Annotated in this window: 38 protein-coding genes; 13 read left to right on the top strand and 25 right to left on the bottom strand. The window is 41.7% G+C overall.

Annotated features, from left to right (window positions below):
* The first annotated feature begins 97 nt into the window (after positions 1 to 97).
* The 4 genes from CKO50_RS00205 (at position 98) to CKO50_RS00190 (ending at position 4,411) form a co-directional block, all read left to right on the top strand.
* Positions 98 to 1,819 carry an acetolactate synthase 3 large subunit gene (locus tag CKO50_RS00205; protein WP_095726534.1) on the top strand — a complete coding sequence of 574 codons (1,722 nt, stop codon included), beginning with the start codon at positions 98 to 100 and terminating at the stop codon, positions 1,817 to 1,819.
* Entirely contained in the window at positions 1,819 to 2,316 is a 498-nt protein-coding gene (gene ilvN / locus CKO50_RS00200) for an acetolactate synthase small subunit (protein ID WP_010377111.1), read from the top strand. The genes CKO50_RS00205 and ilvN overlap by 1 nt, the downstream gene beginning before the upstream one ends.
* Positions 2,317 to 2,471: 155 nt before the next feature.
* A complete protein-coding gene (locus CKO50_RS00195) occupies positions 2,472 to 2,972 on the top strand; it encodes a DUF4240 domain-containing protein (protein WP_095726533.1) in 501 nt (166 codons plus the stop codon).
* Between the two features lie 284 nt (positions 2,973 to 3,256).
* Entirely contained in the window at positions 3,257 to 4,411 is a 1,155-nt protein-coding gene (locus CKO50_RS00190; protein WP_255228689.1) for an FG-GAP repeat protein, read from the top strand.
* A gap of 213 nt (positions 4,412 to 4,624) precedes the next feature.
* Here CKO50_RS00190 and CKO50_RS00185 read toward each other — a convergent pair whose 3' ends face one another.
* The 14 genes from CKO50_RS00185 to CKO50_RS00115 all read right to left on the bottom strand — a co-directional run bounded on the left by CKO50_RS00185 (position 4,625) and on the right by CKO50_RS00115 (position 23,905).
* On the bottom strand, positions 4,625 to 5,131 hold the full coding sequence (locus CKO50_RS00185; protein WP_095726531.1) for a GNAT family N-acetyltransferase: 507 nt from the start codon (positions 5,129 to 5,131) through the stop codon (positions 4,625 to 4,627).
* 667 nt (positions 5,132 to 5,798) lie between these two features.
* Positions 5,799 to 6,914: an aspartate-semialdehyde dehydrogenase gene (gene asd, locus CKO50_RS00175; protein WP_095726530.1), complete on the bottom strand. Its 1,116-nt coding sequence runs from the start codon at positions 6,912 to 6,914 to the stop codon at positions 5,799 to 5,801.
* A gap of 444 nt (positions 6,915 to 7,358) precedes the next feature.
* A complete protein-coding gene (locus CKO50_RS00170; protein ID WP_095726529.1) occupies positions 7,359 to 10,046 on the bottom strand; it encodes a TonB-dependent receptor in 2,688 nt (895 codons plus the stop codon).
* A gap of 77 nt (positions 10,047 to 10,123) precedes the next feature.
* Positions 10,124 to 11,794, bottom strand: a complete 1,671-nt coding sequence (locus CKO50_RS00165; protein WP_095726528.1) for a hypothetical protein — start codon at positions 11,792 to 11,794, stop codon at positions 10,124 to 10,126.
* A 191-nt stretch (positions 11,795 to 11,985) separates the two neighbouring features.
* Positions 11,986 to 13,296: a lipopolysaccharide assembly protein LapB gene (locus tag CKO50_RS00160; protein ID WP_095726527.1), complete on the bottom strand. Its 1,311-nt coding sequence runs from the start codon at positions 13,294 to 13,296 to the stop codon at positions 11,986 to 11,988.
* A gap of 21 nt (positions 13,297 to 13,317) precedes the next feature.
* Complete coding sequence (locus CKO50_RS00155) at positions 13,318 to 13,923, bottom strand: energy transducer TonB (protein ID WP_095726526.1); 606 nt, start codon at positions 13,921 to 13,923, stop codon at positions 13,318 to 13,320.
* A gap of 9 nt (positions 13,924 to 13,932) precedes the next feature.
* Positions 13,933 to 14,343, bottom strand: a complete 411-nt coding sequence (locus CKO50_RS00150; RefSeq protein ID WP_010378708.1) for a biopolymer transporter ExbD — start codon at positions 14,341 to 14,343, stop codon at positions 13,933 to 13,935.
* 22 nt (positions 14,344 to 14,365) lie between these two features.
* Entirely contained in the window at positions 14,366 to 14,893 is a 528-nt protein-coding gene (locus tag CKO50_RS00145) for a MotA/TolQ/ExbB proton channel family protein (RefSeq protein ID WP_010378705.1), read from the bottom strand.
* Between the two features lie 2 nt (positions 14,894 to 14,895).
* A complete protein-coding gene (locus CKO50_RS00140) occupies positions 14,896 to 16,263 on the bottom strand; it encodes a MotA/TolQ/ExbB proton channel family protein (protein ID WP_095726525.1) in 1,368 nt (455 codons plus the stop codon).
* Positions 16,264 to 16,277: 14 nt separating this feature from the next.
* Positions 16,278 to 17,027, bottom strand: coding sequence for a DUF3450 domain-containing protein (locus CKO50_RS00135; protein ID WP_017216855.1), 750 nt, complete (start codon positions 17,025 to 17,027; stop codon positions 16,278 to 16,280).
* Positions 17,028 to 17,276: 249 nt separating this feature from the next.
* The gene (locus CKO50_RS00130) at positions 17,277 to 19,166 is read right to left on the bottom strand and encodes a methyl-accepting chemotaxis protein (RefSeq protein WP_095726524.1); all 1,890 of its coding nucleotides are present in this window, start codon (positions 19,164 to 19,166) and stop codon (positions 17,277 to 17,279) included.
* 197 nt (positions 19,167 to 19,363) lie between these two features.
* The gene (locus CKO50_RS00125; RefSeq protein ID WP_095726523.1) at positions 19,364 to 20,131 is read right to left on the bottom strand and encodes a basic secretory protein-like protein; all 768 of its coding nucleotides are present in this window, start codon (positions 20,129 to 20,131) and stop codon (positions 19,364 to 19,366) included.
* Positions 20,131 to 22,485, bottom strand: a complete 2,355-nt coding sequence (locus tag CKO50_RS00120) for a GH92 family glycosyl hydrolase (RefSeq protein WP_095726522.1) — start codon at positions 22,483 to 22,485, stop codon at positions 20,131 to 20,133. Before CKO50_RS00120 ends, CKO50_RS00125 begins: the two co-directional genes overlap by 1 nt.
* Before the next feature lie 145 nt (positions 22,486 to 22,630).
* A complete protein-coding gene (locus CKO50_RS00115; protein ID WP_095726521.1) occupies positions 22,631 to 23,905 on the bottom strand; it encodes a sugar MFS transporter in 1,275 nt (424 codons plus the stop codon).
* Positions 23,906 to 24,036: 131 nt separating this feature from the next.
* Between CKO50_RS00115 and CKO50_RS00110 the strand changes: the two genes are divergently transcribed.
* Positions 24,037 to 25,218: an AGE family epimerase/isomerase gene (locus tag CKO50_RS00110; protein ID WP_095726520.1), complete on the top strand. Its 1,182-nt coding sequence runs from the start codon at positions 24,037 to 24,039 to the stop codon at positions 25,216 to 25,218.
* Between the two features lies 1 nt (position 25,219).
* Positions 25,220 to 26,173, top strand: coding sequence for a carbohydrate kinase (locus CKO50_RS00105; RefSeq protein ID WP_095726519.1), 954 nt, complete (start codon positions 25,220 to 25,222; stop codon positions 26,171 to 26,173).
* A gap of 62 nt (positions 26,174 to 26,235) precedes the next feature.
* Here the strand turns inward: CKO50_RS00105 and CKO50_RS00100 are convergent, their stop codons facing one another.
* A complete protein-coding gene (locus CKO50_RS00100) occupies positions 26,236 to 26,730 on the bottom strand; it encodes a YcgN family cysteine cluster protein (protein WP_095726518.1) in 495 nt (164 codons plus the stop codon).
* A 242-nt stretch (positions 26,731 to 26,972) separates the two neighbouring features.
* Between CKO50_RS00100 and CKO50_RS00095 the strand changes: the two genes are divergently transcribed.
* Positions 26,973 to 28,709 (top strand): diguanylate cyclase, encoded by a 1,737-nt coding sequence (locus CKO50_RS00095; RefSeq protein WP_095726517.1) that lies wholly within the window; start codon positions 26,973 to 26,975, stop codon positions 28,707 to 28,709.
* Between the two features lie 246 nt (positions 28,710 to 28,955).
* Here the strand turns inward: CKO50_RS00095 and CKO50_RS00090 are convergent, their stop codons facing one another.
* Entirely contained in the window at positions 28,956 to 30,866 is a 1,911-nt protein-coding gene (locus CKO50_RS00090; protein WP_255228667.1) for a sensor histidine kinase, read from the bottom strand.
* A gap of 322 nt (positions 30,867 to 31,188) precedes the next feature.
* Between CKO50_RS00090 and CKO50_RS00085 the strand changes: the two genes are divergently transcribed.
* Together CKO50_RS00085 and CKO50_RS00080 are read left to right on the top strand one after the other, a co-directional pair.
* Positions 31,189 to 32,328 (top strand): Na/Pi symporter, encoded by a 1,140-nt coding sequence (locus CKO50_RS00085; RefSeq protein ID WP_095726515.1) that lies wholly within the window; start codon positions 31,189 to 31,191, stop codon positions 32,326 to 32,328.
* A gap of 136 nt (positions 32,329 to 32,464) precedes the next feature.
* A complete protein-coding gene (locus CKO50_RS00080) occupies positions 32,465 to 32,944 on the top strand; it encodes a hypothetical protein (RefSeq protein WP_095726514.1) in 480 nt (159 codons plus the stop codon).
* Positions 32,945 to 32,947: 3 nt separating this feature from the next.
* On the opposite strand, the gene CKO50_RS00075 is transcribed toward CKO50_RS00080, so the two are convergent.
* The 6 genes from CKO50_RS00075 to CKO50_RS00050 form a co-directional block, all read right to left on the bottom strand.
* Entirely contained in the window at positions 32,948 to 34,111 is a 1,164-nt protein-coding gene (locus tag CKO50_RS00075) for an anhydro-N-acetylmuramic acid kinase (protein ID WP_095726513.1), read from the bottom strand.
* On the bottom strand, positions 34,112 to 36,046 hold the full coding sequence (locus tag CKO50_RS00070; protein WP_095726512.1) for an ATP-dependent DNA helicase RecQ: 1,935 nt from the start codon (positions 36,044 to 36,046) through the stop codon (positions 34,112 to 34,114).
* Positions 36,043 to 36,804, bottom strand: a complete 762-nt coding sequence (locus tag CKO50_RS00065; RefSeq protein ID WP_095726511.1) for an ABC transporter substrate-binding protein — start codon at positions 36,802 to 36,804, stop codon at positions 36,043 to 36,045. The genes CKO50_RS00070 and CKO50_RS00065 overlap by 4 nt, the downstream gene beginning before the upstream one ends.
* Positions 36,805 to 36,970: 166 nt before the next feature.
* A complete protein-coding gene (locus CKO50_RS00060; protein ID WP_095726510.1) occupies positions 36,971 to 39,439 on the bottom strand; it encodes a glycosyl hydrolase family 18 protein in 2,469 nt (822 codons plus the stop codon).
* 52 nt (positions 39,440 to 39,491) lie between these two features.
* Positions 39,492 to 40,919, bottom strand: a complete 1,428-nt coding sequence (locus CKO50_RS00055; protein WP_095726509.1) for a lytic polysaccharide monooxygenase — start codon at positions 40,917 to 40,919, stop codon at positions 39,492 to 39,494.
* Between the two features lie 46 nt (positions 40,920 to 40,965).
* Positions 40,966 to 44,079: a glycosyl hydrolase family 18 protein gene (locus CKO50_RS00050; protein ID WP_095726508.1), complete on the bottom strand. Its 3,114-nt coding sequence runs from the start codon at positions 44,077 to 44,079 to the stop codon at positions 40,966 to 40,968.
* 405 nt (positions 44,080 to 44,484) lie between these two features.
* Here CKO50_RS00050 and CKO50_RS00045 point away from each other — a divergent pair, with 405 nt between their 5' ends.
* A complete protein-coding gene (locus CKO50_RS00045; protein WP_095726507.1) occupies positions 44,485 to 45,807 on the top strand; it encodes an HD domain-containing phosphohydrolase in 1,323 nt (440 codons plus the stop codon).
* A 258-nt stretch (positions 45,808 to 46,065) separates the two neighbouring features.
* On the opposite strand, the gene CKO50_RS00040 is transcribed toward CKO50_RS00045, so the two are convergent.
* Positions 46,066 to 49,104: an FAD-binding and (Fe-S)-binding domain-containing protein gene (locus CKO50_RS00040; RefSeq protein WP_095726506.1), complete on the bottom strand. Its 3,039-nt coding sequence runs from the start codon at positions 49,102 to 49,104 to the stop codon at positions 46,066 to 46,068.
* 139 nt (positions 49,105 to 49,243) lie between these two features.
* Here CKO50_RS00040 and CKO50_RS00035 point away from each other — a divergent pair, with 139 nt between their 5' ends.
* Positions 49,244 to 49,450, top strand: coding sequence for a PGPGW domain-containing protein (locus CKO50_RS00035; RefSeq protein ID WP_095726505.1), 207 nt, complete (start codon positions 49,244 to 49,246; stop codon positions 49,448 to 49,450).
* A gap of 34 nt (positions 49,451 to 49,484) precedes the next feature.
* Here CKO50_RS00035 and ppsA read toward each other — a convergent pair whose 3' ends face one another.
* A complete protein-coding gene (gene ppsA / locus CKO50_RS00030) occupies positions 49,485 to 51,860 on the bottom strand; it encodes a phosphoenolpyruvate synthase (protein ID WP_045990095.1) in 2,376 nt (791 codons plus the stop codon).
* A gap of 143 nt (positions 51,861 to 52,003) precedes the next feature.
* Here ppsA and CKO50_RS00025 point away from each other — a divergent pair, with 143 nt between their 5' ends.
* Complete coding sequence (locus CKO50_RS00025) at positions 52,004 to 52,813, top strand: pyruvate, water dikinase regulatory protein (protein WP_095726592.1); 810 nt, start codon at positions 52,004 to 52,006, stop codon at positions 52,811 to 52,813.
* A 31-nt stretch (positions 52,814 to 52,844) separates the two neighbouring features.
* Here the strand turns inward: CKO50_RS00025 and CKO50_RS00020 are convergent, their stop codons facing one another.
* Positions 52,845 to 54,200, bottom strand: coding sequence for a class II 3-deoxy-7-phosphoheptulonate synthase (locus CKO50_RS00020; protein ID WP_095726504.1), 1,356 nt, complete (start codon positions 54,198 to 54,200; stop codon positions 52,845 to 52,847).
* A 2,466-nt stretch (positions 54,201 to 56,666) separates the two neighbouring features.
* Between CKO50_RS00020 and CKO50_RS00015 the strand changes: the two genes are divergently transcribed.
* On the top strand, positions 56,667 to 57,533 hold the full coding sequence (locus tag CKO50_RS00015) for a DNA replication terminus site-binding protein (RefSeq protein WP_095726503.1): 867 nt from the start codon (positions 56,667 to 56,669) through the stop codon (positions 57,531 to 57,533).
* The last annotated feature ends 138 nt before the right edge of the window (positions 57,534 to 57,671 follow it).

Raw genomic sequence — 57,671 nt, 5'->3', positions numbered from 1 at the left:
ATTACTTGAAAGAAATACTCAAACCCCGCAACCAGCGGGGTTTTTTTTTTGATTTTAGAACTATAACAGGCACGCACAGTCAACGAGGAATGAGGTAATGGCAGAGCAATACAACGGCTCCGAGCTAGTAGTAAAAGCATTGAGCGCATTAAAAGTAAAATACATATTTGGCTATCCCGGCGGATCGGTTCTTGATCTTTATGACGCGTTGTTTCAGCAATCAGATATTGAGCATATCTTGGTTAGGCATGAGCAAGCAGCAACCCACATGGCCGACGGTTATGCTAGAGCAACGGGAGATGTAGGTGTCGTTCTTGCGACCAGTGGTCCTGGTGCCACAAACTGCATTACAGGGATCGCGACGGCTTATATGGATTCAATCCCGATGGTTGTACTCTCAGGGCAGGTACCTTCTAACCTAATCGGCGATGATGCGTTTCAAGAAACAGATATCGTAGGTTGCTCCCGCCCTATCGTTAAACACAGTTTTAACTGCCGCGACGCGAGAAAAATTCCAGAAGTATTAGCTAAGGCATTTTATCTAGCCAACTCAGGCAGACCGGGACCAGTTGTGGTCGAGCTGCCAAAAGATATTTTGAACCCTGCGCTTAAATTCGATTATCAGATGCCTGAACAGATTGATATGCGTACTTACAATCCGAGTGTAAAGGGGCATTCCAAGCAGATCCGCAAAGCGGTTGAAGCCATTATTGAAGCGAAGCGTTTGGTTATCTATTCTGGCGGCGGCATTATTCTTTCAAATACCTCTGAAAAACTGACTGAGCTGGTTGAGAAACTAAACGCGCCTATCACCAATACCTTAATGGGCCTTGGCGGGATCAGTGGTACACACCCTAACTTTATTGGCATGTTGGGTATGCATGGTAGTCTTGAAGCGAATAAAGCAATGGCAAATGCTGATGTTATCTTAGCGCTCGGTGCACGTTTTGATGACCGTGTAACCAATAATGTTAAGAAATTCTGTCCCGATGCCAAAATTGTTCACGTTGATGTGGATCCAACTTCAATCTCTAAGACCATTCAAGCGCATATTCCGGTTGTGGGCTGCTTAGATACGGTGATGGAGCAACTGTTACGCGGTATCGAAAAAAGCGAGAAGCGCATCGATCGCGCCGCACAAGAAGATTGGTGGCAAGCAATTACAACATGGCGCGCTCAAAAATGCTTGTCGTTTACTGCAGGTGTAGAAAAAATCAAACCGCAAACGGTTATCGAAAAGCTATACCAGATAACCCGTGGTGATGCGTATGTTTGCTCGGATGTAGGACAACACCAGATGTTTGCAGCGCAGTACTATCCGTTCAAATCACCTCGTCAATGGATTAATTCAGGCGGCCTTGGCACCATGGGCTTCGGCTTACCCGCTGCGATGGGCGTAAAAATGGCATTTCCGCAAAGCGAAGTGCTATGCGTAACTGGAGACGGCTCTATCCAAATGAATATACAGGAGCTTTCAACCTGTTTGCAATACGGCCTTGCTGTCAAAGTCATCTCGTTAAATAACCGCTCGCTTGGTATGGTGCGCCAATGGCAAGACATGATGTATGAGGGACGTCACGCGAGTTCTTACATGGAATCACTGCCTGACTTTGTTGCGCTTGCAGAGAGTTATGGTCACATCGGTATTCGGGTTGATAAACCTGAGCAACTTGATGCGGCGCTGGAAAAAGCCATGTCGATTAAAGACCGACTGGTATTTTTAGACATTTTGGTCGATGAGTCTGAACATGTGTATCCTATGCAAATTAAGCAAGGTGCGATAGATGAGATGTGGTTGAAAAAAGGAGTAAAAGCATAATGAGAAGAATACTATCGATTTTATTAGAGAATGAACCTGGCTCTCTTTCTCGTATTGTGGGTTTATTTTCTCAACGTGCGTACAACATTGACAGCTTAACAGTGGGTACGACTGCAGACAAAACGCTATCTCGCATTACCATCACGACCCAAGGCGATGACCGCATTGTTGAACAAATCACCAAGCAAGTTAACAAGCTGGTGGATGTGCTTAAGGTCATAGATTTAACTGATATGCAGCACATTGAAAGAGAGCTGCTGTTGGTAAAAGTCTATGCCAGAGACGAAGTAACACGAGCCGCTATCAATCGTGTTGCTGAGGTGTTTCAAGCCAGCATTATAGATATGGGCAAGCAAAGCTATATATTACAGATGGTAAGCTCAGCCGACCGCCTTGAGTCTTTCTTGGATCTATTACGTCACGAAAGCGACATTATTGAACTTGTGCGCTCTGGCGCGGTAGGTATTGGCCGTGGTGACAAAGCGCTGAAAGGATAAAACCACTTACCTTTTAGCTGTCACTGCTATCTTTTTGCGCGGGTGTGCACGTTGTATTATGCACAACCCGCTGCAGTTATTTTGCATGGCGGCTTCGATTTACTCTCATTGGGTTACTGGCTATAATCTCGTTTTTATCAAGTTAGATTATGCACATGGAACTCGAACGCTTCTGGCAGCTTGTCACCGCCCCCGATCATTCAAACGATAATGACTATTTAAAAATGCGTTTATCACCGCTAAGTTCAGAAGAAATTGCTCAGTTCGATGCATTATATACCAAAGAACTAAGAGCTCTGTGGCATTGGGATAACTGGAAAGTGGCCTACGTGATTGCAGGCTGTAATAGCGAATATGACTTTTTAGATTTTTGTAATTGGATCATCAGTCGCGGCCCTGAAGCGGTAAGCGTACTCACTGCGGAACCAGACGAATTAGCTAATAAGTTTGCTATTCCGAATAAAGACGATCTGCCCTATCCGTTTATTGACGAATTAGATTTAGTTGCAGGGTTGCTTTTTGAAGAAAAAAATCAAGACGAACTCCCGTATCACAGTGTCGTGAACTTTCCGCCGCAAGGCAAAAAGTTTAAAAATAAATCAAAACAGTTAAAGGCTGAACTACCTCAACTTTTTGGTCAATATTGGCTTGGATAAGGTTTAGTTTATTGTTTTATGTGATGGGTTTTAGTTGTTCTAGAGTCAGACGCTGAAACTCACTATTACCATCGCAAGATGTCGCCGCTCCAGATGTCTATCAATCCTTCTCGCTAACTTACCAAAATGCCTTTGCTAAAAACACAATCTCTTGTTAAGTCTTGAACAGTCGAATACTATGTTTATTCCCTATATCGAAAACAAAAAGAATAATGATGAGAGCTTTCTCTATTTTTAAATATTTCCCTAGTTTGGCGTTAGTAATAGCCTGTCAAAGTATGGCCATGCAGCAAAAGTTGTTGGCCGATGATGGTAAAGCAGAAGATCAGTTTGGTTATAGCGTAGCGATAGACGGCACAACTGCATTAGTTGGTGCCCACAAAGTGGATGCAAATACGAGTCAGGATACTGGTGCAGCTTACCTATACACGCTAGGTGCGTCTGGCTGGCAGCAACAAGCTAAGCTTATTGCGCAGCCTGCCAATACAGGTGACACGCTTGGCGGCAATGTTGCCCTTAAGAATAATATTGCCATGCTAGGTGTGATAAATCGGGACGATAAAGGAGAAAATGCCGGTGCGGTGTTTGTTTTTGAGCGCGCAGAAAATAGCTGGATACAAAAACAAATTTTAACCTCTAACGACGCAAAAGCGGGTGATGCCTTTGGACAAAGTATTGCGCTCACCGAGCAATTTTTAGTGATCGGTGCACCACATAGCGATGCGCCACGTAAAGATTCAGGCTCAGCGTATGTTTATGTAAGAGAAAACGGCAGCTGGCATTTTCATTCAAAGTTGACGGCAAGGGATGGCGCTGATGGGGACTTATTCGGAATTAGCGTAGCAATAGATGGCGATACCATTTTAGTCGGCGCAGATTTGAATGATGAAAAAGCAGAAAAAGCTGGTGCGGTTTATGTGTATCAATTCGATGGTAAAAAGTGGAATTCGCAAGCAAAGCTAATGGCAAATGATGCTGGGAACACCGATATTTTTGGTGTTCGCGTGGCTATTTTTGGAGATACAGCCCTTATTTCTGCCAGAAGAGATGATATCGATGGGATAGGTAAAGATGTCGGCTCTGCTTATCTGTTTGAGAGAACAAATGATAAATGGACGCAAGCTCAAAAATTAGTGGCACCAGATGCCAAAGCAGATGATAGATTTGCACGCGGTGTTGCGTTAAGTAAGGACATGGCGTTTATCACCGCTATGCACCACGATGAAAAAGGTAATAACGCGGGGGCACTTTATCTGTACAAAAAACAACAAGGCCAATGGCAATATGCGTCTAAGGTATTTGCCAATGATGCAGCGCCAGAAGATAGGTTTGGTTGGAATATTGCGGTCTCAAATAACACCGCCATCATCGCAACTCCCCACCGCGATGACAACGGAGAAGGCTCAGGTGCCGCATATGTACTGGATTTGGTGGAATAATAGCGATTTGTAATGTCTGAGCTCGGGCCGCGAAGCTCAGACATTGGCTATCAGAGTAAATCGATTGCATCTAATTTAACAGTTGGCGTCGTACTAAACTCGGCTGTTCTTAATGCCGACTTAACTGACGGAAAATACTTGACTAAAATTAGTGACGAAAGAGCGCAAGCCCGTAATTTTAAGTCCCTTGTTTTGAGCGCTTGTTATAATGTCTTAGACATCCGTCTCTAAGTTGTTCGAGTATCCTACTAAACTTTTATTTTCATCTTGTAAGCACTTTCCATTTACACGAACCATTTCATTCGCATATAACGGCTCGCTATTATATTCAGTAAGAAACTCATCTGACACTTCGAATCCGTATGCCTTGTATAGCTCCTTTGCTGGCTCATTTGTCTTGGCTACAAAGAGATTGGCGTTGCCGCATATTTGTGACAAAAGGAATTCAAGTATTTGTTTTCCGATCCCGTTTCCTCTAGCACTAGGGCAAACAAATAGTGCTCTAACCTCTGACCCAAATATTGCTCCAAACCCAAGAATATTCCCATCATCAAAAACATATATTTTTGATTCCTTTAGCGCGGCGAATCTCTTTTCATCGTTTTCTAGGGGCAAGAGTTTAAATGTCTTTTTCTCGAAACGAAGCTCATCCAGTTTAGATTTCGAATAGATCTCCAAAACTCTTGGATAATCGTTCTCGCTGAACTCTCGAATATTCATGTGGTGCTAGCTCCCTCATAAACTATGCACAGTACTAGGCTTAAACTAGCGACGAACGAGTGTAAGTTTAGTACTTTGTATCCATTATCTAATTAATTCGTATGTTTCTAATACTCATTACATTTATCACTAACGACTTTAGCATCAAGCGGCAACAAATCAACCGACATCTGATTTGGTAGAAATAGCGCTCAGGCCGCTATTGGAACACTATGCAGCCTCTGCAATTCTGAGTCACACTTCATAAGTTAGTCTTGGCATCCGCTTTAAGAGAAAAAGCTAACTCTTATCAATTTTAAATATATCCATTGCGCGTTACAGCCTAGCGCTTATCTCGTTGAAGTCTTATGCGGCGTATTCACTTTGTAAAGGCATAGCGTACGGCTTTTACTCAAAATATGACAGCTTTTATGGAGTATGGCTTGAGCGAGGCTCCAGTTTCGATTTTGTACCTGTTGTTATCTATCCAGAACTGTACTACCTTTTGGTACCGGTTTTAGATGCCATCCGCGAAGTTGAAAAATACCGCACTGTATCGCTTACTCATTGTTAGTAGAGATGGCGGTGATATTTGATGCCATGATGGTGGGAGTGAAAAGGTCTTAATGTCGATATTACAAAAATCATCGATTAAAAACACAAAAGGCGCTGATGGCGCCTTTAAAAATTAACCAGTAATGATCCTTAACATTCTACGAAGTGGCTCCGCCGCGCCCCATAAAAGTTGGTCACCAACAGTAAATGCACTGATATATTTTTCACCCATAGTGAGCTTTCTTATCCTGCCTACAGGAATACTCAGTGTGCCAGTAACATTTACCGGCGTTAGCTCTTTTGCCGTAATATCACGCTCATTTGGAATAACGCGAACCCATTCATTATGTGCCGCTAGAATTGCTTCTATTTCTTCGATACTTCGATTTTCACGTAACTTGATGGTGAGTGCTTGTGAATGACAGCGCATTGCACCAATTCGTACACACAATCCGTCGATAGGAATGGGCTGATTTGACGAGCCAAGGATTTTGTTTGCTTCTACTTGTGCTTTCCACTCTTCTTTACTTTGACCAGACGGCATTGGAACGTCAATCCACGGGATCAAACTGCCGGCTAAAGGGACACCAAATTGATCTTGTGGTAAAGATTCATCTTTGATTTTTTCTGCCACAAGCTTATCGATTTCTAAGATGGCTGAGCTTGGATCGTCGAGTTGTGCTTTTACGGAGCTGTGGATCTCACCCATTTGAGTGATGAGTTCACGCATATTTCTCGCGCCTGCTCCTGATGCCGCTTGATAGGTCATTGGGCTCACCCACTCTATTAAGTCTTGTTCGAACAGACCACCAAGCGCAAGTAGCATAAGAGAAACCGTGCAATTACCACCGACAAAGGTTTTTACGCCTTGTTCAAGACCTTGTTGAATGACATCTTTGTTGACAGGATCAAGCACAATAATGCTGTCTTTTTCCATTCTCAGTGCTGAGGCTGCATCTATCCAATAGCCTTCCCAGCCCTGTTCGCGTAATGAAGGATATACAGATTTGGTAAAATCTCCGCCTTGGCAAGAGATGATAATATCCATTTCGCTAAGCGATTGAATGTCGCTTGCGTCTTTAAGCGGCTTTGGCTCACCACCTTCTTTAACAATGGGGCCGGGTTGACCTGCTTGTGATGTAGTAAAGAAATGTGGATCAATGACATCAAAGTCATTCTCTTGTTGCATACGCTCCATCAGCACGGAGCCAACCATTCCACGCCAGCCGACGAGTCCTACTTTTTTCATGTTATCTGCCTTAATTCTTGATTATACGGATCATTGCGTGAGTCATGTGTCTAGATGGCTACCATAGCAAAAGAATACGCAGTGGACTAGCTAGAAACTAGGATTTTAAAAAATAAAAAACCCCGCATAGCGGGGTTTGGATACAACATGTAAAGGTTGTCCTAATTAAACGCATTTGCGTCAATAAGAACTCGGCACGAAGCAAGCTATAGTTTTGTTTTTAAAGCGCTTAAATAATGTTACTGGTTAAATATGACAAGCACATTAACAACTTAGTAACCTACTGAAGTATTTAGATATATTTTTATTTATAGACCAACTATACACAAAGTTACAGAACTTAGTCTATGAAATAACGAATAACAAATAAAAAAATTTAGAAAGATTGATAAAGATCAAAAAAGCCAAGGCATGCCTTGGCTTTGGTTTAAGCTTAGTTGTTCCTTAGAACTCGTAGCTGTAGCTCAGGCTAACTGAGGTGCCAACGTCTTTTTGTCGCACCACTACATCAGATTGCGTTACTTCTTGATCTTCATTTAGCAAGTTCTTGACTTTAAATTTAACTTTAGAGTTAAAGTCTGGATACCAAGTATATACTAGGTCAAGTGAGTGAAATGGTTGCTCATAAGCATCATCTCTACCGCCGATACCTGAAGCTAAAATACGCTCACCAAAGACGTTATACACTAATGAACCACTGTGTTGACCATCAGCCGAGTCATAGTTTAATTGCATATTAACTACGTACTCTGAGTGACCTGTCATACGCTTCGTTGGGTTGGTTAAGTTGCCTGCGCGGGCAGGGTCTATCGATACTTCAGAATCACTTAAGGTAATGTTACCTGATGTAAAGAAGCCACTCACAAGGCCCGATAAGTCATATAACCACTCGGCTTCGATACCGTATACTTCGCCTTCTTCACCGTTTACGAAGGTTGCTGTATAGTCTTCATCACCCACCCGTAAGATGGTTTCTATTGGTGCCGTGATGTCTTTATAGAATGCCGCAACTGAGAAATTGTCGCCATTATCCATATAGTACTCAAAGCGCGCGTCATAGTTTTTCAGGTCGCTACTCTTAAGACCAGCTACACCGAAGGTGCGGATATCGGTCAATGGATCATAGTAGGCAACCGGTACTAACTCACGTAAGTCAGGGCGTACTGTGGTTTCGCCATAACCAAAACGTACTTGATAGTTACCGTCTGAAAGATACGTTAGCGATAGTGCGTTAAAGAAGTTATCTTCGTTAACTGTACCGGCTAAAATACGCTCTTCGTCGTAAATCGTTTCCATCGTTATACGGTCGAAGATCAGGCTCGATGTTGCAAGTGACACTTGTTTAAAGTCTTCGTAACGAATACCACCACTAATACGCCAGGTATTATCGAAGAAGATATCAAACTCACCATAGCCCGCATCAATCTTTTGAGCGGCGATATAATCGTCTGCGGCTGGTGCCTGAGGTTCGTTGAAGGTCAACAAGAATGTGTTGTTGTTCAAAAACTCATCGTCAAGATAACCCGATAATCCATAGATCTCAGATTCATCAAAGTTTACTGGGATGGATATACCACTTTTGTTATTTACAACGAAGTTACTAGTATTGTAAACACGCGCTCTATCCATAAAGTCGTAACCGCCTTTAAGGGTAATTTCTATGCCCTCGAAGGTTAATGGTAAGGTGACATTGCCGCTGTAAGACTTTACGTTGTCTTCCATGTCTGTAAAGGCGTATGTTATACGGTTATCATCACCAGTAACGATGGAGTTTTTATAAGAACCGTCGTCGTTATAGTTATCAATAAACTTAAAGTCGATTTCTGTTGGAATATCGGTTTGCGCTTTTGACTCTGTATACTGCCAGTCAAAGCCGATACCCCAATAATCGAGGAATGTGTGTTGACCAATCACTTGGTCGATATCCAACGTACGCTCTTCGTAATCAAACTGATGTGAACGCTGTGCAGCGCCCGTTCCCGCGATAGTTCTAACGGTACTGCCGTTAGGACTTTGTAACACGGAAAACTCTGATTCGGTCTCGTTATCTTCAAGATAGATCTTAGAATAAGTAATGCTATGCTGATCTAAGCGGTAACCGATATTGAATACACCATTCAGGCGTTCAGTCTCAGTTGTTACTTTAGATTCTTTAAGCGTTACATAACATGAGTTGGCTGTGTCTTCTGCGGTTTCTAGTTTTGAAGTACAGTTTTCAGCTAATGTGTCGTCAATAACGCCTGTTGTGCGGTCGCTATAATTCCAATCGTTGTCATAGGAACCCGCAAGCATAAAGCCTACCGTGCCGCCTAACCAATCTTCTTGGAAACTATTGCCAATGTTGGCTTTTACGTCAAAGTTTGGATCTAGCGACTCTTCTTTGACTTGAATATCACGAGGAAGTGACGACACAAAACCTTTGATTACATCAATTGCTTGATCTGCACGTGTTAGTCCATCTTTATCTTTGAAACCGTTTTTGTCTACAACTTCACCGATGTCAAAGTTACCACGATATCTTACAACCGCATCTTGTAGCACTTGAGGTATACCTTCCGAGGTTCCGCTGTAGGTAAAGCCTTTATCAGAATTAAAGTTTTGGCCAATACCGACTTCAATACCCGCGGTGAACTCCGATGGTACAGACTTAGTACGGATATCGATGTTACCACCACCGAATGCAGCAGGCATTGAAGGAGAATAGGCTTTTTGTACCGCTAGACTTTCAATAATGCTTGCTGGAAAAATATCGAGTGGAATAACGTTTCGGGTTAAGTCCGGGCTCGGTACTGCGGCACCATTCAGGCGAGCACTTGAGTAACGCTCACCTAGGCCACGAACATAGATAAACTTGCCGTCAACTAACGTAAGACCAGTAACACGACGTAGCGCGGATGCTGCATCACTATCACCTGTTCTAGATAGCTGCTCTGCACCTAAGATATCCGCAACGAAGGCTTGATTTTTACGTTCTTCAATTACCGCAGCGGCACTACCTTGCAAACGAGTACCTACCGCAACAACTTCTTCGATTGCCTGCTCTTCTTCTGCAACGCTTGGTAGAGAAGTTGCGACTGTGAGTGCCGTACTGATGGCTAAAGCAACTTTTTTAAATTTCATTTGAGTATCCATATGCAATCCTGCCAAAAATCATAAAAAAGGCGCAATGACTGCGCCTTAATTGTAATAACTAAGGTCATTACGGATAATTAGTCAGCGTTTGAAGCCTCAATTGCTTTCTTAACCCACTGATACCATTCAGAAGATGTATCTTTATCAGATACCGCACCAATGTAATCAACAGCCGTGAAGAAGTTATCATTTAGGCTGCTTAGGTCGTTTGCTTCAACAGTGATAGCGGTAGAGCTTGAATTTGTTGAGAAGCCGTCTGCTGCAAGTACGTCAGCTGCACCGTTTAGAATTTGGTTAGAACCCGCGTTAACAAACCAGTCTTCTTTACCTTCACCTGCAGGTAGTGGTTCAGAACCATTTTTAAAGTTTGCAGCACAAGCAAGCACAGAGCTTACATAGTTAAGTGTATCGGCTTCAGCGTTTGCCGCTGCATCACCATCTTTGAACTCTAGACATTCAGTGCCATTTGAAGCTTCAGCTTTTACGACAAGCGCGTTGTAATACATACCGCGGATAGCATCGTCAAACTTCATGCCTTGTGATGCACTATTGTCGCGAATAGAGCTACCATCGGTTGTTAATACAGTTACGTTCGCAAAGTTAAGCGTAGATGCCGGTGCTTGGCTATAATCAGGGCCTGCTGCTTTTTCACCATCGGTTTCAAAACCATTATTACCCATGAAGCCTTCTGTACCTGCTGGGATTAGTACCGCGTCGCCTTTGTCATCAGCATAAGTAACGTCACGCTTAGTTTTAATTGTACCATGTTTAACAACAATAAATTGACCTTTACCCTGCCAGCCAGCATCAACGTCGACACCATCGTCCTGAGTATCTGTTACTACGATATTTTTGATGTTTGCTGCGCCACCGAAGAATTCGATACCATCATCAAAACCTTGGTGAATATGAAGGAATTCGAAGCTTGAACTGGAACCCACAGCATTAAGTGTTAGTGAATTTAAGTCGTCCCCTGGGCCACCATCACGAGGACCAGAACCTGCATACCAAATATGCGCATATTTGATTTGACCGCTGCTATCTGCGTTGTTTTTACCGCCATAGTAGCTTGTTACACCTTCAGAATCTGCATTACAAAGGTCGCCATCGCGCTCTGCATCAGTACATTCGTTTGTGATACCAAAACCGTTAATCATGATACCACCCCAGTCAGCAAACTGTGGACCGATACCTGCTAGGTTAAATGCATCAAATTCTGCTGCTGAAGTGAAACGAATTGGCTCAGCTGCAGTACCAACTGCGTTGATTTTCGCACCACGCGCGATACGAACCACAGACTCACCAGAAGTGAATGCCATCACTGCACCAGGCTCTACAGTTAGTGTTGGACCGTTCGCCTCGATTGTGCAACCTGTTGACGTGTTACAATCTTTACCGATTAAAAGTGCACCTTTAAATACGTGAGCACCGCCATTCTCAAGTTTTTTGAATGTCACATCAGCTTGTACTTCAAGTGATTTAGAAGCAAAGTCAGTGCCATATACACAGTGTGGTGCTTGGAACGTACCTTGCACTTCAGTGCTTCCTACAGCGCGAGTTGTACAAGGGTTAGTTGTGCCAGTATCGCCACCTGTATCACCGCCCGAATCGCCATTGTTTGTTGTATTATTTGAATTGTTAGTGCTGTTATCGTTTACAGTAGGTGTAACTTCGATGTCACCACCACAACCAGTAAGTGCCATAGCAGCGACGATTGCAGAGACTCTGAAGAGGTTTTTTAGTTCCATTGCTAACTCCAATAGTAGACTTTTAAAAAATTATTTTTTTACTGTGTTTAAATGATGTGACTAAATTAATGGGGTTTTATTACACGAAGATTACACAAAATGATTGTAATTAAATCTTCATAATAAAAGTTGGAACTTTTAAAAATAAAAAAACCGCCCGAAGGCGGCTTTGGTGTTGCGATTATAAAATATTATAATAAAGCTTGTTTTAATGTTTCAGCATGAACTTTTTCTCGCTTCACATATTTAATCCATTGTTTAGCGAGGTTGGCTGATTTTTTGTGCTTTTCAGCCTGTTCGAATGCCAATATAGAAGCATCAAAGTTTTGCAGGTTAAACTGTGCCATTCCAAGTGCAACATAGGCGTTAGACTCAAACGTTAAATCACCTTTATTGAGTGCAAGTCGGGCGTGATCTGCGGCTTCATCATACTTTTCAAGATTTAAGTAGATCTCTGCAAGCCTCTGGTCTAAATTACCATGTTCAACTTTTTCAGTTGCAGCTAGGAAGAAAGGTAGTGACTTTTTATCTTCTCTTGCTTGAACGAACGCTTCTGCGATAAAAGTTAGATTTTTGGCGCTGTCTTCAACGACACCTGCTTTTATTCCGTTATCGAGTGCTTCAGCTGCTTTAAAAGGCAAGGTGTTCATTAAATAGACTTGAGCAAGCTGCATATAATCAGACTTTGATTTTATAAAGCCCCTTTGCTTTGCAGTTTCAAATGTTGCAAGTTGTTTTTTATCGGCACCTATTTCACCGTACATACCGCCAAGCTGGATCCAGTATTGTGGCTTATCATAGAGAGTAACCATTTTCTCTAAAACATCCGCTACTTTTTTCGGCTGATTTAATGAGTAATATATCGCACGCTGAAGAACTAACCAGTTTTCTTTTGGTAGTTCATTGTCGGCTTCAACTAAATTAATCGCAGTATTTATATTTTTTATCGCATCACTATATTTTTTTAGTTGATACTGTGCTTGCGCCTTTAAAATATAAAAGTTGCTTTTTGGAGCCTGGGTATTAACTTCTTTCCACTGATCAAGGAATGATAATGTACTTTCAAAATCATTGTTTGCCATGGCCAATTGAGCCAAACTAAATGTCGTAGAAAGACGCAGGGACTCAGGAATAGATTCTTCAGCAATAACTGCTTTAAAAGATTCAATTGCCTTGTCGAGCTTGTTCTCGTTGTAATAAATAAAGCCATAGAAGTTATACATCATTGCCACTTCGTAGCTATTCATACTCGAAACGCGTTCTTTCACCGAATCTAATGCGGCGAGGCCCTCTGCAACTTGACCGTCGTCTGCAAGTTTTTGCGCGCGAGCCAGTTGACTATACACTTTTTCGCGTAGCGCGGGCACACGCTTGGTTTTAGTTTCTGAGTCTGCATAAGCCGTTGCCAAATTAACATTTGGTATGACCGAAATGAGACTCGGCGCTATTAAACCTGTGCTAAATAACGCACTTACTAACATAATTTTTTTAAACATTTTCATAATCGCAATCCTTAATGACGGTTAGCCATTAATTTGAAATGAAATCTTATTTTGAACACCCGCAACTTCAACCGGTTCACCGTTTACTACGCGAGGTTTGTATTTAAATTTCAATGCCGCATCAAGCGCTGCTTGGTCGAAGATTGATTCCGGTTCGGCGCTTACTACAACAGGGTTTCTCACAGTGCCTTGTTTAGTTACAATGAACTCAACAATCACATACCCCTCAATTCCGCGTGATAACGCACGTCTTGGATATACCGGCGCAACTTTAACGATTGGCAGATATTCACCATCGCTGGACTCAAGTGCTAAACCACCTGCCAAATCTACGTCAGCGTTCACATTGGCACTGAAATCAAAGTTGCCGCCTGTTGCGTCAAGGTTGTTATTCTGTGTTTGTGGTGCATCCATTGGCGGAGGCGGCTCTTTAGGTGTTGGTGGCTTTTGTGGCTTACGCTCTTTTTTCTCCACCGTCTCTTCTTTTTTAAGACGGACGAAATCTAGTACTTGTCCTTTTACAGGATCTGTCATTGCTCCTTCCCCTCCTTGGATAAGCGCTTGCATACCCAAGAAAAGGAAAAAGGTAACTATGCCCGCAATTACTAAAGCAATTAGGTAACGCATGGTATGTTCCTATGACTCCTGTGCGGCAATCGAAACATCAAATGCGCCAGCTGCGCGTGATGCATCCATTACTTTAATTAGCGTGTCAGTAGTGGCCTTTTTATCAGCTTGAATAACCACACTACCCTGCGGATTCTCCGCTTTAAGACGCTCAATGTTTGCTTGAACTGCACGGATATCTACTTGGCGTTTGTTAATCCAAATTTCACCAGTATCTGAAATTGCAACCAGGATATTGGCTCTTTGCTTTTTCACTGCAGTGGCCGCTTCTGGGCGGTTAACATCAATACCTGCTTCTTTAACGAAAGAGGCCGTTACAATAAAAAAGATAAGCATGATAAATACAACGTCGAGCATTGGCGTCATGTTAATTTCTTCTGCTTCTTCTTCTTGGAATACTTTTGCAAGTGGTGCTCTCATAATTCTTTCCTCACACGACCGATTAATGGTCTAGTAGCATTTTATCTTCTAACAACTCAACTTCACGCTTGGCTTTACGCTGAAGGTAGGTCGATGCAAATACACCCGAAAGCGCGCCAACCATGCCTGCCATTGTCGGGATAGTTGCTTTTGATACCCCAGATGCCATCGAGCGTGCACTGCCTGATCCGGTGATAGCCATTACATCAAATACCTCAATCATGCCGGTTACCGTGCCTAGGAGTCCTAGTAAAGGACACAGTGCCACCATGACATTGATGTAAGGTAAGTTAGCGTTGAGTTTGATCCCTACGCGAGAGATAGTTGCTTGTCTTATCTGCTCTGCGTTCCAACTGTTACGCTCATTTCGAGAGTTCCAAGCTTGTAGGACTTCGTTTTTGTAGCCTCTGTATTTACCGAACACAAACATGAAGCGCTCGAGAATAAGTAGCCACATGGCGAAGGTTACGAAGCCGATGACCAGGAGAACCTGGCCACCTGTATCAAGGAATTCACGTAAAGCGTTAATTGCATCAAGCAATAAAACCACGATTACGCTCCTTTCTCGCTACGCTCAGCAATGATCCCCGCGCTCTGCTCTTGAAGAATAAGCAGCAAGTTACGAGAACGTGTGTTTAGTAATGTGTAAAGGAATACGGTTGGGATAGCGACAACCAGACCGAGTACGGTGGTTACAAGGGCCTGAGAAATACCACCAGCCATGAGTTTAGGGTCGCCCGTGCCAAACAAGGTGATAGCTTGGAAGGTGTTGATCATACCGGTCACTGTACCGAGTAGACCAAGTAGAGGTGCTACGACTGAAATAATTTTGATTAAAGTCAGGTTACGAGTGATCTTTGGCATCTCACGAAGGATTGCTTCGCTTAACTTAAGTTCTAGCGTATCGTAAGCCACATCTGGGTATTGCTCTTTCACTTTCATCACACGGCCTAGCGGGTTGTCGTCACGGGCAACACTATCTTTAAGCTGACGATTGATTTTAGAACCCATCAACATGAGTGATACAAAACGCTCAATTGCAATAAGTAGTGCCAGTAAACCAACACCTAGGATCACATAACCTACCGCGCCACCTTGGTGTACTTGTTCTTCGGTATTTGGTGCTTGTACTAGTAGACCGAGAATTGACCCGCCTGTTGGGTCAAGGGCAAAATCAACAGAACCTGTCTTCGCATTTTGTAATTCACCCGCTGTTGAGGTGAAACGAGACGCTGGCTGACGAGTCAGTTCAGAAAGAGTTTGTGTATCGTTGTTGTAAGTCAGGTATTTACCATCAGCGATTAAGTTAAATGCACCAACGCGAAGCACTTCTTTATTTTGCTTGGCACCACCGGCTACGATAACTTCGGTATTAAAGCGCGATACTTTACCTTGTTCTGTCATTTCACGTTGCATCTCAAACCAGACTTTTTCAATGTCTTCGATTGATGCTAGACGCGATGTTGAGCCCATCTTTTTCGCAAGCTCAGTCATGTAATCATCACGACCTTTAATTTCAGCTGATACAACTGAAGTTGCGAACTTATTTGAACTGTCGCCAGCTACTTGCTGAAGTACACCGAATAGTTCTTTTAATGTCCCCATTCGCTTGCTAAGGGTGTCACTTAGGTTTGCCAGTTTAATTTCGTTTTCTTCGAAATTTGTTTCTAGGCGTTCAGATTTAGCCAACGCCTGGTTACGTTCACCTGTTAGCGCATTCAACATTTGGATTTGGTTATTTTGTTGCGCTTTGAACTCGGCTTCACGTTGTTTGTTTTGCGTTGTTTGTGCCGTTTGACCTTGCTCTAAGGTTTTAAGTAGTGAATCTAAATTTAATGCTTGTTCAGCATGCGCAGATGCGGTTAACGCAAGTGTTGTTGCGAAAATAGCGTGTTTAGTGAATTTTTGTACGAATTTCATAGTGGTCTCACCTATTACTCTGCAGCCTGAACTGGAAGCGTTAACATGTCAGGTGCTAACTGCTTACGTGCGATGCGAATGCCTTTATTGATTTGGCTGATGTTGGTATCTGGTAATGCGTCAAAAGTGTTACTGTCTTTGTTCCAAAAACCAGCTTGGCTGCCATCTTTTGTGACATAAAGCAGCTCAAGACGACCAATTCGTAGGAAGTCTACTTCACGTTCTTGTCCATTCACGTCAAGTAATGAGGTGTAAGCTTCGATAGTACGTCCGTAGTCCACTTCAACTTGGTAAGCTTCAAGTACGCGGCGGAACTTTTCGCTTGATGAAATATCAGCACGGTCCATCAAGTTAGTTAACTGAGTAATACGCTCAGCACGCTCTTTAGGAAGGAAAGGCACATCTAATTCAACAAACTGTTTCAGACCTGTGATCATGCGCATCATGAGAGGTGTGATTTGACGCTCGATCACCGAAACCTGATCCATAGAGGTGTTAATTGCCGCCATTTCTTCAAGTTGGTTTTTGATTTGTTTTTCTAATTGAGCGTTGTAAACAGATAGGCCGTCGATTTCTTTGTTCAACGTCTTGAACTTTTGCAAACGAGACTGCATATCGTCTGCAATACCATCGATTTTCCCTTGAGACTTTAATGCAGATTCATTGATAGCTGCACTTTTGTCCATCGCTTGATTTAATTCTGTTGCTCCGGCAGAGGCCGTTGCTAGCATACCTGCTATAAGCAAGTGGTTAACGCACTTCATCGCATACACCTTATAAATTATTGCTAGTTGCTAAAAAACTGGGTGCAGTCTAATTACGAAAAATGACAACCATGTTGCGCAACTAATACACAAATATGACAGCTGTCATTGAAATTACATTAATCAATTAACTTATTGTTTTTAATCGAATTTTGATGGTTAATAAGATGTTGCAGATGTTTTGTGTCATAAAAGGATCACAAAAAAGCCGCTTTTGTTAAGCGGCTTTTAAGCTCTAGTGAGATGGCGTTAGACTCTAAACTTGAGCACCATTTGTTCTAATTCGTCGAACTGTAGTTTCAATGACTTACACTCTTCAAGGGTTGCGGTTAGGTTATTACTGCCTTGCAGGCTGAGGTCACTAATATGATGAATGTCGCTATCTAATGTTTGGATAACAGTGTTTTGCTGGTGGGTGGCACTGGCAACAGCATGGTTTACGCCGTCTATGGCATCAATTGAATTGCTCACCTCTTGCATTTTAGTACCTGAAGCATTGGCTCTATCGGCGCTTCTCGCTGAGTCTTCTAAACTCGCTTTCATTACGGCCACAGCTGAAGCAGAACCTTGTTGTAGTTGTGCAATCGTGCTTTCGATTTCTTGCGTTGACTCTTGCGTGCGCTGTGCTAATTGCCTTACTTCATCGGCAACGACGGCGAATCCGCGTCCAGCCTCACCAGCCCTAGCGGCTTCAATGGCAGCATTTAACGCCAGTAAGTTGGTCTGTTCGCTAACTCCTTTAATCACTTCAAGTACTTGCCCTATGCTACCTGAGAGTTTATCTAACCCGTCCAGCGTGTCTTGTGCCTGAGACATTTTTTGTGTCAGTGAAGCGATTTCTTCGATATTTTGAGTAAGTGAATGTTGGCTTTCAACCGAAAGCTTGTTGGCGTTACTGGCAAGTTCTGAAGCATGGGTTGCATTGTTTGAGATCTCTTGTGCACTTGAAGAAAGCTCGTTTATGGCTGTCGCGACGCTATCGGTGCGCTTGGACTGATCTGTATACATAGATAAGGTATCTTGCGTTTGCGCAACCAAACTATTCACCACGTTTTCAAGTGTTACTGTAGTATTTTTTACCTGTGTAATTGAGGCATGAATTTTGTCGATAAACTGGTTGAAATAATCGGATAACTCGCCAAATTCATCTTGATTCTCTACGACTAATCTACGAGTAAGGTCACCTTCACCTTGGGCGATGTCTTTGATGGCTGCATTGAGATTGTACATCGGGCGCATCAGATACTTGAGCAATAGTTGTAGCATCACCACAATCGCAATCACGCCAAGTAGCATATAGATAGCTGCCATATTTCTAAAAGAAGACACGGACGAATAGGCAATTTCTTTATTAATGACAACGCCAAGATACCAGTCGACATTTTTAATGCCTTTCATTTTTACAAATGAAACGAGCTTTTCTGTGCCATCAATTTCAAGCTCCGTGAAATCCCGACTTAATGACAGGCGTTTACCAAACAGCTCTGACATCGGCTTGTCATTCAGTTTGGTATCTGGATGACTGAGTATTTTACCGCTTTCATCAAGTAAAAAACCGTAACCAAACCCTAAAAAGTCAATTTCGTTGATAATTTCTGTGATGGTTGACATGTCTATGTCCCCCCCAGCCACACCTGCAAATCGGCCTCCTTGTTTTACAGGTACAACGGCTGAGATAGTGAATTCGTTGGTGGTAACATCGATATAAGGTGCGGTAAATGCGGTATCTTGTTTTTGCTCAGCGAGCTTGTACCAAGGGCGGCTAGTCGCATCAAAATCAGCAGGAAGTTGGATACTGGGATCGTCCAACACAAATGTTCCATCTGGCGTGCCAATGAAAACGTTTTTGAAATCCCCCGCAGTGTCTGCGGTTTTTAACCGTCTTCTTATCTGTTCAGTGGAGTCATCAGCTCTATGTCCATCAGCAATCGAGACCACGATTTCAAGTCTGTCATTGAGCCAATTGGCGATATTCTGTGAAACCGAGCTGGAAATCTCTTGTAAAACTAAGGTAAGCCGAGCTTGAGTTTGGTCTCGCATAACGAGAAAGTTGTTTACGGTAAATAAGCCGAGCACAATCACTAACACAAGGGAGGCTGCTACGGTTACTTTAGTGGTGAACTTTAGCGCTTTAAACATCATGATCCTGTTGAACTTGTTCTTTTCTTCAGCCAAACAATAAACTCGTTGGCCGATTATTATTAATAGATTTAGGAATTGGATTCCTTTGTAACTATTTTTATCAAAAACTCAAAGGTTTGTCTTTGATTATCGGCAGGAAATGAGAGAGGTTTAGAGTGAATGTTAAATAAAGGTGAGACTGCGCTCACCTTACGCTAAAGTAACGACGCTTGATAATGTCGCCAAGCAGTATCCAATTTAACACCTGTTGATTGCTCAAAGTATTGCCAGTCCCACTTTATATCATCGTGTGGGTCCAACTGAGCATTGATTTCCTGAAGTAGGTCTCGGTTACTTTGCTTCGATAACCAATCGATAAAGAATGCAGTATTTTTATAACCATCTTTATAGTTGCCGCCAGGCTTTTGGGTGTCATCAAGAATATACCCAGCTTTTAGTCTAACAACATCCGCTATTCCCTCAATGATTGACCCTATTTCCTTGTAATTATGATCATCTAGCTGATAAGCATGGGCAATTTCATGATAGAGAATACCGATAAGTTCATCGACTGATTCTGTTTCGCTATGCGATTTAGAAAAGTTTTCCATGTAGTTTGCGCTGATATGGATGGTTGCGCCGTTAAAATCGCCCTCTTTATATGCAACCCCTTTTAGGTCTTCAAAGACAATATGGAGTGTAGGTAGTTTAGGCGCGCTTTCCATCTCCTTATACAGCAATCTAGCCACGTTATAACTTATTTGCTCTATTATTTTGTTGTCAATTTCTTGCCATGCGAAATGGTTAATTTTAGTTGTTTTGCTGAGCGAGATGGCAGGCAGGGGAAATTGACGCCATGCTAAGTCTGACTGAAACGCGATAGGTTTTAATCGCGCTGCGGCATTATCGGCGTCATTTACAAGTGCGAATGGCGCACTTGCAAATGTGGTAACAGCCGCAAGAAATATTCCTGCTTTAACCATTACTTATACTCCAACAATGAAGGCGGTCTTTGCGTTTTGGATTGACCCCATGCTTTATTCGGCTTGCTGGACATTTGATACTCCAATGTGCCACCATTCATAATGTCGTTATGTGTGATGTAGCTGCGCTTAAGCGGTTTGCCATTTAATTTAATGGACTTGATATATTTGTTTTTGTCACTGAAACCTTTCGCAACGGTTTTAAACGCTTTACCGTTTGCAAGTTTCAAGGTAACTTCTGGTACTTGAGGCGCACCAATCGCGTAGCTTAGGTCGCCTGGCGCAACAGGATAGAAGCCCATCGCTGAAAATATATACCAAGCGGACATCTGACCTACATCGTCATTTCCTGCAAGGCCATCCGGTTTGTCTGAGCTCAAGGTATCCATGATCTGACGAATACGCTCTTGGGTTCTCCACGGTTTACCCGCGTAGTTATATAGATAGGCAATATGATGGCTAGGCTCATTACCATGGGCATAGTTACCAATCAGGCCTGCAATATCTTCGTGCTCTTTGATCATCTCTTCAGAAAGGTGGGTATCAAACAGTGCATCTAGACGCGCTTCAAATGCATCATCACCACCCATTAATTCAATCAGGCCAGCTACATCATGTGGTACATAGAAGCTATATTGCTTCGCGTTACCTTCGGTGTATGGGCCCATGTATTTTGCTTCAAAAGGGTCAAATTCGGGATCCCAGTTTCCTTTTGAATCTAACCCTTGCATGTAACCGGTTTCTTTATTGAACACATTTTTATAGCTCATCGCGCGGCGATAATAGTCTTTCGCTTTGCTGGTATTGCCCATCGCTTCATACATTCTTGCAATGGCAAAATCATCGTAAGCATATTCAAGAGTGATAGAAATAGACTCAGGAAGTACGTCCATTGGTACATAGCCAAATTTCTTGTATTCAGGGATGGCATCGTACACTGGGTTGTTAGCCGTGTTTTCAATCGCTTCTACTGCTAAATTAATATCGTAATCTCTGATCCCCTTTAAATATGCATCAGCAATGACTGACACCGCATGATAACCAATCATGGTCCATGTCTCGTGGGCATGGAACGACCAAATAGGTAACATTTTTTCATAGCTTTGCTGATAATGTACTAGCATAGATTGGATCATGCCGGATACGCGGTCTGGGTCGATATAAGTGAGTAATGGATGTAATGCACGATAGGTATCCCACAACGAGAATAAGGTATAGTGCTCGAAACCTTTGCCGTCATGAATTTCACCGTCAACGCCTCGATACTGTCCATTGACATCTTGGTAGATATTCGGCGCTTGCAATGCGTGATAAAGCGCAGTGTAGAACTGACGTTTTTGCGCTTTGGTGCCTTTCACGTCGACTTTATCTAAATAATTTGCCCACTGAGACTTGGCATTTGCGCGAACGGCATCAAAATCCCAATTTGGCACTTCAGTTTTTAGATTCTCTAATGCGTTTTTGCGGCTAACTGCGGAAAGTCCGACCTTAACTAATAGCGGTGCTTCGTCTAAGTTATCAAAGCTTGCAACAAACTTAACGGCTTTACCTGCTGTCATTTTTACTGCGGTATTCTCAATCGTAGAGTGTTTGCTGTCTTTTCCTAAGCAATTCATACAACGATAACGGTTGTTGTCTAGATTATAAAACTGATAGTTAGCGATAGGTTTTGAGAATTCGATGGCAAAATACATTTGGCGGTTACGCGCCCAGCCATTAGTTGCACGGTAAGCAACCAATGTGGTGTCGTTTATTTTGCGGATGTCGCTCCAAATCACTTTATTCTCAAAGTTATAGATTGCTGAGGTCAAATCAAGCAATACATGGCCTTGTTTTGCTTTGTTGAAGCTGTATTTATGCATACCCACTCGCGTGGTTGTGGTGACCTCGGCTTTCACACCATAGTCGAGTAAGTCAACGCCATAATAGCCAGGTTCTGACCATTCTTGATCATGAGAAAAGCGCGAGCGATACCCTATGTCTGGATTTTCAACGGTACCAGCATCGAGTTTTACTTTGCCTGTCATTGGCATGATCAGCAAGTCGCCAAGATCTGAGTGACCAGTACCAGAGAAATGCGTGTGGGAGAAACCAACAATAGTATGGTCGTCATAGTGATAACCAGCGCAGCGCTTGTAGATTTCTGGTTGAGGGGAAACACCACGCATGGGGTTATCTGTATCTGGGCTTAATTGCACCATACCAAATGGGACGACTGCGCCTGGGAAGGTGTGGCCATCACCGCCAGTACCAATGAAGGTATCGACCCACTGTGTATTTGATTCAGTGGCGTGAACTGTTGCGCTTAACAACACACTTTGTGTGATTGCCAACGCCCAAGTTTTAGCTCGCATTACTCTCTCCTAGTTTTTGTTTTGAATTGGAGCGTTCCAATTTTATTTTATAATACCCTTTATGAATACGTATTCAATACTCTGCGACGAAAAAATTATGCAATAAAAAAGGCGAGCTATGCTCGCCTTGTAAACTTTCGTTAACTTAATTCAGTTTTGCTTGCCACTTTTGCGACAGCTTAACCACGTTTAATCCGTACCATGCGATGTAGACATAACAAAGCAATGGCACAATAAAGCTGATCTGAATATGGAATTTATCCGCAACCACACCTTGAATGAGCGGCACAATAGCACCACCGACAATGGCTAAACACAGCCAGCCAGAACCTTTACTGGTTAATGAACTTAAGCCTTCAATTGCCATCGAGAAGATTGTCGGAAACATAATGGAGTTAAACAAGCCAATCGTGAGTACGGCAATCATCGCAATGTTGCCACTGGTGCTCATGGTCAATGCCAGTAATAAAATAATAACGACAGCGTTGAAAGCCACTGCTTTTGAAGGTGCAATGGTCTTTAAGGCAGCAGAGCCGATAAAACGCCCTACCATAGCACCACCCCAGTAGTAACCGATAAGTTTTGCTGCAGCGTGCTCTTCAAGTCCTGCGATTTCAGGTTCTGCAAAGTAATTTACAAGGAAACTGCCAATCGCAACTTCTGCACCGACATAGCAGAAAATAGCTACTACACCCATTACTAAGTGTGGCGCTTCAATTAGGTTATGGTGTTTCGCTTTACAATCGACGGCTTCAGTATGCTCAGCAATAACGGGTAACTTTAAAAACGCGAATACCACGGCGATTGTCAGTAGCGCAGCGGCCAAAATAAGATAAGGTACCTTTACACCCTCTGCGCTTGCCGCAGCTTCAACGGTTAGCGTACCGGCTGAACCAAACAATAAAAAGCCACCCACAATAGGGCCAATAGTGGTACCCAGTGAATTAAGCGCTTGCGCAAGGTTTAAACGACTAGATGCAGTGCGAGGATGACCGAGTGCTGCTACATAAGGATTCGCTGATACTTGCAAAACAGTGATGCCAGATGCAAGCACAAAAAGCGCTGAGAGAAAAATCCAATATTCGTGAACAACAACGGCAGGATAAAACATGATGCAGCCAATGGATGCCACGATCAAGCCCGTTAGTACGCCATTTTTATAGCCAAAGCGTTTAACTAAATACCCAGCAGGTAAAGAAATAATAAAGTAGGCACTAAAAAAGCAAAACTGGATCAGCATTGCTTCGGTGTAGTTAAGGTCAAATACGCCTTTTAGACGTGGGATGAGGACATCGTTTAAAACGGTTATAAATCCCCAAAGGAAAAAAAGCGTTGTCATTGCAATAAGCGGAAGTCGATAATTATTATTCTCGGTATTCCCGCTTGTGACGAAGGTTTGATTTGTATTTATTTCGCTCACAAGTGATACTCCAATCTGTTTTCACCTTGATTCTACACACTGTTACATGAAAATCACAAATGTTTTATTGGATCGTTCCATGTTTTATCTGCTAAAGTAACGGAAATGTTCAGCAGTAGGTTAAAAGTTAGATGAATTTTAGAACAACGCAATTTTTAGAAGCACACATTAAAAAGACGCTCAGCTTTTACGCACCAAATTGCGTGGATGAACGTGGTGGCTTTAATCACTTCTTCAAGGATAATGGCGAGATTTATGATCCGAACACGCGTCACTTAGTATCAAGTACACGCTTTGTCTTTAACTATGCTATGGCTTATGACTATTTTAAAGAACCTGCTGACTTAGATAAGGTCAAGCATGGTATCGATTATTTAGAAACCGTCCATAGGCAGGAAAATGGCGGCTATGCGTGGTTGCTTGAAGGCGAAAATGTTGTAGATGGCACTAACCATTGTTACGGGCTCGCCTTTGTTTTATTGGCTCATGCCTGTGCGTTGAAGGTTGGGTTATCGGACAGCAAGCCTGCAATCGAGCGAGTATGGCAGCTGTTAGAAGAGAAATACTTTGAGCCTGAGTTTGGACTCTATAAAGACGAATTCGATGCAGACTTTAATCAGGCAGATGAGTACCGAGGTCAAAACGCCAATATGCACACCTGCGAAGCGCTAATAGCTTGCTATGAAGCAACGCAGGATGAAAAGTTTTTACAGCGCGCGTATTTGCTCGCCGACAATATGGTAAATCGTCAAGCCGCTAAGGCAGAAGGGCTGATTTGGGAGCACTATGATAGTCAATGGCAAGTCGACCTTGAGTATAACAAAGATGATCCCAAACACTTATTCAGACCTTGGGGGTTTCAGCCCGGTCATCAAACTGAGTGGTCAAAATTATTATTGTTGATTAATCGCTACATGCCAAAGCCATGGCTTGTGGAAAAAGCAGTGCACTTGTTTGATGAGTCATTAGAAGCTGCTTGGGATAGTGAATTTGGTGGGATTTGCTATGGTTTTGCACCGGATAAGTCGATTTGTGATGATGACAAATACTTTTGGGTTCAAGCTGAGTCATTTGCTGCAGCGGCGCTACTAGCACTTGAAACCGGTGATGAAAAATACTGGCTGTGGTACGACAGAATTTGGCAATATGCTTGGGATAACTTCGTCGACCATGAATACGGTGCTTGGTATCGTATTTTGAATAATAAAAATGAAAAGTTCAGTGATGAAAAAAGCCCAGCGGGCAAGACCGATTATCACACCATGGGCGCGTGTTACGAAGTCCTGCGTTCAATGAAGTTAAAAGGCGAATAACATGGCACTTGTTTGTTTTGGTGAGGCGTTGATTGATTTTTTATCGGATGGCAAAACACCAGAATCTTTTACTAAATATGCAGGCGGCGCGCCTGCAAACGTGGCAGTAGCTGCGGCAAAGCAAGGCGTTGATGCGTATTTTTGCGGCATGTTAGGTAATGATATGTTCGGCCAGTTTTTAGCTGAAGAGCTACAGGCTAATGGCGTAAATACCCGTTACCTTGAGTGGACAGATAAAGCCAAAACGGCATTGGCATTTGTCTCTCTTGATAAACAAGGTGAAAGAAGCTTTAGTTTTTATCGGCCACCAGCGGCGGATTTGTTGTTCAGGCAAGTACATTTTTCTGAGGATATGTTTACAGAGCACTCTGTATTACATATATGCAGTAACAGTCTTACTGAAGAGAATATCTATAAAACCACGGTTTATGCGCTTGAGCGCGCAAGAGCAAACAACATGCTTGTTAGTTTTGATATGAACCTCAGGTTGAACCTATGGAGTTCGACTGCGCATATTCTTGATAGAATTTGGCATTGTATCGCGCTAAGTGATGTCGTTAAACTCTCACGCGAAGAATTGGAATACCTGAACGCGAATAGTCATGCGGGTAAAACACAAGCGCAAACCATAGCCGCAATTATGGAAAAGCAAACTCAATTGTTATTAATAACCGACGGTGCAAACCCCGTTGATATTTATCTACCAAATGATAGTGCTAAAGTCACTGCGCCAAATGTTGTCGCAGTGGATACCACGGCAGCGGGAGATGCGTTTGTCGGAGGGGTACTTGCTGAAATCATTCGAAAGTTTAAACCTACCCGAGATGCTGAGTTTGCCATCTCACTGGATGAGGCGAATGATTTAGTCACGTATGCTGCGAAATGTGGTGCGTTTGCCGTTCAACGCTTTGGAGCATTTGCCGCTTTGCCGTCTAAAGGTGATATTGGCGAATAGAATACTTTTTCTAGGATAGATGCACGCTCTCTCGCAAGGCATTTATCCTAGGACTTGTTTCTTCAGTCGCTGTCGTTGTGAGGCCACTCTACAATATGTGCTTCAAAATCAGATTCTAAATCTACCTCCAGCTCAGAGGTCGCCTTACCAAAAATACTAATGCCCGCATCTATCATGGCCTGTTTGGACCCGTTGTTTTTAAGTGGATGCCAGCTTGCCAGTCCCCTGCCCTCATGAAGTCGTCGATAACTACAACTGTTTGGCATAAAAAAGATATCTTTAAGGTTTTCTTTGGTTAGCTGTACGCAAGACGGTACTAGAACTTGCCTTTCGCTGTAGCGGCTACAGCCACAGCTATTTTTATCGTTATATTGGCAGACAACATCGGTGTAGAGTAACTCTTCACCTTCGCGTAAAAAGTCAGTGCTCTCGAATGATTCATCTTCTTCATCGCTGTCGATAAAAGAGTGTAAACAGCATTTACCACAGCCATCACAAATCGCTTCCCACTCATCTCTAGTCATTTCTTCGAGTGTTTTTTCTTGCCAAAAGCTCATTACTTTGCCCCTTCATTACGCTTTTTTGCATCCTATTTGATTTACGACGTTGGAATCGCTCACTTCAAACAAGCCGCGCATTCTATAGGATAGTTGAACGTAATTCAAAATTGGCGAACTATTTATGGCTGACTATGATTAAAGAACTATTTTTATTTCATAATCTTTGGCGAGAGCGCTTTATGTCTGTGCTTATGGAACGTAGCGAGGGTGGTTGATTGAGGCAAAGGTACGTCTTTTTATTGTTTGTACTCCTGTTGTCTCTGTGTAGTCAAGTGGTAGCGGCGGGCAAAGAGACGTTACAACTAGAGTACGTGGCTTCAAATGCTAAGATTGTCGACGTTATAAATAACCCAAGTATCCATTGGCAAACTACCGATGATAAAGTGTTGAATTTAGGGTATTCCAACCTAAGTTACTGGGTACGTACGTCGTTAAATATCAATGAAAAAGAAGGGCCTTATTTACTTGAGATAGCCTATCCGGTGCTGGATCAGCTTGATGTTTACATGCTACAAGAAGGCAATATATTTGTTCATCAGCAATTAGGAGATAAACAACCTTTCGTTGACCGCCCTTTTGTGCATGAGCATTTTATCATACCGCTCCCAAACGGCACGCATGGTAAGGTAGCACTATACATTAAAGTACGCTCATCCAGTGCCCTGCAACTTCCTGTGGTACTTTGGACAAACCATGACTTTTTGATAAATGACCAAGTTTTCCGTATCGTGATGGGGATCTACTTTGGTTTGATGGGGATAATGGCAGCTTATAATGTGCTCCTCTATTTTACCATTCGCGAATCCACGTTGTTTTACTATGTTTTATACGTTATTTGTTTAGCGCTATTTTCCGCTTGTTTATCAGGTTTTGCCTTTCGATATCTTTGGCCAGCAAGTCTTTGGTGGAACGATCAAGCAATCTTATTCTTTCTTATCAGCTCGGTGTTAACCGGAACCTACTTTGTTATGACATTGCTCGAAATTGGTATTTCTGACAAGTGGCTTTACTTAGGGTGTCGCCTAATTTTGGGATTAGGGTTGATGCTCTTATTTTCTTCTGTATTTTTTGATTATGCAGTGATGATAAAACTTACCATAGCGTATGCCGTATCAGCTTGTATCTGGGGTATTTTTTGCCGTATTTTGCGTTTGGCCGGAAAAAGTCGTCTAGCGACATACTATTCAATCGCTTGGAGTTCAGTGTTAATTGGCGGGATCATTCTTGCGCTAAATAAATTAGACTTAATCAGCCAAACTTGGTTTACCGAAAATGCGCTATTGATAGGTACTGCCATCGAGGTGGCCTGTCTATCGATAGCAATAGGTGAAAAACTTAATACCGAGAAGAACAAACGCTTTCAAGCGCAATTAGCGGCGTTCAATGAAATCCAAAAAGTAAATTCTCAATTAGAGCATACTGTCGCCTTACGAACTCAAGCGCTACAGGAAGCAAACGATAGGCTGGAGCTTGCGAGTCGAACCGATGTGCTGACTGGTATTGCCAATAGGCGAGCACTAGACGAAGCCTTGCATAGTGAGTGCTTAAGAGCAAAACGTTTTGAGCATCCTCTTAGCGTTATTATGATTGACATCGACTTTTTTAAGCTGGTTAACGATACTTATGGTCATGAAGCTGGAGACAATTGTTTAGTTCACATCGGACGTATACTTTCAAATTATGCCACTAGAGCAGGAGACTTTGTTGCCCGGTATGGCGGCGAAGAGTTTTGTATCGTACTTACACAAACCGATGGCTCGCAAGCTTTTGAACTCGCAGAGAAGATCAGAATGACATGTGAGGCAAGTCCATTGATAAGCGAAAGCTATCGCATAGAAATGACATTAAGTGTAGGATTACATACTCAGACTAAGCCTCCTTATAACGGCAAAGAATTGCTCGCCTCGGCAGATCAGGCGCTTTATTTTGCTAAGCGTAATGGCCGTAACCAAGTGGCAATCTCAAGTGAGTTGTAAAGTTGGTATTCGGCTGTAAATGCATTAGCTAAGTCACCATAGAAAAGGATATAAAATGAAGACATTTCACAGAATCGCTATTTTATTGGCTCTACTCATAGGTGCAATAGCTGCTTATAGCTATAGCAGCCAAACTGGAATGTTCATATTTGTGATATTGGGTGTGGCACTTGAAATTGTATTTTGGCTTAAGCTAATACCTCGACGAAAAATTAAAACGTGAGCGCGAAAACATACTGTTGTATATCAGCTGAAAGCGGGCGTTTTAGTTAATGGCAGCTTGATCTCCATGTTCAACCCGCCTAATAAACTATTAAAGGATTCAATTTGTCCACTGTGGGCTTCTACTACTTTTTTGCACATCGCAAGGCCCATACCCTTGGATTTTCCCGAGTTGGTCCTTGCTGATTGTGATTTGTAAAGCGGGTCGAATAACTGTTGGTGCGCTTCATAGGATAGCGGAGTGCCTGAATCTTCAATGCGAATGATTAAGTTGCTGTCTACGCTAAAGAAGCTCATCTTTACTTGAATCTTATCCCCACCATGCTTAATGGCATTACCTAAAATCTCAAGAACGCAATTGGTTATCGCGTCTAGGTCTATGATTATCTTTTCTGTACCAGATATTTGATAGTTAACCTCTAATTGCTCCTTATTATTTTTAAATAAAGTTGCTGCTTGAGTGTGCACTTGATTTACCAGTTTGCAGATTGTGAAGTCTCTTAGGTTAAGCATAGTTGCTAACTTTTCATTGTCAGTGACCAGCATCAATTGATTAATAAAGTGATTTAGCTCGTCAATTTTATCCATGAGCTTGCCGTAGCTTTCCTGCACATTCTCAACAATATTGTATTGTAGAGATTCAACCTGTACCTTCATAACTGTTAGTGGTGTACGCAGCTCATGAGAGAGATCGGTAAATAAACGATGCTCTTTCTTTTCTAACGCCTGCTGATTTTGACGATTGAACTGTTTCTCTGTTTGTACCGTATTCGAGAGCGCATTCACCTGAGTTTGTAGTGTTGATAACAGATTATTTTGGGCTGACTTATTTTGTTGCGCAAGTGCCAGTGTGAACAACATGACCTCTATTAAGTAGCCAAATTTAATTGCGCTTGATATATGATGAACATTGATAAAACCCGCATACATAGTCCCACCGATAGCAATAAAATTTACAAAAATGACATGGTTTAGCAGGCTGAGGGAAAAAGTTACAGAGCCAGGAGCGCTCTGTTTCAAAGACCAATAGCTGGTATAAAGAAATAGCGGGATGATACTCAAGCTTAATATTAGGTTGTAGTGAACCGATTTTGAATAGATTGCCACTGGGATAAGCAGCAGGTAAGCTGTTAAAAATCCATTGTATAGAAGGTGTAAGGTTTCGTTTCTATGCTTTAATTGCAAAAATTTTTTTATGAAAAGAAGATGAAACACTGGTACAAAAGTCATCAAACAAGCTGAAAATAAGGTGGCAAATTTGCCTTGTGAAGGCCAGAAATATTGAAATGTAAACCCTGACATATCCAACACAATGAGCAAAAATAATAGCGTCCAAAGACAATAGTAAGCGTTGGTCGCATTGGTATTAAAGTAAAAGTTAACTAATACAATAACAAACACGGCAGCTATGATCCCGCTTAGCGCAGCATTGATGACCGTACTGGTAAGAATATTACTATTTAGCTCATTATCATTAATTAATCTAAGGTCGGCAGGGGCATTCGCAAAAGTTTGGTAGCGGACAATGAGACTTGCCCCTTCTAAGTGTTCTTTTGATATTGGCAGATATAATTGCGGTGCTTCAACCTCCCTAATATTAAACGGGGTATTCAGGGTGTATTGCGTTAAAAATGAGACCTCACCGTTGTTAACCAAAGCAATACTTAGCCAAGGCAATCTAGCAAAGCCAAATGCGATGTAATTTCTGCCCTCGGATACAAGCATATCTAGTGTAACCGTCGCCCACTGATAAGATTCATTTTTTAGTTCAGGTGCTTGGCTTGAAAGTACCTCTGCAATAGATTGGCTTTCGCGCTCATTTATGCCGAGCGTTGAAGATAATTGCGCTGCATCGACTTTTCCAAAGTGGATTGTTAATGGTTCACTTACTCTACGCTCGGCACTAGGCGTAAAGTCAACTGCACCAGCGGCCATAGAAAAAAGCATAAAAATTAACGAGAAAAGTCTTAACATAGTGATATAAGGCACAATAATTATAACTAAATCTTACTTTTAAATAGTGAAGCAAATGTGGATCAAGTTTGGAGACGTAAATAAATGTATCACATTACTAATAATCAGCAAAAACAGCATGTTACTACTATTAGTTACCATTGATTCAAAAAATGTGATGAGAAAATGAGCATACGTATCGAACTACATAAAACTGAAATATAACTGTAACAATTGGGTGGTTAAATGCGCGGCTGAAATAAAAGTGTAATGAATGAACATTACTTACTCTAAGAGCGAAACTATGGTTAATCAATCTCAGACTTCAGCATCAGCTAAACTTTTCAACTGGCTATCAATCGTATTACTTGTCTACTTAGTCTTAGTCGCAGTTGGCACTGTGAGTGGCGGTTTTAAGTTGGCCTCAGGTGGAAGTGAAGGGGCGAAGGAAATCTTCGCATTTGCAACCAATCCAATCGTCGCCCTACTCTTAGGGGCTTTGGCAACTGCATTGGTGCAGTCCTCATCAACGGTGACTTCTGTTATTGTTGGCCTCGTTGCTGGTGGATTACCTATTAGTATCGCAATCCCTATGGTAATGGGCGCAAATATTGGCACGACTATTACCAACACGCTCGTTTCTATCGGTCACATTCGTAGCAAAGAAGAGTTTAGAAGAGCATTTGCCGCATCCACCGTACATGACTTCTTTAATTTATTAGCCGTTGCTATTTTCCTGCCTTTGGAAATCATGTTTGGGATGTTAGAGAAACTCGCGTCAGGATTAGCCCATGTATTTGTTGGTGATGCTGACTTGTCGTTAAAAAGTTACAACTTTATCAAACCACTGGTGAAACCTGCGGTAAGCTTGGTAAAAGATGGTGTTAGCTTTTTAGACTCTACAGCTGCAGGTATTGCCATGGTTGTTATCGGTATCATGATGATCCTGTTCGCTGTGACTTACTTAGGTAAATTACTCAAAAAGGCGTTAGTAGGTAAAGCGAAGGAATTATTACACAGTGCGATAGGCAGAGGCCCTGTTGTAGGTATAAGTTCAGGCGCGGTAGTTACGGTGATGGTACAATCGTCGTCGACAACAACAAGCTTGATGATCCCACTCGCTGGCAGCGGCGTATTTACCACTCGTCAGATATATCCGTTCACCCTAGGTGCAAATATCGGCACTACAATTACCGCTTTGTTAGCGGCAACATCTATCACAGGCCCTGCAGCAGAAGTCGCATTAACGATTGCACTTGTACATGTAATGTTTAACGTTTTTGCGGTAGCACTTATTTACGGTTTACCACTACTGAGAGAAATCCCGCTTCGTCTAGCTGAGAAGTTAGCAGAGATTGGTGCGCAGAATAAACCAGCAGCTTTGGCTTACGTATTAGGTTCATTCTTTGTGTTTCCGGGACTCATTATGCTCGCAGTACGATAAATAAAACGAACAAAGAATGCATTTAAAGCTCGGTATTGCCGAGTTTTGACTTTTTTAGCCTTTGGTTGATAAGTCATAATTTTGTAATCTAGCTTTGAGATAATTAACATTGTCTTGTAAATAACGAAAGAAAGTAATGAGTAGCAAACCTGGTATTTTTAGTTTTAATGCAGCACAGATCACAAGTTCTATGAGGGGACAGTACCGTGCTGTTCAACCCTATGAGAAACTTAGTCTGCAACCAGGTGAGCAAGGACTTTCTTTGGTGATAGAGTTGCCAATGGACGCGCGAATTGATGACCGAGTTAACGTTGTACTAACAAAGCACGGCGAGCGAAATGCGAAGTGCGAGGTCTCTTTGGTGGTTGATCCGGAGTCTTATCTCACTAAGATTGCCGAAATTAAAGTAAAGCAATCGCTTGATGCAGGTCCTTACTTTATGCAATTGAATCTAGTTGGACTCCACGATTATTTAAAGAATGCAGCTGAGTTTGATATCATTTTGAATGAGAGAATTACCGTAAGCGAGCCAGTATCTGAGCTTATCAAAACTCAGACTACTGGCTTCAAACGTATTTTTAACTCGGCAGTGAGCGCAGTATTATCCGTTTTTTAGCGACTATGCTGGTAATGAAATCTTACCCATAGAAAAAGGCAGTGCATTACTATCACCTGAAACGGTTTCATTCGCAAGTAGAGCAAACAAAGCGGCTTCTTTGGCGTCGGGGTTTACCCCCAGTTGTAAGAAGTCCTTGAGTAAAACATGGTTACTCAAATGGCTTTCAATTCGCTCCATTAAAAATACATTATGAATACCACCTCCGCTAATATATAGCTCTAATTCAGTTGTACCAAGCTCATTCACCGCATTTGCGACAGTGATAGCTGTGAATTCAGTCAGTGTCGTGATGATATCTTCATGATTATAATCTTTTCCATCCAATGCATGATGCACAAAGGTTTGATTAAATAACTCTTGTCCAGTTGATTTTGGAAGTGGCGTATCAAAGAATTGGTGCGACAGTAAAGCTTCGAGAAATGGCAATTGAATTTTGCCACTTGACGCAATTTCACCATTTTCATCGAATGGCAGTCCCAATACCTGGCGGCAATATTGGTCTACTAATGTGTTTCCTGGACCGATGTCACTACTCATACTCTGCGTAAGTGTACAGTTTTTTGGTAAATAAGTAAGGTTTGAAATACCGCCAATATTGAGCAAAACCCTATCGATACTTGTGCTCGAATATAATAGATAGTCACCATATTGCACGAGAGGGGCTCCTTCATATCCTTTGGCTATATGCTTTTGTCTAAAGTCTGCGATGGTGATGATGTTCGTTTTTGCCGCAATAAGATCGGCGTCAACGATCTGCAATGTGCTATTTAATTTTTCAACGTCTGCAAAGGATTGTTTTGGACAATGGTAAAGTGTTTGTCCATGACTCGCTATTAAATCAACAGTGTCGGCTGCGACTTGCCATTCTTTCAAAGCATTATTGATTAGACTTGCGTACAACTCGCCTAGCCACGCATTTAATTGACATAGCGTTTTAAGATTTACCTGAGATTTAGACGCGTGATCACTGAGAAGCTGCTTTTGCGAAGGGTTGTATTCTATCGTGGTAAATTGTTCGACCGTTAGCTGTGTACTTTTCCCTGCACCTTCAATTTTACATAACGCAATATCTAATCCATCCAATGAGGTACCACTCATTAGTCCGAGTATATATTTGGTCTTTTTTTCCGCGATCGTGGCGAGTTTAATAATATCTGTTTTCATTTATAATGCGCGCTCCATGATCACTGCTTTTACCTGTTCATACTTTACACCGGACAAGCTGCCAAATCCTTCAAGTTGTCTGAATTTATATTTAGTAAAATAGGGGCAATTTAAGCCTAGCAAAAACAACGTTTTGAGGTGAGTAGAAAAATTTACGCCGCGTTGCGATGCAAACTGCGAAGCGTCTCTTAAAGTATTTCGTGTTGTTTCAATATCTAGTTTGTGGCTCTCTTGTGCGTTTACGATCAGTCGCTTACCGCTGCAGACTCCGCAATGGCCACATTGCTCTGGTGCGTGCATATCGCCGAAGTAGCTGGCGAGTGCTTTGTGATAGCATGAAGTCAGTTGGAAAAATTTGAGTAAATGCCTTAGCCGTGCAAGTTCGCCTTGTTCTTTAATTTGTGATTGTTGGTAGAAAGACTCAACCAGTTCATTAATGTTAACTTGTTGGATAGGCTTTGAATAAACCGACGTATATTTAGCGACTTTTACGTCAATCAGTTGTTGGTTTTGCAAATACTCAACGACTTCTTGGGCTTTAGCCTGTGGGATGTTTTGCTCGCTTAATGCTTGATGTGAAAGTAATCCCCATTTCTTTTTGAATTCAAAACACGAGAATAGCTGAGTCAAAAACAGTTGCCGCTCAGGCGAGTACTTGGCTAATATTTTATCTTTGTCTTGGGTGAACGCGATGCTTAGCTCCGCAAAATAGCTGTAGTTTACTTGTAAGTAACCTTGCAGTTCGAGCTGGACAATAAGTGTTTTTAGTACCAATTGATTAATATTGGTTTTATAGGCGAGATCGTATTCATTGAGGTGATAATCTGTAGCTGGATCACCGAAAAGTTCATTAAAAAGCAGCGTTAATGACTCTCTCTCTAATGCACTGGCGTAAACGAAGTTCTCTAATGTGGCAATTTTTTCATTATTAATTAAAGCAACGCAATGTGCATTCTCGCCATCTCTGCCTGCCCTACCCACTTCTTGGCTATATCCCTCAATAGATTTTGGCATATCATAATGTAGTACCCAGCGAACATCCGGTTTGTCTACACCCATACCAAATGCAATGGTAGCTACAACGATAAGATTAGCTTTCCCTAGAAAGTCAGCTTGAATTTGGGCCTTTTTCTCGCTCTGCAATGATGCATGAAAAGCTTCTGCAGGAAAGCCACAAGCCGTTATCATTTTTGCTACTTCTTCTGCTTGCTTTTGCTGCGTGAGATAAACGATACCAGCGCCTTTTGCCTTTTTTAAAAAGGCGAGTAAATATTCGTCTTTTTGAGATTCGCTAACATGCGCCGCACTTAAGAAGAGATTCTTCCGGTAAAAGCCCGTTCTAATGATATTTTGATCGGATACATCGAATTTACCCGCCATATCGCGTGCAACTTTATTTGTTGCTGTCGCGGTGAGTAATAGCACTTGGTTGATACCAAGTTCATGTCGATATTTGGCCACTTTTAGGTAATCAGGCCTGAAATTATGTCCCCACTCAGAAATACAATGCGCCTCATCAATGACAAGAAAAGAGATATTGCTTTGTGATAACAAGGTACGTGCTTTTTGGCTATTTAGCCGCTCGACTGATATAAAGAGAACTTTAAGGGCATTATCTCGCACCGCATTTTCTATGCGCAACGTTTCCTCTTTGCTTTGAGTACTATCAAGACAAGCAGTTGCAACTCCTTTACTTTGTAGGTAATCTCGTTGCTCATGCATCAGTGCCAATAGTGGTGAAACGACTAGGCACATCCCTTGCTTCATGATTGCTGGTAACTGATAACACAACGACTTGCCTGCACCAGTTGCAAAAATAGCGATTGCACTTTGGCCTTGAAGTATAGATTCTATGACTTCCGATTGCCCAGGGCGAAGTGTCGTATGTCCAAATGTGCTTTGTAGTGTTTGAAAGAGTTGCTGTTGTTGAGTCATCCTGAATCTTTTCTATATTTTTCTGAGATATTCGCAATTGTGCCATTTAAACTGGCGATTGCTTCATTGACACGTTCAATGTCGCTACGCTTAAATGCATGATGTCCAAGCATAAAATGTATAGCGTTATCGTTAACTACATAAGGGTGTAGCTGAATGCTGTGATAGCCTAGCTTGTTGATATAGTAGTAGCCTGCGTCTTCATCTTCAATCAGAAAATCGACGCGGTTTTTGGCCACCATTTCTATTCGTCTATCTAAGCTTGCGATTTCAAACAGCCGCTTGTCGTACCAATCGATTTTTTTTATTTGTTTCACTTCCTCACCGTAGTAGGCCCCAGGGTTAGTCGCGAATGTATAACCTGCAGAAAACAACTCGATCAGGTTGCTGTCGAGATCTATTTCCTTGTTTGCAAACAAGCGCATTTTTTCACGCCGATATGGCGAAGAGAAATAAGCGATTTTTGCTCTATCAACACTAAAACTTGCGGATGGCAGGACATCAACTAAACCTTTTTCAAGTTCTGTAATCCCACGTGCCGATGAAGGAAGTTGAATGAACTCAATACAAAAACCAGCGCGCTCAAAAACCGCTCTAGTGATATCTACGTCTATGCCATAAGGACGAGTGCCATACATAACAAAAGGCGGCCAGCTAGAACCTATAGCGATTTTTAGGGATGACTGATCCGCGCAATCGGAAGCGTAGCTTTTCGGAAAAACTAAAACGAATAATAAAATGGATAGACGAATAAGCACTGCCAGAACTTATGACTCTTTTATGCAGTTCATTATGTCATTATGAAAGACCAGTCAGAAAAAGAAAGAAGAAATTTGCGATAGAAGCCAGATAATGAGTAACTTTATGTTTGTGTGGATAAAAAATGAGCTTGACTGGCAAGCTCATTAATTGGGGATGGTTAGATTAGTTAGTTACAGCCTTCCATACGTCAGCGGTTCCTGGCTCCTCGCCTTGAGTCCACCATTTTGCTTCAAAGGCATTGCCGTTATGAAGTACTCGGTCGCCACCGACATATACTGTAGAGCGATCCCAAGCAGGGTATTGTGCACCACCGTCTTTAATCGTGACATTAAACGTTGTATCAACGGCGTTGACCCCGTCTGATACGGTAACAGTTACCGGTACAGTTGTGTCTGCAGTGACATTTGTAGCTGTAATAGCCGCTGAGCTACCATTTGCAACAACGCTTAGCTCGGCTGGTGCACTCCAGCTATAGCTAAGCGCTGCGCCTTCAGGATCGGTTGCTGCTACATTAACAGTAGCCGAAGCCCCTTCGTTAACCGTAATATCTGAAACAGGTGTAACGACCGGCGCTGCATTTGCACCTTCTGGGTTTACAACAACAGCGATTGTTTTGGTTGTTGATAACGCGCCATCATTGACCGTTACAGTCAAGTCGTAGCTTGTCTGTTGAGTGACTGAAGGAGCAGTTACAGCGACAGCTGCGGTGTTGTTAGCAGATAAAGCCAAACCAGGTGCAGCAACCCATGAATAGGTTAACGGGTCATTGTCTAAATCGCTTGCTTGCGCATCGACATTTACAACCTGACCTGAGGTCACATTGATAGGTCCTGAAACGCCGATAGAAGGAGCGCGATTGGGGATCTCACCTGCTGTAAGACCATCATACATTGCATTTAGAATGTCGCCATTATCTGCGTCAATTTCCCAACCAAATAAACCGGCCAGTTGATGAGTGTTTGCATACTGACCTTTTGCGATAACGCTGCGTGGGCTATCGTAAGTGATGAGTTTACCGTTACTTCTGTTCCAAACATATGCTGCTTGTGCTTGCTCATCGTAGCCTACTTCATAACCATTAACACCTGAACCACCTTGGCCTACAGCGTTTGCTGCAATAGCCTTGTAATCCATAATGCCAGGCTCCCAAACGCCTTCACTTGTAGAACCAGTCAACGGGCCATTGCCCGGCGCCGTCATCGGATTACCTGGGATTGTGGCATTTGCATCTAGCACTCCTTCCCAGCCGCGGCCGTACATTGCAACGCCCATAACGAGCTTAGAGGGCTGCACACCTTGTTGAAGTAACAATTGAATTGCATGGTCGCCAGTATATGCAGGACCTTTGCGTGGCACTCCATTGTCGTCAACGCCTGTACCGTTACATTCATCAGTGCTGAGATGAGAGCCACAATAGATACCGGTTTGATGACCCGTTTCATTGTTCCAAGCGCCATAGAAGTCATAGGTCATCGCAAAGATATAATCCATATACTGCTGAGCAGCTTGGTAATCTACATCTTCAATCTTGTCATAACCTGCACCTATTGCAGAAGTGAGTTCATATTGACGGCCGGTTTCAGCTTCTAACTCATCTAGCATTGCACGCAGCTCTTGCATTAGCGCCACATAGGCTGGACCGTCGTTAATTGGATCGCCTAAGTCGGGGTTTGGACCATCACCACCTGGGAATTCCCAGTCGATATCGACACCGTCATAGAATTTCCACGTTTTAAGAAATTGTTTTACTGACGCGACGAAAGTGTCGCGGTTTGCTTTGTTTGTAAAGCCATGGAATGGATCAGATAGCGTCCATCCACCCACTGAAGGGAGGATTTTAAGGTCAGGATAACGTTGTTTTAGCGCCATCAATTGAGAATAAACACCGCGAATAGGATCCTTTGCATCCACCCCTGGCATAGATTTTTGCACTGCTGCCCAAGGGTCGTGAATGACGACTTCATAATCTTGAGAGTCAGCACATGCAGTTTGAAGCGCTCTCCAACTATTACCATTTTCAATGGATTTAAGTGATTCGTTAGGACCGCAAATAGGAATAAAGCCATATAAAATGTGTGATAGGTTATGAGCTGGGATCTTAGTTACATCGTAATTACGGCCATATATGCCCCATTCAACGAAATATGCACCGGTTACACGGCCTGGTATTGTCCCGTTATTACGGTTATTAGGATCTACATTCATAGGAAGTGGCGCTAGATGTGCACCGTCTGTGTCGGCAATGACGATTTCTTTCCCTGCGCTTCTTGCACATACGGTACCTTCACACAGTTCTAAATAAAGCTGATGGCGACCGGATTTAGTATAGGGAAATTGTACTACTCCGCTTTTAGTACCAGCTGCAAGCGTACCTTGATTTACGAGTAGATCATCAAAATATACTTTATAGTTGTCACCGCCAGAGCCACTCCAAGCATTCCATTTGATGCTAATATCGACAACATCTTTGGCTTTTACCAGTTGCTTGTAAGAGCCTAGCCCATCAACGTTAACTTCAACGAACGAATACTGTTGTGGCTGCCAATCTAATGTTGGTGTCGAAGGGGCTGCAAGTGCCCCGCCACTCAGTAAGGCAAGTCCTATATAGCTGGTTATTTTATTAAGTTTCATATCTTCAACCTTATTGTAGTTACATGTTGTACCCAATTAATTTGGGTTTTCTTTAAATTGCTTTCCAAACATCGGATGCGCCGGGCTCTTCTCCCTGCGTCCACCACTTGGCTTCATACACTTTCTGTTGATGCGTTACTCTGTCGCCTGCGACATAGGTAGTTGTACTATTCCAAGCTGGGTATTGGTTATTGGTGCTATCTTGAACGGTAATTGAGAAACTTACGGTCGTGCTTGCTTTGCCATCGGTGACATTAAGTTCAGCCTGAAAGGTTTGATCAGCCGTCACTTCAGGTGTTGAGATGGAAATCGTGTCACCTTCGCCACTAAAGCTAAGCGGTGCAGGAATACTCCAAATGAATGTCAGTGGGTCATTTTGGTCGTCAAACGCATGAGCATGCACTGTCGCTTGGCTATTTTCTGCGATGCTTTGGTTAGAAATTGGATTCACCGTAGGAGCGGTGTTGTCACCCCCTTTTACAACGCTAAGATTGCTGGTGTAAGCGGCATGTGGCAAAAATACTTCGTTTGCTAATAAGGCGTTTGCATCAAACGCAATTGAACCATCCGGTTGCTTAACACCAATGTTGACCTTATTTCCGTAATTGCTATTAAGATAAAGAGCCAACTCAGCTTGCCATGTTGATGCATTAGTGGAGGTTACATTCAAGTTATGGCTAATTAATTCATTCCCAGATTGATCAAACGTCCTAAACCACACGCTATCACCGGCTTTAGCATCTTGCCCTTGCTTTAAGAAATAGCCGCTGCTCACCCATTCTGGTGGCGTGCCTGTTGAGGTTATTGTGATATCAGAGCAATTGTAAAATCCCTCTCCTGCTACATCAAACCGCTGCCAACGGGTATATAAAACTGCATCGCCCTCACGGCCTTGCGGTATATCTATTTCCATTTTATAGAAGCGTTTACCTTCTGGATCCACAACGAAATCAATATTGCCAAATTCATTAATAAGCTCTAAATCATTCCAAGTCAGAGGAGATGTATCGCCATCGTAGTTTGGCTTTGACAGGAAAAACTGCCAAAAACTGGGATTATGAGGTGTTGTCGCCCTAAAGCTAATGGCAAGTTTATTTTGAGCGTTTGGCTCTACAACTGTACGCTGCCAGTGTGGTGAGACAACACTCATGCCACTTTTGTTTGGGTCACCAGCTGAGCAAAGCGTACCATTGGGGATATTCGCTTTTACTGCCTCTAGGTTATTATAGTCAGCGGTATTGGTCGAAAATTCATGCTCTTGCACAAACTGAAAATGGCCTGAGTCTAGAAAAGCTGCTCGACATGCTAAATTTGGGATATTTGAGCCATCATCCGGCCACCAATAACCTCCTTGCGCTTGGCAGATCGCTTGTCTTGCTTTGGGAAAGTCCATAAAACCATGAGCTGAAACTGCGCTTGAAAGCAAAACTGAGGTTGCGCCCAAAAGACCAAGCGCATATTTACGGTGTAAACTATTCATGCTTATTCGCCTTTTATAAAGGGGAGCAAAGCTCCCCATTTATTATCTACAAGTTGCAAACCTTGGTATAGTCGCTGCTGACTGATGGTTGCTTATTGCTCCACCATTTCGCTTCATACACCGCGTTTCCTTCAACAATTAAATCACCTTGAGCTGCATGTGTGCCCTGTGGCAAGTTCGGGTAAACCACAATTTGACTGATAGGTGTACCTTTACAGCTAGCTACCGGATCTGTAGGCCCTGTACCAGGTGTTGCGACTGGTAGGTCGTTATATTCGCTGGTAAATGCATAGCGATTACCGTCTTTCTCAACCACAAAGTTAACAGGACCAGAAATCGGCATGTAGTACATGACTTGGGCATTGATGGTTTCGCCAGGAGCAAAAGACTTAGGCGTTCCACCCCACTCGTTCACAAGCGTGATTGAGAATCGATGGAATTCGTTTTCGAAGCCGCCAATATTATTACCCGCAGCATTTGAGCCATTTACGTCAACTGCCATGCCAAGTTTTTCTTGCGCATTCCAGTTAGATTTGAAAATGGCCGAAGTCGCAACAGGAACATCAAATGAAATTTTCGCGCCACTCAAATCTATCGCTGAGTTATTGGTAAAGGCAAAAGTTGGTGCTATTGGATAGTTAGCATCTCCAGCTGGAAAATCTTTGGCAACAAACGTAACATCAACTGCTGAAGCTGGTTTTACGAAGGTTTTATTTCCTTGTTTAACCGAGTATGGTGTGCCACTTTGGTTAAACTTGTTGTAGGCTAAGCTTGTTAGCGATGAACCCATGAAATATTCATTCTTGCTCACATCATAATCGAAATCGCCTGCAAGCTCCCAGAACATGATACCGCCTAGTTCTTGGTTGATGACATAGTCGACTTTGGCGGCCATTGACTCTTCATCTTCAATGGATAAGAAAACATTTTTGGTAGCGTTCCAGAGCCAAGGAGCAACCGCTACTGAATCATAATGGCGGGCATAGGTACCGCTAATTTGATGCTCTGGGTTGTTAACTGGATCTAGTCCATAATCACTTAGGTAACTTCCTAACACGCCATTTTGAAGGTTTTTAACATGCCAAAGCGGATTAGAACCTGCGGGTACTTCTAAGCCAACATCGTTCTTGTCGTGCCACAAGTTATCGATACCCACAGCACCATTACCACACTTGTTCTTTTCACCGCTGCCAGTCCCCGGAGGACAATCAGCTTGGTTAGGTAATGCAGCTTGCCCCCAAAGGCCATTTGTACCACCCGTTACATCTCTAAAACCGCGAGTATAATAAGGAATACCAATGTTGATGCGTCCAGCGGAGACCGAGCCTCTGAAATATTTGACCGCCCAATCGGTATTAAGGTAACCAATTCCTTCAAACTCTTTGGTGCCATATACATTCCATTGTTTAAGCTCTGAATCTTCACCGGTGTCGAATAGCGATGCGTTATGACCAACGTGTTGGTTCCATGCTCCGTGTAAGTCATAAGACATGATATTGACGTAATCTAGATACTTGGTGACCTGAAATGTCTCCATACCACGTAGAAGGTAACCAGAAGATGGTGATGCGATCGTCAATAGATAGTGTGTATTGTCTTGTTGGCCAGCTTGGTCTAATGCTTCTCTCAGTTTTTTCATTAATACTTGATAAGAAGCATTCAATGCAGCTCGACGCGGGTTTGATATTGCAAAATCATCGGGGTGGCCAGAGTCATTCATAGAAGATGGATATTCATAGTCGATATCGACACCATCAAAGTTGTATTTACGGATAAATTCGATTGAACTTGCTACAAACGCATCGATACCTGCGTGATTCACGCTGCCATCTGCATTGGTCGTCATCGTATAGAAACCGCCGCTGGCAACTCGCTTACCTGTTTCGTCAAAGTAGCCACCAGTTTCAGCCCAACCGCCGACTGAAATCAAGGTTTTAACATCAGGATGCTGTTTCTTAAATTTGTTCAGCAAGTTAAAGTGACCGGTATAAGGAAGAGATGGATCCATTTCTGCACCAGCAACACCCGGCCAAGTCATATTTGTTGCCGCATTGTTAGGAGCTGTTGGATTGCCTATTGAAACCTTGTTATTGGCATCAACGTGCGCGAAAGCGTAATTAATATGGGTGATCTTATCCCATGGAATATCATCAACTAAATAGCTCGGTTGACCATTCTTACCTGTCCTCCAACTGGTAAAGTAACCGATGACGCGTCTTGGGTGATCGGTGCCCATTTTTTCACGGCCGTTTTCATCGTAAATATCACAGTAGTTAGGCGAAGTGTTGGGAGTCTGATAAAGACCATGCGGAACACAGTTGTTTACAACTGGCGGTGTTTCAACCACATTTGCGTTGAGTATGCTCTCTGCTGTCGCACCGCTATTATCTTCAACAACAAGCTTTAATGTTACTGAGCCCAGTTGCGTTGGTGTCCAAGTGTGCTGAGCTGGTGCTGTTGCACTTTCAAATGCGACTTGGTCGTTAATAAGCAGCGTTAGCTTTGCTATTGAGCCATCGGGATCTGAACCATCAAGAACGATGCCTACAGGCTGATTAATAACCAGGTTACCACCTACGCCTAACGAAAGATTTGCTGTAGGTAACTGATTTCCTGTCGTATTAACGATAACATTGGTTATTAATGTGTTGGACACAGCTTGCTTGTCATCTGTCGCAACTACTGAAATTGCGTGGGTTCCAGCGGTTGCTGACCAGTTAAATGAAAAATTATCACCTGTCGCTGTGGTATCAACACCAACTGACGTCCCATCTATAAAAAACTCTACCTGCGTTACTTGGCCATCGCTATCTGTTGCATTTACGGAAATGGCAACGCTGTCATTTTCATTAAAAGCGCTGCCGTCTGCTGGTAGTAAGCTCTGTACTGTAGGTGGTGTGTTGGTGACAACGCTGTCACAGTCGCCCAATTTTTTCCAATCATCCCACTGTCCTGAATGGGTAACTGGATCTGCTTGAGTCCACCACTTTGCTTCAAAAGCTTGTTGCGATTTCTGTACTTGGGCACCGCCACTATATGCCGAATTTTGAGACCAGTCAGGTAAGCCGTCACAATTGTAAGCATATGAGTTAGCGCAGAAAATAGCTCCGAGGAGCGAAGCCATTTGTGATAATTTAAGGGTCTTTACATGTTGTTTCATAGTCTGGTTCTCCAACCATTTATTGTATTTGGTTAACAATAACAACATAAACCTAACACATAAATTCAATATGGCAACAACATTTTTCTCTATCTGGTAACGTTAACGTAAACGTAAACTAAAGCGTGTCTTTCATCAAAATGTAACACTAAATTATTGATTAATATGCTTAGTTTTGGTTCGCTGACACATGAAAATAAAACTGTAATTATTTAATATTAAGCGATAGTTACTAGCCTACTTCTCTAAACTTAATACAGCTACCAGCTTGTTTCTTAAGCATATATTAAAAAGTTATTAATAAAGTTGAAGAGTAATATTAGACTTAAGGCGTATTTTAACGGTTTCTTGTAGAGCCTTGCTTTTTGAACTAAGTTTAAATTAATTCATTTAGGAGATTGAACCTTGGAATTTGGCGAGCTATCAACGACTTCAAATGAAGCGATACGAGTGCTTTGTCTCGATGATGAGACGAATGTGATACGGTCGTTAAATCGCTTATTTCGTCAAAATGGAATACATGCTGAGCTCTGTAGTGATCCACAGCAAGCTTTGGCGCTGATCCGAGACTCCTCTTTTGAAGTTGTTATTAGTGACATGCGGATGCCTGAAATGGATGGCGCCACATTTTTGTATGAAGTAAAGCGCATTTGCCCAGATACGCAACGGATATTACTTACAGGATACTCGGATCTTGCTTCAACAATTAAAGCCATTAATGAAAGTGGGATCCATGCATACATTCAAAAGCCTTGGGACAACGATATACTCATACATACCGTGAGAGAATGTTCAGAGAAATACAGGTTAAAAAGTGTAAATAAGAGATTAAATGAAGAGATAGTGCAAAAAAATGCGCAACTTACGGAGTTAAATGAAAATCTTGAAGGACTTGTACAAAAACGCACTACACAGATCCGAAAAGTATTAAGTCAATTAGAGCAAGCTAATCAAAAAGAACATAAGGAACATAGGGCTACCGTCGAGTTACTTTATAATTTTCTGAATGCAAATCCGTTTATCGATGGTAAAAAAGCGAAGAACATTGCCAAATTATGTAAGATCATAGCTAAGAAGCTAGAACTTTCTAATGAATTAGCAGAAACGGCTATGATGTCTGGGTATTTAGCTGAAGTAGGTTTACTTGCAATGGACCCTGAAATTTATAAATTGCCATCAAGAAAGCTAAGCGACGCACAAAAGAAAATTTATTATACGCATCCTTCCATTGCACAACTTATGTTGATGCCTGCGCAGCACTTATCTGACGTATCCGAGACGATTTACCACCAATTTGAAAAATTTAATGGCCAAGGGATCCCAAAAGGTCTTAAAGGAAAAGAAATTCCTTTGGGTTCACAAATACTTGCAGTCGCTCGAGATTATTATGACAATTTATACAGCGCCAACGGTTCTGATAAAGAGAAAGCCGATTTAGCGCTAGATCTTATTCGAGCTTATAGGGGAAATTTCTACTCCCCTGAAGTCGTTGATATTTTAGAGAAGGCTGTAAGTAACAACGAGCTAGGCCAAGAGCAAGTCGGTTCGGTTGATATATTGACAACTGAAAAACTCAAGCCAGGTATGATATTGGGCTTAGCGCTTCACAGTAATCAAGGAATTTTACTGCTACCGAAAGGCCATACTTTTACTGATAAGTCGATAGATAAACTTAAGCAGCTGGAGACACAACGTCCGATCCCTTTTCGAATTATGGTCAAACGATAATAATAGCTTATCGGCGACTGCGCCATTGAATACTTGTTTGCTGATATTGTGTAGATAATAGTAAATATAGCTTTTGAGTCTTTAATTGGATCAGTACTATTGAACCATGAAATTATCGTGGCTCGAGAATAAATGAATTCTATTCGTGCAATACACTCTAGAGAACACATCATACCAAGTGTGGATTAGCTCAATTTATCTTCGGCTAAAACTATTTATAAAAAAAGCCCAGTAAGCTGGGCTCGTTTAACTACTATATTAATCTAGTAGTTTATTAAGTGCTTGAAGCGGGTGCTTTGGTTTTTGTCCACTAAAGCGTTTAACTTGACATCGACAAGAGAAGCCAGTCACTAATACTTCATCCTGAGCTGCGTTATCAATATGATGCTGCCATGAGGATTCGTAGAGCGCTCTTGAATTTTCTTGGTTTTGCGCTTCGTGGCCATAAGTTCCCGCCATGCCACAACATCCCGTATTAACAGCTTCTAACTTAGAGTTCAACTTATTAAAAATACTTTGCCAAACACTTTTAGATTCAGGCATTGCTGTGGTTTCTGTACAGTGACTTATCAATGTAAATTTTGATGGATTGATTGTCGCAGCCGTTGGGATATCGACAGTTGAAAGCCATTCATGCGCCAATTGTACCGTAAAGTCCCCCCTACCCTCTTTAAGAATGTCATTATATTCATCGCGATAGCACATCACCAAAGAAGCATCGAGCCCAACTAAAGGCCTGTTATATTCGCTGATTCTATTTAAAAACTGTGCTGCAGTCTTTGCAGTCGATTTAAACTCCTTTAAAAAGCCTTTAACGTGTTGAGGCTTACCGTTTGGTTTAAATGGTAACACGAGTGGATAAAACCCAAGTTTTGATATAACTTGCACAAAGTCCGATACTAATTCTGCTTCATAGAAACTGGTAAACGGGTCTTGAACAACAAATATCACGCTTTGTTGATCTTTATCGCTTAACTTTTCAAAACTGCGCTCTGAATAGAAGTGTTTGCTTGGCACTAACTTACTAAGTTGAACCTTACTCAACACTGGCGAGTCAATATAGCCGATCATCCGTTCAACGAAAAAGTTGGATATGCGATTACGTTGCAAAGCGTTAACTAAATTTGGAAACTTAGCCATGGTAGGTAGTGCACGCTCTATATTCGCAACTAAGTAGTCTTTAAGCGGACGATTGTAACGGCTGTAGTAAAAGTTTAAAAACTTAGCTCGGAACGTAGGAACATCGACTTTTATTGGGCATGCCGTTGTACATGCTTTACAGGCTAGACATTCATCCATTGATGCTTTAACTTCATGGGAAAAGTCATATTCGTTTTTCTTTCGCGTATTGAGAAAACGCTCCCACCAAGTAGTATCATTTTCATGATTGATTAATTGCTTTTCTGCAGCAATCAAATCGACCCCTTTATTGTGTTGGAGTCTTAACCACTCTTTAAATAACCCAGCACGTCCTTTTGGAGAGTTTCTACGGTCTTTGGTTACCTTGTAAGACGGGCACATTGGTGAGTTGTCATCATAATTAAAGCAAAGTCCATTACCATTGCAATTGATCGGTGCTTCGTAGTTGACTTTTACTTCAGTTGGGATTGTTCGGTCAAACCAAGCTCTTTTCTGCGCATCGACTGACACTAATTGGTCATTTGAATCCAGTGGTGTACAAATTTTTCCAGGATTTAAGCGATTGTTTTTATCAAACAAACTTTTAATTTTACGAAGTTCATTAAATAGTTGCTCACCGAAAAACTCGGGGCCATATTCACTTCGATAACCTTTTCCGTGCTCACCCCACATTAGTCCTCGGTATTTTGCAGTTAACGCCACTACTTTATCTGAGATCACACGTAGTAGTTTTTCCTGTTCGGGATCGCACATATCAAGCGCTGGGCGGACGTGTAAAACACCGGCGTCAACATGACCAAACATACCATAATCTAATTGGTAACTATCAAGTAACTCTCTAAATTCAATGATGAAATCAGCAAGGTTTTCAGGTGGAACGGCTGTATCTTCAGCAAAAGCAAGTGGTTTTTTACTACCTTTTGCGTTACCCAATAAGCCAACTGATTTTTTGCGCATTGCATAGATCTTAAGGATATCTGCCTTGTCATTGGTAAGTTGATAGCCAATAACACCTGCTTCTTTGTTCGCAATAAGCTGATCTAACCGTTGACATAAGCTATCGACTTTGGAGGAAATTTCATCTTCGGATTCGCCATTAAACTCAACCATGTTAAGACCTTGCATCTTAACACCTGGTACATCTTGAATTAAGTCCGATACTGAATGCCAAATAATGTCTTCTTTAGCAAGACCTAGAACTTTACTGTCTACAGTTTCGACCGATGTAGCATTAGCGGAAACCAAGAATGGGCTGTTTCTAAGCGCTGATTCAAATGAGTCATACTTAATATTGATTAGGGTTTTATATGGCTGAATTGGCGTTAAATTAAGTTTTGCTTCGGTTACAACACCAAGCGAACCTTCAGAACCCGTAATAATTCGAGATAAATCAAAAGTAGTTAGTGAACCATCGAATACATTTTCGAGGTCATAACCGGTTAAAAAGCGGTTCAGTCTTGGAAATTTTTCAAGTATAAGTGCTCGATTGTTTCGACAGATCTCAATGACATTCGCATAAATGTGAGAAATCTTTGAATTCTGCTCAGCTAGTAGCTCTGCTTTATCGATTGCTAACTTTGAGGTATTTAGCTCTGTACCGTCCACTAAAAAGGTTTTTAGCCCAAGAATATGATCGCTTGTTTTGCCATAAACGAGTGAACCTTGGCCCGACGCATCAGTATTAATCATACCACCAATTGTTGCTCGGTTACTGGTGGAAAGATCTGGAGAAAAGAAATAGCCGTAAGGTCTTAGAAAGTCATTAAGCTGATCTTTGATCACACCCGCTTGCACTCGAACCCACCCTTCTTTTTCATTGATCTCAAGAATTTCTCTCATGTGTCTCGATAGGTCAATCACGATACCGGGCGTAAGTGATTGCCCATTAGTACCGGTTCCTCCACCTCTGGGGCCAAAGGTGAGAGACAAAAATGGATCTTGTTGGGCGATTTCAAGTGCAAGTTGTACGTCTCGATTTGTTCTAGGAAACAATACGGCTTGAGGGATTTCCTGATAGATACTATTGTCGGTTGACGTAACAAGACGAGTTGCATAACTCGTATCAATGTCCCCACTAAAACCTGCATCACTTAGTTTGCTTTGATAGAGGTTGGTAAGTTCGTTTGCAGAATCCTGCTGACTAATATTTGCGATCATGACGGTATATTTTACTTGCTTTGAATTAATTGTATCACGAAGGATTAATGATCAACTTGAGAATTTTATGGTTTGTTACAATTGGAAATAGTTTATTTCACCACACACCATATACTCTTATTGTATAGGAGGAAATAACATGAAAATTATTTACGACCTTGTTGGTATTATATTTTGTATTCTAGCATTGATCTTCTTTGTTGTGCCCGGTCCATCGGTTATCTTTTTGCTGGCGGCCCTGGTGTGTTTCTCGATGAATCATGAAGGCGCAAAGAAGCACTTAAAAAATGTGCAGCGTTTGTTTAAGCTTGGCTGCGAAAAGTTAGATAGGACATTTCAGAAATGAAATGGCCCCAATGTGTTGCATTGGGGCCATTAAATTATTTAGTAAACTTTTCAGCTAGATAAAGCCAAGTTTCAAGTACTGTATCTGGGTTAAGTGAGACAGAGTCAATGCCCTCTTCAACTAACCAAGCAGCAAAATCTTCATGATCCGATGGACCTTGGCCACAAATACCTACATATTTGCCTTTCGCTTTAGCAGTTTGAATTGCCATTGAAAGCAGTTTCTTGATAGCTGGATTTCGCTCATCAAACAGATGCGCAATAAGACCTGAATCGCGGTCAAGACCAAGTGTTAACTGGGTAAGATCATTCGAACCAATCGAGAAGCCGTCGAAATATTCTAAAAACTCTTCAGCAAGCAGGCAGTTAGATGGAAGTTCGCACATCATAATGACTTTTAAACCATTCTCGCCACGTTTTAGACCATGAGCTTCAAGGATTTCAATAACTTGAGCTGCTTCTTCTAGGGTACGAACGAATGGGATCATGATTTCAACGTTGGTTAAATCCATCTCGTTGCGAACACGTTTGATGGCTTCACACTCTAATGCAAAACACTCTCTAAAGTCTTCAGAAATGTAACGAGATGCGCCGCGGAAACCAATCATTGGGTTTTCTTCTTCCGGCTCATACTGCTGACCGCCAACCAAGTTTGCATACTCATTTGACTTAAAGTCAGACATCCGAACGATTACACGCTCTGGAGCAAATGCCGCACCTAGCGTAGAAATACCTTCAACTAGCTTGCTGATATAGAACTCTACTGGTGATTCATATCCCGCGATTAGCTCTTTAATCTCAGCCTGTAGCTCTGCATCTTGCTTGTCAAAATGAAGTAGTGCTTTAGGGTGAATACCAATCATACGGTTGATGATAAATTCAAGACGCGCAAGGCCGATACCTGCATGTGGTAACTTCGCAAAATCAAACGCGCGATCTGGGTTACCCACGTTCATCATTATCTTCATTGGAATAGCTGGCATTGAATCGATGCGAGAAGAAATAACATCAAATTCAAGTTCACCTTTGTAGATATAACCTGTATCGCCTTCTGCACATGATACTGTTACCGTGTCACCATTGGTGATCAAATCGGTTGCATTACCACATCCAACCACGGCAGGGATCCCCAGCTCACGCGCAATGATTGCAGCGTGACAAGTACGGCCACCACGATTTGTTACGATAGCAGAGGCACGCTTCATGATAGGTTCCCAATCAGGATCCGTCATATCAGTAACAAGTACATCGCCTTGCTTTACCGAGTCCATTTGATCAATTGAAGACAGGACTTTAACTACGCCTGAGCCAATCTTATGACCGATTGCACGACCTTCAACAATAACTTCAGACTTTGATTTTAGCTGAAAGCGTTCCATTACGTTCGCATCTTCATTTGAACGGACTGTTTCCGGACGAGCTTGAACGATGTAAAGCTTACCGTCGTTACCATCTTTTGCCCATTCGATATCCATTGGACGACCGTAGTGCTTTTCGATAATAACAGCTTGCTTTGCTAATTCTTCTACTTCTGCGTCTGTAATCGAGAATTGGTTAGATAGTGCCGAGTCTACATCAACAATCTCAACTTGTTTACCGTGAGACTCGTCACTTGAGTAGATCATTTGGATTGCTTTTGAGCCAATATTTCTCTTAAGAACAGCAGGTTTTGCTTTTGCAAGCGTTTGCTTATGAACATAAAATTCATCTGGGTTTACTGCGCCTTGAACTACCATCTCCCCTAAACCATAGCTAGAAGTAACGAAGACAACGTCTTCGAAGCCTGATTCGGTATCGATTGAGAACATAACACCAGACGATGCTTTGTCTGAACGCACCATACGCTGAATACCAGCAGAAAGCGCCACGCCTCTGTGATCATAGCCTTGGTGTACGCGATAAGAAATTGCACGGTCATTGAATAGCGAAGCAAAAACATGCTTGATAGCGACCATTACGGCATCAATGCCACGAACATTTAGGAAAGTTTCTTGTTGGCCAGCGAAGGAAGCGTCTGGCATATCTTCTGCTGTTGCTGATGAACGAACAGCAAAGGAGACATCTTGGCTTGCGTCACCGTGTAACTGGCTATACGCCTCACGGATTGCTTTATCTAATTCTGGTTGGAATGGTGTATCGATAACCCATTGTCTAATCTGGGTGCCGACTTTGGCTAATTCGTTGACATCGTCAACATCAAGAGTATCTAGGATTGAGTGGATTTTTTCATTGAGGCCTGATTGCTCAAGAAATTCATTAAACGCATCAGCAGTTGTTGCGAATCCACCAGGTACTTGTACACCAGCGTTAGCAAGGTTAGATATCATTTCACCTAGAGAAGCGTTTTTACCACCAACTCGAGGTACATCTTGCATACCCAACTCTTGATACCAGAGAACGTAGTCTTGCACGGAACTGTCTCCAAAACAAATTGTATTAAATGTGAGAGATTAATTGACCTTTCCACTTGGTCAAGGGCATTCTACAACGGTAAGGCAGTCTTCGTAAACCGCGATGGCTTATTTTCAACAATTTCTGAATGAATAATAGCAAAATGAGAACAGCATTTTATATTTCCGATGGTACCGCAATCACCTCTGAAGTGTTTGGTCACGCAACGCTTTCAATGTTCCCTGTAGAATTTAATCATCAAACGATACCATTTGTAGAAACAGTAAAAAAAGCAAACGAAATCAAAAAATTAATAGACTCTGTTGCTGAGACTTCAGGTCAGAAGCCATTGGTATTTTTCACATTCGTTAATCCAGAATTATCCGATATTATTTTATCGTCACAAGGGGTTTGTTACGACTTTTTATCTTATGCGAGCGAAATAGTAAAAAGAGAGCTAAAAGTTCAGCCGGTGCCAAAAATGCACCGCACGCATAGCATTCACGAGTCTTCTTATGATTTTAGAATAGATGCAGTTAACTATGCACTTGCAAATGATGACGGCGCAAATATTAAAGATTATGACGAAGCAGACATCATATTGGTTGGCGTCAGCCGCAGCGGTAAAACGCCGACTAGCTTATATTTAGCATTGCAATATGGAATCAAAGCCGCAAATTATCCAATGACAGAAGATGATTTAGAAAGTGGAAGACTACCCAAATGTCTGGATAAATACAAAGGTAAGCTCTTTGGTTTAACCATAGACCCAGAAAGACTAGCCGCAATCAGGCAAGGGAGAATGGCAAACTCCAAGTACGCATCTATCAGACAATGCCGGATTGAAGTCAAAGAAGTCGAGATGCTATTTAAAAAGAATAAAACGCCTTACTTGAACAGTACACGCTATTCCGTTGAGGAAATATCAGCAAAAATTATTTCTGAAACTGGGCTAAAGCGTCATAAATACTAAAAAGGCCGCAATGCGGCCTTTTGTTTGTTATCTATACTGTCTTACGAGCGTCTTTTAGTAGATCAGCAACTAAAAAGCCTAACTCTAAAACTTGGTCTGCGTTTAGACGTGGATCACACTGGGTACGGTAACGCTGAGATAAGTCTTCGTCTGATAGTCCGTAGGCACCACCAACACACTCAGTGACGTGCTGCCCTGTCATTTCTAAGTGCACACCACCAGGATAGCTACCCTCAGCTTTATGCACTGCGAAGAACTGACTGATTTCTCTTAGGATATTGTTAAAACTACGAGTCTTATATCCTGTGCTCGCTTTTTCAGTATTTCCGTGCATCGGATCCGAAGTCCAAATAACTTTGCGGCCTTCTTCTTGAACTCTACGAACTAATTTAGGCAGTTTTTCCGGCAGCACATCTGCACCCATACGTGTGATAAGTGTTAGACGACCAGGAATGTTATCTGGGTTAAGCGCATCGACAAGTTTAATTAACTCATCTTCTTGCATCCCTGGGCCAACTTTTACGCCAATTGGGTTTTTAATACCACGGAAAAATTCGATATGTGCGTGATCTAATTGACGCGTACGTTCACCAATCCACACAAAATGAGCAGAACAATCGTACCAGTCTCCTGACAAGTGGTCTCGTCTAGTTAACGCTTCTTCATAACCTAGCAGTAGCGCTTCGTGTGAAGTATAGAGTGGAGTTTCTTTCAGGCTTGGCGCTACGGTTGAGTCGATACCGCATACTTCCATAAACTCAAGTGCTTCTTGAATACGCTCAGCGAGTTGTTGAAACTTATCTTTTAGTGGATTTGCAGCTACGAAACTCATATTCCAGCGATTTACTTGATGCAGATCTGCAAGACCACCCTGAGCGAACGCGCGAAGTAGGTTAAGTGTTGCCGCTGATTGGTGATACGCCTTCATCAATCTATCAGGGTCTGGGATACGTGCTTCTTCAGTAAACTCAAAGCTATTAACGATATCACCACGATATGAAGGTAACGAAACACCATCAATAGTCTCGAAATCTGAAGAGCGGGGCTTAGCATACTGCCCTGCCATTCGAGCAATTTTAACTACCGGGCATTTACCGCCATATGTTAATACGACCGCCATTTGCAAAAGTGTCTTGAACGTATCACGAATATTAGCGGCACTAAAATCTGAAAACGATTCTGCGCAATCACCACCTTGCAATATAAAAGCTTTACCTTCGCAAACATCTGCTAGGCTCTTATACAAGCTTCGCGTCTCTTCTGCAAAAACGAGCGGTGGTGCTGAATTTAGTTCTTTTTCAACTGACTTTAACTTTTCTGAATTTGGGTATTCAGGTTGCTGCAAGATAGGTTTATCTCTCCAGCTATTTGGGCTCCAATTAGCCATTGTATTTTCCTCATTCCAATATGTGTTACCACCATTGAACAGTACCCCAAGCCCTCTTATTCATCAAGGAAAAACTTTCGTTTGTTTTCTCTAAAGAACACATCATACTATATGCTGTTTATTACTTTGAGGCATTTGCTAAAACTGTTTAAAAAATTAATCAACATACAACCCTCATTAAAATCTGATGGTTTTTAATACATCTCTCCAGCGAGCACAGAAGCGGACTTAAAGTTGACGAATATCAGACTGTTATAACCTGATCTTTACACTCATTTTAGAGTGAATTGAAGGCTCTGGAACCTATACCAATATCAAACATAATCTTGTCGATGTCTTGTTTTTCACTTTGAGTGCCTTGATTAGTAGCGCTGACGGATGGAAGTAAATTCCAGAATTTGTGAGCAAGCGGAATCCCGCCCTACCTCTTCAGTAAATCGTCCTACAGGGCATTTATATACAAAGACGACACACTGACTGCAGCTGTAATATTATGTTAAATTGATGGTTTATTTAAGTTTAGGCTAATAGTCCTTCATATTTTATGAGTAAGAACGAAGCAGAAAAAAATGGGTCATATAGTGATAGTTATGAGTACTAATAACATATGCTATATAGTTTTTGGAAGTAATAACGCGTATAGATACTTCCAACAGACCTCTCCTCTAATTAGATCTCAATACTGAAAAAATTTTTCTTCAATGTTCTGGGTTATTCAAATTAAATAAATTTTCTTGATTAAGCTATCTCATTGAGGCGACGAAGTCTCGCCGAGAAATCGAGTAACGCAGTGCTTATCTCTATAACCAGATAAAATAAGTAAAGTATTCTACTGTCAATAAAGGTGGTATTGATAACAAAAATACCACCGAGTTTGCTCTTGACCCTCACTCTTGTCTTTATGTCTAACACAACGATTTTTTTCTTACAGTATCTAGTCTAGGGATAGTCACTTTGCCTAAAATAATTAGGTATAAGGTTACTCGCTGAATAGCTTAATGCTATTTTCCTTTCCAAAAATTTCACTAGTTTCGGGACAGTTAATTTCAGAAATATTTTCCCACGAACAATTTTCACATCTAGCATGACTTGTTCGCAACCAAGCTGTTCAGACGTTTGAAAAGATCCCTGTCTACTTTGCTCTTCGACAATCAAACCATGAACTCAGATATGAAAACTGTATGATATTGAAATAGCCAAAGCACATGAAATGTTTCTTCTATCTACTCATGTTTTTCGTTTTTTAACTTTGCTACAAATCGAGTACTGCATTGACATTAGTATTTATTCCGGCGAAGTTTGAATAATAGTAAGCAATCACTGAAGTAGCTGATTTAGTTATTATAAAGTTAGTACTAGCGTTCCAGCTTCGAACTGTACATGTGCATGTAGCAAAAGAAACTTGTACTATAACCGTCTTCGTGTTTTAGTCAGGTACGACAACAAAAGTGCGGATGTTACTCGAAGATTCATAGCCAAGAAAAAGAAGTGGTACGGTTGTTCTCTTTGAAAGTGCAAAATTAAACTCAGTGTTCTACTCTATAATTTATCTAATCCCTTTAAAGGATCCCAAATGATGCTTATTGCAAAGTGAGTACACACTTACCAACCATCTATCATCTTCCCTTTCCGGCCTAACTAGAATTTACCAATCCTTCATGCCTTCGGGAAAGTGCTCGGTCGCAACGAAATAAGTGAATACTTACTATTGTTTTTCACGACTAAAATCTTGAAGCAGAAGAAGACAATGCCTGAATCAACAAGTTGACTTTAATTTATAAAAAAGAGTATCATCACGAGGAACTTTAAAGAACACATCATACATTTTTGATGATTTATATAGAATCAATACCAAATTTAAAAATTAATCAAAGAACTGATAAGTACCGTTGTCATTCTAAGTGGTTTCTAGCCACCGCTTTTAAGTGACTATTGTCTGTTAAGAACTCCCTCCAAAATTTATCAACACCCAATTTGATAGGAGAAGTCCAAAAAATTTGATATAATTTAGCCTACATAAAGGAACACATCATACAAATGTTAGTAAAACAATCTCTGCTCCACAAAACTAATTAGCAATTTCACCAAGACAACATAGAATCATTTTCAAATTCACTAGTTGATATTTTATTTCTCAAAAAACCTAAGACGCTTCGAATAAAAGCTTAATAAGTGAAGATAAATATGAGCTATCAGAGTATTTCTGATATAATTAATACACCCCTGTGGGAACACATCATACTTTTATAAATAATAGGCATATACCTCATCACTAAAATATTCATGAATAATTAATCAGATATCTAACTGATATTCTAATAAGGTATCCAACTTAATTTGGCAAATGCAGGTCTAGTACAAATGATATTGTTAGTTTGTTCCATTAGGTACTCATAGTAATATCGCTTAGCGAGATTTCATTCTTTTTGGTATAATGTAAAAGAGATAATAGGAACACATCATACAATGAATAAATTTAATATACGTTCAACTTTCGATATTCTTAACGAACATATTAATCAGCTATGCCATGAACTGACTAAAGCCGATATAAAAAAGGCAACTTTTTATGAACTGCCTGATATAAAAAAGCAAGATGAAGAAATCGCTCCAACAAATATAACTGTTACAAAAATAGAAGGTGAAAAAGCACTCTCTAAATGTTTAGATGCTTATCGCGATCTCTATTTAAATGACCGGGAAAGCGGAAAGTTGTTGCAAAGGTTCCCAGGTCTTCTGTTAGTAAATGACCCTGAAGAAATTGTCAAGTCTAGGGTGAATGCTGTGAATCTTGCCAAAGAAAACTTTAAAAGTGCAATTCTGGAAATTTCTAATAATGACGCTAGATTCGAAGCTGTTCATAGTGCAGTTCCTAACTTAATGACTTTGGCTGCCTATCGAAAAATACATAGCGAATCCACAGCCCCCTATTCCGTCCGGTTTACCTGGATGAAAAAACATGCAACCAGAGTTTTGAGTAAAGAGCTGGCTATGGAGATGTTGAATCGTTCTTCACTATATTCAAATCCAAGGATGATAGACCAAGAAAAGTGGAAACACCTCGTAGAAAAAGAAAAATATAGAGTTGCTTGTCTATCAGAAAATGCAAAGCTCAGAATTAGAAGACCAACTAGAGTAACACCAGAAGTGAATGTTAGATATACAGCTCAAAAGCGCTATCATGTAAGTGCCGCACTTCCATTTATACTCTTTAACCCGCATCCAGACACGAAACTTGGAGAGTTATGCGATTTTTCACAAAAAGATGATCACCCTAGAAAGCGAGAGTACAACTTTCTAGTCGATAGAATTTATTTAGAGAGATTTGAATAATAATGAGATATTCCACACAGAATTTAATGATGTGACACAACTTAACATAATATTGATAGATAAGCATATGTAACTCCCCCAAAAAATGAAACAGTTTATAAGTAGAATTTTCCATTAACTAAAATAGGAAAATTTACG

Source organism: Pseudoalteromonas sp. HM-SA03 (assembly GCF_002289345.1).
Lineage (GTDB): Bacteria > Pseudomonadota > Gammaproteobacteria > Enterobacterales > Alteromonadaceae > Pseudoalteromonas.
The sequence above is the reverse complement of the archived record's forward strand: the minus strand, read 5'-3'. Positions and strand labels throughout refer to the sequence as shown.

What these genes read in the sequence shown, in the direction of transcription:
- CKO50_RS00205 (WP_095726534.1), top strand. Translation starts at nt 98, where the DNA reads ATGGCAGAGCAATACAACGGCTCCGAGCTAGTAGTAAAAGCATTGAGC.
- ilvN (WP_010377111.1), top strand. Translation starts at nt 1,819, where the DNA reads ATGAGAAGAATACTATCGATTTTATTAGAGAATGAACCTGGCTCTCTT.
- CKO50_RS00195 (WP_095726533.1), top strand. Translation starts at nt 2,472, where the DNA reads ATGGAACTCGAACGCTTCTGGCAGCTTGTCACCGCCCCCGATCATTCA.
- CKO50_RS00190 (WP_255228689.1), top strand. Translation starts at nt 3,257, where the DNA reads ATGCAGCAAAAGTTGTTGGCCGATGATGGTAAAGCAGAAGATCAGTTT.
- CKO50_RS00185 (WP_095726531.1), bottom strand. Translation starts at nt 5,131, where the DNA reads ATGAATATTCGAGAGTTCAGCGAGAACGATTATCCAAGAGTTTTGGAG.
- asd (WP_095726530.1), bottom strand. Translation starts at nt 6,914, where the DNA reads ATGAAAAAAGTAGGACTCGTCGGCTGGCGTGGAATGGTTGGCTCCGTG.
- CKO50_RS00170 (WP_095726529.1), bottom strand. Translation starts at nt 10,046, where the DNA reads ATGGATACTCAAATGAAATTTAAAAAAGTTGCTTTAGCCATCAGTACG.
- CKO50_RS00165 (WP_095726528.1), bottom strand. Translation starts at nt 11,794, where the DNA reads ATGGAACTAAAAAACCTCTTCAGAGTCTCTGCAATCGTCGCTGCTATG.
- CKO50_RS00160 (WP_095726527.1), bottom strand. Translation starts at nt 13,296, where the DNA reads ATGAAAATGTTTAAAAAAATTATGTTAGTAAGTGCGTTATTTAGCACA.
- CKO50_RS00155 (WP_095726526.1), bottom strand. Translation starts at nt 13,923, where the DNA reads ATGCGTTACCTAATTGCTTTAGTAATTGCGGGCATAGTTACCTTTTTC.
- CKO50_RS00150 (WP_010378708.1), bottom strand. Translation starts at nt 14,343, where the DNA reads ATGAGAGCACCACTTGCAAAAGTATTCCAAGAAGAAGAAGCAGAAGAA.
- CKO50_RS00140 (WP_095726525.1), bottom strand. Translation starts at nt 16,263, where the DNA reads ATGAAATTCGTACAAAAATTCACTAAACACGCTATTTTCGCAACAACA.
- CKO50_RS00135 (WP_017216855.1), bottom strand. Translation starts at nt 17,027, where the DNA reads ATGAAGTGCGTTAACCACTTGCTTATAGCAGGTATGCTAGCAACGGCC.
- CKO50_RS00130 (WP_095726524.1), bottom strand. Translation starts at nt 19,166, where the DNA reads ATGTTTAAAGCGCTAAAGTTCACCACTAAAGTAACCGTAGCAGCCTCC.
- CKO50_RS00125 (WP_095726523.1), bottom strand. Translation starts at nt 20,131, where the DNA reads ATGGTTAAAGCAGGAATATTTCTTGCGGCTGTTACCACATTTGCAAGT.
- CKO50_RS00120 (WP_095726522.1), bottom strand. Translation starts at nt 22,485, where the DNA reads ATGCGAGCTAAAACTTGGGCGTTGGCAATCACACAAAGTGTGTTGTTA.
- CKO50_RS00110 (WP_095726520.1), top strand. Translation starts at nt 24,037, where the DNA reads ATGAATTTTAGAACAACGCAATTTTTAGAAGCACACATTAAAAAGACG.
- CKO50_RS00105 (WP_095726519.1), top strand. Translation starts at nt 25,220, where the DNA reads ATGGCACTTGTTTGTTTTGGTGAGGCGTTGATTGATTTTTTATCGGAT.
- CKO50_RS00100 (WP_095726518.1), bottom strand. Translation starts at nt 26,730, where the DNA reads ATGAGCTTTTGGCAAGAAAAAACACTCGAAGAAATGACTAGAGATGAG.
- CKO50_RS00090 (WP_255228667.1), bottom strand. Translation starts at nt 30,866, where the DNA reads ATGGCCGCTGGTGCAGTTGACTTTACGCCTAGTGCCGAGCGTAGAGTA.
- CKO50_RS00085 (WP_095726515.1), top strand. Translation starts at nt 31,189, where the DNA reads ATGGTTAATCAATCTCAGACTTCAGCATCAGCTAAACTTTTCAACTGG.
- CKO50_RS00080 (WP_095726514.1), top strand. Translation starts at nt 32,465, where the DNA reads ATGAGTAGCAAACCTGGTATTTTTAGTTTTAATGCAGCACAGATCACA.
- CKO50_RS00075 (WP_095726513.1), bottom strand. Translation starts at nt 34,111, where the DNA reads ATGAAAACAGATATTATTAAACTCGCCACGATCGCGGAAAAAAAGACC.
- CKO50_RS00070 (WP_095726512.1), bottom strand. Translation starts at nt 36,046, where the DNA reads ATGACTCAACAACAGCAACTCTTTCAAACACTACAAAGCACATTTGGA.
- CKO50_RS00060 (WP_095726510.1), bottom strand. Translation starts at nt 39,439, where the DNA reads ATGAAACTTAATAAAATAACCAGCTATATAGGACTTGCCTTACTGAGT.
- CKO50_RS00055 (WP_095726509.1), bottom strand. Translation starts at nt 40,919, where the DNA reads ATGAATAGTTTACACCGTAAATATGCGCTTGGTCTTTTGGGCGCAACC.
- CKO50_RS00050 (WP_095726508.1), bottom strand. Translation starts at nt 44,079, where the DNA reads ATGAAACAACATGTAAAGACCCTTAAATTATCACAAATGGCTTCGCTC.
- CKO50_RS00040 (WP_095726506.1), bottom strand. Translation starts at nt 49,104, where the DNA reads ATGATCGCAAATATTAGTCAGCAGGATTCTGCAAACGAACTTACCAAC.
- CKO50_RS00035 (WP_095726505.1), top strand. Translation starts at nt 49,244, where the DNA reads ATGAAAATTATTTACGACCTTGTTGGTATTATATTTTGTATTCTAGCA.
- CKO50_RS00025 (WP_095726592.1), top strand. Translation starts at nt 52,004, where the DNA reads ATGAGAACAGCATTTTATATTTCCGATGGTACCGCAATCACCTCTGAA.
- CKO50_RS00020 (WP_095726504.1), bottom strand. Translation starts at nt 54,200, where the DNA reads ATGGCTAATTGGAGCCCAAATAGCTGGAGAGATAAACCTATCTTGCAG.
- CKO50_RS00015 (WP_095726503.1), top strand. Translation starts at nt 56,667, where the DNA reads ATGAATAAATTTAATATACGTTCAACTTTCGATATTCTTAACGAACAT.